Origin of the sequence: Bacillus sp. MUM 116, assembly GCF_001866655.1 — a bacterium.
In the GTDB taxonomy this organism is placed as follows: domain Bacteria; phylum Bacillota; class Bacilli; order Bacillales; family Cytobacillaceae; genus Neobacillus.
In genome coordinates, this window is record NZ_MLYR01000055.1 from 1 (window position 1) to 57671 (window position 57671).

Sequence of the window (57671 nt, forward strand, 5' to 3'; positions counted from 1 at the left end):
TTCGCAAATGTTCTTACGAAAAGATGCCACGAAGCATTTTGTTATACGGGTTGTTGAACTTATACGAAAAACAACAATCTATGCGAAAATAGCCTTTGATAAAAAAAATAACCAACAATGCGCCGGTTATTTTCTGGTAATGGATTTATTCAATTTTAGATCTAAAGCTACCCATGCATTTTGATCAGCAAAGAATCTTGACCAGCTCGCAACACCGGCAAGTTCATATTTGGCAGCAAGTTCTGCACGTTTTTTCAAAGAAAGTTCATCTTCAATCCAAATTTTATACCTCGTTTTGTCTTTCGCATTATAATATTCTGCATAATTTTGGCCGCTTACTTCATCATATTTTGGCTTCAGTTTCTTATCTTTCAGCCACACCTTCACATGGTCCATTGTGAGGTTCTTTGCAGTAATATTCTCTGTTCCATCATTTTTCGTGTCAATCTTCCATAGTCTTGCGTATAAAGGAATTCCGAGGATTAACCGTTCATTGGGAACTTCGGTAAGCAGTGTCTGTAAATTCTTCTCGACCCAAGGCAGGCTGGCAACACTGCCTGCACCGGAAGCTGGCCCCCAATGTTCATCATAGGCCATGACAATTAAATAATCCGCTAATTCGGAAAGTTCCTTGCGTTCATAAAAAGAAGACCAATTGTTATTATCACCCGCCGAAAAGGTAATATCTATGGAAATAGTAAGACCAGCTTTGTGCAAATAGGGTGATGCTTCACGCATGAATTGCGTGACCAATGTTCCATCTTTACTGTTGACATTTTCAATATCAAAATTTATTCCTTGGAGACGGTACATTTTACCGAAAAGCAACAGTTGACGGATAATTTTTTGCCGGGTTTCATATTCTTTAAGTGCATCATGGGTCAATTGTGGATCAAATCCATTTGAAAACAGTCCCCATACCTGATATCCTTTCGATTTTGCCCATTTACTATATCCAAGCGAGGCAAGATTTTTGATGGAGCCATCCTTTCCTTCTAGCGAAAACCAGGTCGGTGAAACGACATTTACCCCTGCCATTTCGGGAATTTTGGACGGGTCCGGATTTTTTGTGTAAACGGCTTCCCATGTTAATTGCACCGGCCCGCTTACTTTCTTGTGATGGATGGGTTTACTCTCTCGAACAACATTGATTGTGATCGTTTCCTGTTTATGGACATATTCTTTTTTGATGTAGCCACTAATTCCCGCTTGATTGCGTACTAGATAATATCCATCCTTCTCCCCTTCTATCCAAACCGTATCCTTCTTCGTCATTTGCGCAGTATAGGGAGCTAGTAATGAAGGTTTTGTCCGGAGTCTTAGTTTTTCCATGTGAATATCATCGGATGTCAGCTGTCCTTTTACGAATTGATCTCCATTCTTTTGAATCCAAATTACACCGCTTCCAGCCAGTTTTTGATATTGGATGGGATAGAGGGACAGAATGGGTTCAAGAGCAACGAAAATGTTGCCATCCTCAGTCTTAATGGGTGGAATATGGAGTTTCACTGGTTTTTGGTTGATGAAATAGGTTAAGGAATCCGTTGGCATTTGAATGACCTTATCTGATGTTGTTATGATGATAGAATGAGACTTTTCATCGAAGACAATGCTTTTATCGATATTTTCCTGTAAAAAGGAAAGAGGAATATAGATAGTGGTTCCCTCTACTAATGCATTTCCCTGTTGATGTTTGTTAATTAGAATCGGATATTTCCCATGAAAATAGCTCGATTTTTCGTTCGATGCGAAAGGATAAAGGATAAAGAGTATCGAAGAAACAATCATCAATAGGGCGATGATTATTCCCCCTATCAACCATTTCGACGATATTTTTTGATTCTTATAGTATTCTATACGTGCCATGTTTTTAGTTTCCTCCTTATGTCTATCGTAAGGCATCGAAATAAAATTGAGAAGGTATTTTTTCATTTCTTTTTAAGCATTAACAAAAGGTAGGATGGCGTTTTCGTAAATCCATGATAAAATAATTACACTGGATCTATATGTAGAAGGAGATTAAATTGAAATGGTTCAAATTATTTTGTGTGTGATCCTTGCTTATTTGCTGGGCTCAATCCCGTCTGGGTTAATCATCGGAAAAGTATTTTATAAAACAGATATTCGTGAACACGGCAGCGGCAATTTAGGTGGAACGAATACGTTTCGAACATTGGGTGTAAAAGCTGGACTGGCTGTTACAATATCTGATATATTAAAGGGCACATTAGCTGCCTACCTGCCGCATCTTTTTCAGCTTGATTTAAGTCCATTAATCTTTGGTATTTTTGCGATTCTCGGTCATACCTATCCGATTTTTGCTGGATTTCGCGGCGGGAAAGCGGTGGCCACATCAGCCGGTGTTCTGTTATGCTATGCACCGTTTTTATTTTTAACCGTTTTGGTCGTATTTTTTATTAGTTTGTTTATTACAAAATATGTTTCTCTTTCATCGATGATTGCTGGTGTTTGTGCGGTGATTTATTCGATTTTCCTTAGAGATATCCCTTTAATCATTGTTGTTTTTTTAATGACTGCCTTTGTGGTTTATCGACATCGGGCCAATATTAAACGGATTATGAATAAAACAGAGCCAAAAGTGAAATGGCTTTCTCGTCATCATTAAACAAGAGCAAACTGCTCTTGTTTTTTTCATGAAAAATTCAAAATACTTACCATTAAAATAGTAGTTGCTACGATAAAATAGATATAGAGGGTACCAATATATGGAGGGGATTTTTATGCAAAGTGTGAAAGAAATGATTACTTTTTCAACAACGGTTTCTGATCGTACCGATACAGATGAGTTTTTAATTCAATTTTCCTCCTGTGAATTTTGCAATGATACCGAAAAACCGATTAAAATGACAAAAAATTTTGATGAATTAATTGATTTCCTTGAACATCTGGAACAATAAAAAAAGTGGAGCTAGCAAGCTCCACTTTAAATTTTTAATAATTGAAAACGCCCTTTTCCAAGAACATCTTTGGCATAATCTAGCTTTGTATTTTCAAAGTAAACATAATCTTTTTCATGAATAAGGATTTTTAAATCATCAAATGTAAACAGTTGGTCACCTTGTATTTTCCGCTCTTCCAGAGACAGATTAAGCTTGGGACTCCCTCAGCCAATTCCCATCGTTAATCGGACGAATAATTCTTCATAAGGTGACTCTTTTTCGGAATCAATAATGGTATGTAGAACTTGCGAGGCACTGCCAGTGATTTTAAACATCTTCACACCTCCCAATTTTTTATTTAAAAATTCGACAAAAACCCGTACAATAATACATATATAGTATAGCATTCCGATTATTTTTAAAACGAATATGCTTAAATCCGATTAGTTAGGAGCAAGTATGAAAAAGAAAACACCCATTTTATCTGTTTTTATTATTTTCTTCTGTCTGATTATTGCTGCTGTTCTCTTTATTCAGCAACGCCAAACTCAAAAAGCTGATACTCCGGTCCATGTGACAAAACCGAACTCCCTCCGGCCTCAGCCTGTGTTGGAACGTAGTGTTAGCAAGAAAATAACCATTGGCGCCATCGGTGATATTCTGATGCATGACAGAGTTTATAAGTATGCGTACAACGGTCATCGCTACAATTTCGACCCGCTTTTTGCGGATGTGAAAAGTTTGCTTGAAAAGCCTGATATTTTAACAGCCAATCAGGAAAGTACACTGGGCGGTTTAGAGCTCGGTCTCTCAAGTTACCCTTCCTTCAATAGTCCTCATGAAGTTGCAGACGCGCTTGTACATACTGGTGTGGATATCGTTTCGACTGCGAATAATCATTCATTGGATAAGGGTGAAAAAGGAATTGATTCTGAAGCGAAATATTTGAACAGTATTGGCTTACCTCATGTAGGAAGCTTTATCGACGAAGAGGACCGCAAAAAATTAAGAATTCTTGATAAAGATGGGATTAAAATCGCGTTTCTTGCCTATACATTTGGAACAAATGGGATCCCGATACCAGATGATAAGGATTTTCTTGTGAATCTTATTAATCGGGATATCATGAAGGATGAAATCCATCGGGCGAAAAAAGTGGCCGATGTCGTTGTCATGAGTATACATTGGGGAAATGAATATCAACGGTTTCCAACCGATGAACAAAAGAATTTAGCCCAATTTCTTGCGGATGAAGGTGCAGATATCATTTTTGGTTCCCATCCGCATGTTTTGCAGCCAATGGATTGGATTAAAACGAAGGATGGCAGAAAAGCATTTGTTGTCTATTCATTAGGGAATTTTATTTCCGGCCAATCTGGGGACTACAAAGATATCGGTGGATTGGCCACTATTGATATTTCCAAGCAGGCTTCGGAAAAAGGATCTTCCATCACTTTATCCAATCCACGCTTTTATCCAACCTTTGTATCAAAAAAGAAACATTACAAGGTGTATCCTTTTGAAAAAGCCGCTCCTTTTGGCTTGGCAAATCCTGAAGGAAAATATAAAGAAATTCAAAATCATATGTTTCAATGGCTCCGCTAATTCGGGGCTTTTCTTTTTTGAAAATGTATTTCCCTCGCTTTCTGCAAACAATAGCAATATAATGTGAGGTATGGATTTAGAAAGGAGTTTTATATGAACATTCTGATTAGTAAGGATGCGGCAGCTTGGTATAAAGAGGAACTTAGTTTGGAAAATGGTGATTATGTTCGCTTTTTTGCCCGTTACGGCGGATGCAGCAACGTACAAAGCGGATTTTCTTTAGGAATATCCAATGAAGAACCAATTAATTTGGCTGTGAAAAAAGAGGTAGATGGTATTATCTTTTATATTGAAGAAAAAGATGAATGGTATTTTGATGAGCACGATTTGGTTATCGAACTACCAGCAGGGTCTGATGAGCCGGTAATCGATTATAAAAAACAAAGCACACCTGAGAGTTAATTTTTCAGGTGTGCTTTTGTTTTTTTTCCCAAATATGTTCGAGGAGGCCTTCTGCTTGTAAGATTTCTTTTTGCCGCTTACCGAGCAGGTCAAAGTGAGAGTAGCCATCCTTTCGATGGTCAATCCATTCCTTTTTTAGACCATATTTCCTGCCCCACTCAACCAATTTTTTTAAATCATTGCAGCCAACTTTTGTGACGGTTTTATACTCTGGGAAGCGGTCATCCAGCCAATAATGGGTTAAGAAAGCAATTTCACCGCGATCAATTTTCTGTTTCCACTCCATTAATTCGTCTCTTGTAATCCCAAACGCCATAACCGCATACCCCATTTACAGTTTACTTTTTCTTTATTTCCTCATATTTCAAATACCATTCCGGAAAAGTCTTTTTAAAGGAGGTTGGCCGGAAATTATCTTTTTTGACAATAATATGGGTAGTGGTGCCTGTTACGCAAATTTCGTCCTCCCCATTAACAATCTCATAGCCATATATGGTTTTAACGCCGTCACTATAATCCACCCAAGTTTTCACAAAGGCTTTATCTCCATAGCGGAGCGGCTTTTTATAAGTAGCCTGAACATCATAGACAGGGGCAAAGTAACCTGCCTCCTCCATCCCGACATAACTATAACCAATGTCTTCGATTAAGGCTGTCCGGCCGAGTTCAAAAAATTTCAAATAATTTGCGTGATAAATAACCCCCATCATATCGGTATCAGCATAGTAAAGCTGAATTTCTCTTGTTGAAATAAAATATTGATCCACAACCATCATTCCTTCTTATTTATTTTCAATCTTATTTATGGCTCTCTTTACATCTTCAGGGATAATATAGTAGATTTGTTCTGCTAAATGTACCTCTTTTGACTCATCCATCAGCCGTAATGCTTGCGCTTGAATCATTTCATCCACCAGGTTTGTTGCAAAGCGTCCATTCCCTTTGAAATTCTTCGATTTCAAAGTGGTTTTCAATAATTCCCGGGATTCGCCCGTGATTTGGTATTGATAACCTTCTGCATAGGCTTCCATGATGGCTAAAAGTTCCTCAGATGAATAATCGCGAAAAATAAAAAATTTCTTAAATCTTGATCGTAATCCCGGGTTGCTTTCGAGGAGATGATCCATTTCGTTCGGATAGCCAGCTAGAACAACCACTAGATTTTCGTTTTGCTTTGTCATCTCATCCACCAGAGTATCAATAACTTCTTTGCCAAAATCATTGCCGGAATGCCCCAACAAGGAGTAGGCTTCATCAATAAAAAGTACACCGCCTAATGCTTCCCTGATTTTCTTTTTTGTTTTACCAGCTGTTTGTCCCACATAACCAGCTACAAAATCAGCTCGGCTTGTAACAATTAAATGTCCCCTTTTTAAAATGCCGCAATCCTTTAAGAGCTCGGCATAGATTTGTGCAACGGTCGTTTTTCCAGTTCCTGGATTACCGGTAAAAACAGCATGAAGCTGGATAGGCACAGTCGGAAGTTGCTGCTTTCTTCGATATTGTTGCAATTTCACAAAAGAAATGATTGATTGGATTTCCTCTTTTAATGACTCCAGGCCAATCAATTGTTCTAATTTTTCATAGGGAGAAATCAGATTTTCTGTTCTTTCAATTAAGAAATCTTCCTTCCCTAGAATGAAATAATGGAAAAATTCAGGATTCTTGTCTTTTGATCCTTTTTTAAAAATGGCATCCAGAACAATGTTGCGAACGGTCCTTGCGTTTCCAAACGTATCGTCCACTCGCTCTTTTTCCAATCGATGTTGAATCTCGACTTTAGCTTCATCAGTAAGAATATAGTCATTTTCATCCGCAATTTTTTCTGCAATCATAACTAATTCTTCATTTGAATAGTTTGGCAGGTGGAGAAGGTTGGATTGTGGAAAGCGGCTTCGTAAACCTGGATTGGCATCTAAAAACGTGCGCATTTCTTCCGGATATCCTGCTAAGATTACAGCAAATCTACCGCCATATTCCTGACCGGCCATTAGCGAAACGAGTGTGTCTATCGCCGTTTGCCCATAATCATTTCCAGTTTGGCCTTCCCGCTTTAAACTGTAGGCTTCATCAATGAAAAGAACACCGCCAATAGCCCGTTCGACAACAGCTCGGACATTTTCTTCTGTTTGTCCAACATAAGAACCGACTAATTGCGAACGGTCCACTTCAATGACTTCCTCACTTGGTAAAACACCAAGTTCATAGTATATTCTTGCCAGTAGACGGGCAATAGTGGTTTTACCCGTACCGGGGTTCCCGGTTAGGACCATGTTTAGAATTAAATCATCTTTTATATGAAAACCGAGTTCTTTACGTTGTTTCTGGTATTTCAAAAAGCGGTAAAAATCATTTACCCGTTTTTTGATCTCTACCATACCAATCATTTCATTTAATTGTTCGAGTGCATTTTTTTCATGCATGTCTCCATCTTTGTTTTCATGATTGAAAAAAGTCTTCCATTGCTTTTTGAGCTCTTCTAAAGCGAATAAATGTGCTTTTAATTCCTCGTAATAGGTAGAAGTATGAAAAACCCCTGTTATAGACTGATCATATTCTATTGCTGCTTTGTGGAGATTTCCTACGATTGTAACGGCCTCGAATAAAGTGTCGGTAAGGGATTGATACTTTTCAAATAACTCTGTGTTCTCTATAGTGGCTGCAATCTCTCTATTGTTTTCGAGATCTTTTAGGTGCTCTTCTGCTTCTTCCAAAAAATTTCCGCAAATTTGTATGTATTCTTCAGCAATTTTCTTTTTGGCCGTTCGATTATCGGTTTCTCTTATCGAAGGAAAGGCAAGGGAATCAAGCAGTTGCTCTTTCTTTTTCCATTCAAACTGAATAAAAAACTCCTTTGCCTTCCTGTTATAGGGATCTAATTTCAGAGCTTTCTCCATCATAAGAACCGAAAGCGTTTGTGGTTTATTTCGGCCAATTCTGGATAAGGCAGCATACGTAAGCAGATTTGAAATCGTCTGCGGATTGCTTTCCTTTTGTAATGTTTTGATTAGCTTACTTTCGTCTGCTATATACCCATTTTTGTGCAATTCGAATTCCCAATTTGACATTTCTTGTTGAATCACCTTCATCACTCTCTATGCTAATTTCCTTTTCTATCTTACCATAACCACTATTTATACTGGAAATAAATAAGACCTGTCACTAAGGACAGGTCATAAATTATTGATTATTTTCATCCTGAATTTCGGATTTAAATGATTGGATACTTTCACGGCGGCGTTCATTTTTGGCTTCAATTTGCTGGCGTTGTGTTTCACTGTCAGTAAATTGAAGGGACTCTTCTGCCTCATGAATATTTTGTTCTGTATCGGCAATCATCTTTTGTAATTTTTCAACGTTATCGCTGCGATCATCCGGGTTCGGTTGGTTGTTATAAGTGTTGTTATTTGTCATGATTTAACTCCTCCTTAAGATTGTACATGTTACAGATATAGTTTGTATCGAAGCGAAAAAAATATCACAAATTTTTTTAAAAAAAGACCCGCTGCTAAAATTATAGCGACGGGTCAATTCCATGACTATTCACCTTTTGTTTGAATTACTTGAGCATGCTTTCCTGATGTATCCTGCATTTTTTTTCCTTTGTTTCCGCCAAAGCCACGAGATTGTGTGCCTATATGGTTAGGAACAAAATGTTCGCCTTTTCCATTTGCATTTGTCATTCATATCCCTCCTCCTTTACAGTTTAACCTCATTGTAGGAGTTCATGATTGGTAAGTTTACTCTGCTTTTCCGAGACGTTTTGCTTCAATTCGTTGTTCGATTTTTTCCAATGCAGCATGATCTTTCATTAATTGGCTTTTATTTTCAGAAACAAGCTCTGCAAAGGAGCGTTTTCTTGGTTTTCTCATGTCTATCACCTTCTTTATTTCTTATTGTATCAGGTATTATGCCCGTGAACGGTTGCAATTATTACAACTTTTTGAAAATTTTATTATTTAGATTAACTAAAAAAGACATTGGCCCGAGGGCCAATGTCTTTTTAATTCAATTTCTCGGCAAATTGCTTCATTTGTGCCAGTTCCATTCCGCCCGTAAATTTATTTTCAATAATCCCTTTACTGTTGATAAAATACGTCGTTGGAATGGATAAAATTTGGTATGTTTCATTTACATGATCGTCTACATCAAGAAGAATCGGAAAAGTAATTTTATTTTTATTTACAAAGCCTTTAACATCTAATTGTGGATCAATATTAACAGCAAGAATGACAAGATCTTTGTCTTTTTCCTTAAAGAACTTTTCCATGGCAGGCATTTCCGCTTTACAAGGGGGACACCAAGTTGCCCAGAAGTTAAGCATTACCTTCTTCCCTTTTAAATCGGAAAGCTTAATTTTATCTCCTGAAAGTGTTTTTAGTTCAAAATCTGGTGCTTTAGCTCCGATTTTCAGTCCTTCTTCAACGCTTGTTTGTGTTGTAGTGCTTTCGGGTTCCGTCTTTTTTTCCATCGCTTGAACAATCGCTACGGTAAGCAAAGTGATTAAGACGACTGCGGCGATTACTTTTTTGATCATCCCCGAAACCTCCTTCATCAAAAGTTATGCTATTTCGATTTTACACTATAAACTCAGTCGAAACAAAGCTTGGTTATGTTAAATCTGTGAAGATTTGCTGAAATAAGAAAAGTGCAAGCGCTGGAGGGCCTGACGGTGAGACCGTTTTTTGACCTCATCAGCAGGACCGAAGTGATCTAGAGGTTCTAGGCGATGGAGCTGGACAATTCTCGAAGAAATATATAAATTCTTAAAGTAAAAGAAAAAGCAAGCGCGAGGGCTTGCTCTAATCTTGTGCATTTAGCGCATCTAATATGTTTTTCGTTACTTTTTCAACAATCTGGTTGAGATTATGTTCCGATAAGGAGCATTCTAAGGGACTTGATTTTTTAGTGGCATTGGCTCCATTTGGCGCATCCGAACCGATTGGAGTTTCACCCATTATTCCCATCGCTCTTTTCATCTCTACCAGCCTCTGTACATGCTTTATGGAAAGCTCTCGGTCTCCATTAATTTGCCTGGAAATCCAATTGATTTTCGCATTGAATTCAAGTGATTCCATTAAATAATAGGCATATTCTAGACTTGTTCCCCATGTGAGTGCACCGTGGTTTTCCAACAGCACCCCTTGATGGGTATGTACATGCTTTTTAACAGCTTGTGGAATTTCTTCTGTCGATGGTGTGCCATATTCTGCAATCGGAATGGTTCCCAAATATACGACAGATTCAGGCATAATCGCTTGGTCAAGTGGAATTCCAGCAATCGCAAACGCTGTAGCATATGGTGGATGAACATGGACAACCGCCCGAATATCCGGACGTTCGCGATATACAAGCAGATGCATTTTCATTTCAGATGTGGGTTTATAATCCCCTTCAAGAACATTCCCTTGGCCATCAACTTTAACGATCATTTCCGGTGTCATAAATCCTTTGCTTACCCCAGTTGGAGTAATAAGGAATTCGTTCTGGCCTACTCGAATGGAAATGTTGCCATCATTAGCGGCAACAAATCCTTTTTCATAAACCCTTTTTCCGAATTCGCATATTTGCTTTTTAAATTTAATTTCCGTAATCATAGGCAACCTTCCTTCCATGCTTTCTATCCCGCATTAACGGGCAGTAAAACCCAACTTTAAGAATTTGAACGAAATAAAAAGGATAGGTCGGTCGAGGGGCTAACTGCCCGTAAAAAAGCCCGTTTGGTTCAACTAACAATCAGTGGGGGAAGAAAAAACCCTCACTGATTGTTAGTTTCACTTTATTGAAAAAGTTTTGGAAGCTCTCCTTCGTAGTTACCCGTTATTATACCCTTTTCTGTAATAATAGCTGTAACAAATTCATTCGGAGTAACATCAAATGCAGGATTAAAAACTTTTACTCCTTCAGGAGCAGTTCTTTTTCCAAATCCCTCAGTAATTTCTGATGCATCCCGTTCTTCAATTGGGATATCAGCACCTGTGTTGGTTTCCAAATCAATCGTTGAAATTGGTGCAGCCACATAGAATGGAATATTATGAGCCTTTGCCAGCAAAGCAACTCCATAGGTACCAATTTTATTGGCGACATCACCATTTGCAGCCACGCGGTCACATCCGACGATTACTGCCTGTACCCAGCCTTTTTGCATTACCATTGCAGCCATATTATCTGTAATTAATGTTACATCGATTCCAGCTTGCATAAGTTCCCACGCCGTTAAACGTGCTCCTTGAAGGAGTGGTCTAGTTTCATCTGCAAATACTTTTATATCCCAGCCTTGTTCCTTTGCCAAGTAGAGTGGCGCGAGTGCTGTTCCATAACGTGCAGTAGCAATACCACCGGCATTACAATGAGTAAGAATTCCCATGCCATCCTTTAAAAGGGTTAGCGCATGCTCGCCAATCGTCCGGCAAACTTCTTCGTCTTCGTTTCTTATTAAGTGTGCTTCTTGTACAAGTGCTTGCTTGATTTGTGCGATAGGAAGGGCTTTTTCCTTTTGGACACGCTCATCCATTCTCTTTAACGCCCAAAATAAATTTACGGCTGTTGGTCTTGAGGTTGCAAGGTAATGGGAATGCATTTTAAATTCAGCATAAAATTCTTCAAATGAATTCTCAGAGGCATTCTTTATACCTAGTAGTAATCCGTAGGCCGCAGCAATACCAATGGCAGGTGCTCCGCGAACCTTTAATTGTTTAATGGCGTCCCAGGCATCTTCAATATTTGTGATTTCAAGAAATTCTGAAACATTGGGAATTTTCGTTTGGTCTAGTATTTTCAATACACCATTTTCGAAGAAAACTGATTGTAAAAATGACTCTGTCAAATAACCCATCTCCTCTTTAATCTAACAAAAAACTTCTACCATTGTAATTTTATCAATATCTTCGATAGATGCAAGACTTTTCATTATCGTTAAAATTAACGGAAAATTTTCATAGATAGATGGTTATTATCGGAAAAATTTGTCTTGAGGTGAAAAATGTTTCTATAAAAAAGGATTTTTAGACAAACCTACATCTGTAACGAAGAAAATTGGAAAATTGTCTATAAATTATTGATTATTATCTTTTTTTGCGCTAAAAGCTCTTTGAATTCTCTATCCAATTCCATATAATCTGGATGATTTTGATCAAGCAGCGATAACTCTCCCAGAACGGTTGCCAATCGGTTTTCAATGACCATTAAGGCTTCTTGTTTACTGTTATTTTTATTGTCTTTACCCTGATTAAAATATTCCTCCGCTTTCAATTCGACGCGCTTAATTTTCTGATTTTCAAACACAAGTAGCTTTTCACAAATCTTATTGAGGAAATAATAATCATGCGATACCGTGATAATCGTCCCAGTAAACTCGCTTAAGGTCTTTTCAAATTGTTCCCTGCTAGGCAAATCAAGATGATTGGTTGGTTCGTCGAGAATCAAAACATCATATTCCTTCATTAACATGTCAACGAGTTTGACTCTTGTTCTTTCTCCTAAACTCAGTGTGCCAATGGGTTTGATAATCAGATCCTCATTTAATCCAAGATTGGCTAACAAAGTCCTTGCTCGGAACAGGTCTTGGCGTGCTGTAAAACCTAATGCATCAAGGGCTGTTTTTTCTTCTGGAAGGTCATGAACGTCCTGGCTTAAGTAGGCGATCTTTATGGAATCACTTTTCCATAATATTCCTTGTGAACCCTGTTCTTTTCCTACGATCATTTGAATTAAGGTTGTTTTGCCGCAGCCATTATCCCCTAGCAAACCCACCCGTTCACCATGGTTTATATAAAACTGCGTGTCGGAAAAAAGCTTACGATTTCCAAAGCTTTTTTCTAATTTCTGAGCTTCAATAATCCGCTTTCCTCTTATTCCGTCGGATTCAAACTGAAATCTGATTTCTGCTTCCTCCAAAGGTTTTTCGATTTTATTCTCACTCAGTTCATTTTGCAGCCGTTTCATTTTTGATTTTATTTGCTTATCCCGTTTTTTTGCCTTAACCCGGTGATACTCTTTAAAACCTTCCTGTTTGGTGGAATCCCGGTGTGCACGGTCCGACCATTTCGTTAATTGCTCCATTTGCAATTCGATTTTTTCATTTTTCCGTTGCTGTACCGTATATTGATGATATAGATCCTCTTTTCTTTTTTGTTTTTCTTTTCGGTACTCACTATAATTTCCGTAATAAAAATGGATTTTCTTATTTTCTAATTCGAAAATGCAATTGACAGTTTGATCTAAAAAGTACCGGTCATGCGAGATAATCAAGACTGGTCCCTTAAATTTTTTCAATTCAGCGAGTAACCATTTAATCCCTTTAAAATCTAAATGATTGGTTGGCTCATCGAGAATTAAAAAATCGGGTTTGCTTGACCATACAAGTGATAGAGCAAGCTTTAACTTCTCACCGCCGCTCAAATGCTGCAGTCTCTGTTCCTCCCAATCATATACCTTTTCGAGGCCAAGCTGGCTTGTGTGTTCGTATAAATCCTTTTTATCCAATAAACCTTCAACAAAATTGGTAAATTCATAATCAATTGATTGTGTTAAATAACCGATCTTAAACTCCTTCTCCATATCTATTTTTCCATTGTCGGGCTTTAGCCGGCCCATAATAATATTTGCCAAAGTGGTCTTACCTGTCCCGTTATAGCCAACTAAGCCAATTCTTTCTCCCATTTTTATTTCAAAATGAACATTGTCTAATATTTTTCTTAATTCAAAGCTTTTTTCTATCCCTGAAGCTTTTAAAACAATCTTGGATTTATTAAACATAAAAAAACTCCCTTCCATAAACCTGAAGAGAGTTTTAGACCCAATTATTTGAAAATAGCCCAATAAAAACCAAGAAAAAATAAACCTAAAAAGGCTTTATTGAGTAAATAACAAATTTGGATGTAAAAAGGACAGACTCATCCTATTCTTCAGGTTCATCATTTTTCGGTTATTCGAAATATGAGCTGAATCATAAGATTAAAACTTCATGCCTTTTTATCATTCCTTTTCGTTTAGTCCTTTTTATGTTATGGTATCCGCTTTAAATTTGTCAACCATTTTCTAATAAAAAACCACCATGCATTGAAATCAGCATGGTGGTTTCGTAATTCGTAATTACGCTTCTTGTAATTTTTCACGTAATACCATTTGTAGGATACCGCCGTGACGGTAGTAGTCGATTTCAACTTCAGAGTCGAAACGTACAACTACTTCGAATTCTTTCTTGTTACCATCTTCGTCAGTGGCAGTAACTTTTAGAAGATCGCGTGGTTTTACGTTTTCGTCTACTTGAACTTCGAAAGTTTCTTTACCAGTTAAACCAAATGTTTCAGCGTTTTCGCCTTCTTTAAATTGAAGTGGGAGAACACCCATTAACACAAGGTTAGAACGGTGAATACGCTCGAAGCTTTCAGCAAGAACGGTTTTGATGCCTAAAAGATTAGTACCTTTTGCAGCCCAGTCACGTGAAGAGCCCATTCCGTAATCTTTACCGGCCAGAACCATCAATCCAGTTCCATCTTCTTTGTACTTCATGCAAGCATCATAGATAGATGTAACTTCGCCACTTGGCCAGTAAGTTGTGAAGCCGCCTTCTGTACCTGGTGCGATTTGGTTACGGATACGGATGTTTGCAAATGTTCCGCGCATCATGACTTCGTGGTTACCACGACGAGAACCGTAAGAGTTGAAGTCACGTGGCTGAACGCCTTTTTCTAATAGATATTTACCGGCTGGAGTATTTTTGCCAATTGCTCCTGCAGGTGAAATATGGTCAGTTGTTACAGAGTCTCCGAACTTACCAACCACACGAAGACCAGCTAATGGTTCAACCTTTCCTGGTTCAGGTGATAAGCCTTCAAAGAATGGCGGATTAGCAATGTAAGTGGAATTTTCATCCCAAGTATATAATGGCTCATTGCTAGTTTTGATTGCGTTCCAACGCTCGTTGTCACCAAATACGTTTTCATATTCTTTGCGGAATAATTCTGGTGTAACAGTACGTTTAACTACATCATTTACTTCAGCAGTAGATGGCCAGATATCCTTGAAGAATACATCGTTTCCATCTTTATCTTTACCGATTGAATCTTTAGCGAAATCAATGTTCACTGTACCAGCTAGTGCGTAAGTAACAACAAGCGGCGGTGAAGCAAGATAGTTTGCTTTTACAAGCGGATGAATACGTCCTTCAAAGTTACGGTTACCGGAAAGAACAGATGTAACTAAAAGATCATTTTCAGCAATTGTTTTTTCGATTTCTTCTTTTAATGGACCGGAGTTACCGATACATGTAGTACAGCCGTAACCAACAAGGTTGAAGCCGATTTGCTCTAAGTAAGGAAGTAAGCCGGAATCACGTAGATAACCAGTTACAACTTTAGATCCTGGTGCCAAAGAAGTTTTCACGAACTTAGGAACTTCCATTCCAAGTTCAACTGCTTTCTTTGCAACAAGTCCTGCACCAACTAGAACGTATGGGTTAGAAGTGTTTGTACAGCTTGTGATGGAAGCAATCGCAACTGCACCTGTTTTAATTTCTGCTTCGTCCCCATTGTTAAAATTAATGGTTGCAGATTTTTCAAGTTCGTCAGCTTGTAAACCAAAGCCTTGGTTTCCTTGTGGAGCGGAAACAGCTTTTACGAACTCTTCCTTCATTTTTGAAAGAGGAATTAAATCTTGTGGACGTTTAGGACCAGAAAGATTCGCCTCAATTGCAGTAAGATCGATTTCGATAACATCTGTATAAACAGGTTCAACAGATGGGTCAAAGAACAAACCGTTTGCTTTGCAATATTGTTCTACTACATTAATTTGTTCTGCATCACGGCCAGTTAGGCGTAAATATTCAATTGATTCGCCGTCAATCGGGAAGAAACCACATGTTGCACCATATTCAGGAGCCATGTTTGCAATTGTTGCACGGTCAGCAAGTGGTAAAGAAGATACTCCAGGTCCGAAATATTCTACAAATTTACCAACCACACCATGTTTACGAAGGACTTGTGTTACTTTAAGCGCAAGGTCAGTCGCAGTTGCACCGTTTGGAAGCTCGCCAACTAATTTAACCCCAACTACTTCTGGAACTGGGAAATAAGAAGGCTGTCCAAGCATTCCTGCTTCTGCCTCGATACCGCCAACGCCCCAGCCTAATACGCCAAGACCATTGATCATGGTTGTATGGGAGTCAGTACCGACTAATGTATCTGGGTATGTTTCAAGTTCCCCGTCTACTTCTGCAACATGTACAACATCTGCTAAGTATTCAAGGTTTACTTGGTGAACGATACCAGTTGCTGGTGGTACGGCACGATAGTTGTTAAATGATTTTTGTGCCCAGCTTAAGAATTGGTAACGCTCAGCATTACGTTCGAATTCAAAATCCATGTTAATTTTTAATGAATCAGCAGCACCATAAGCATCAACTTGTACAGAGTGGTCGATAACAAGGTCAACTGTTTTCTCAGGATTAATTTTGTCTGGGTTACCGCCAAGATCAGCCATTGCTTTTCTTAAGGAAGCAAGGTCAACGACAGCAGGAACGCCTGTGAAGTCTTGAAGAATAACACGTGCTGGTTTAAATGGAACATCCACTTCTTTAAGCTCATCTGTTCCCCATTTTGCTAAGTTTTCAACATGCTCTTTAGTAATCACACGGCCATCATATTGGCGAAGTACTGATTCAAGAAGTACCTTTACAGAATAAGGTAATTTAGAAACCTTTCCAATACCAGCTTCTTCTAAAGCATTTAACCGATAATAGTGATAACGTTTACCGTTTGCTTCAAATGAAGATTTTGCGTTAAAAACATCATTTTTAACCATGAGTAAAAACCCCCTCATTTCAATTAAATACAAAAATCAACGAAAAGTGTGAATATTCCCTTATACCCCAACTTTTCTCACAATTCCTATCTTAATACATCCTTTAACATAAGTAAATAACAAGAAAGTTATTGCACTCGATAAGTTTTTCTTATGTTTTTTCATAAAAAGAGTTCGAAATATTTCGAAAACGTTATTAGGGCTAAGAGGTTTCTTTTTCATAGGGAATAGTTTGTATTCTTTATTATTATGTCTAAAAAACTTTTTGATGTCATTAATTTAGGCTTACAGGAAATATTAACAGTTAAGGAGGTGGTTGGAATGGGTAAACGCAAGGCGAATCATGTCATCCCTGGTGCGAATGCTGCCAGTTCCCAAGGACAAGGGGCAGGTTTCAATGAAGAAATAGGAAAAGAGCCGTTAACAGTTAATGAAAGAATGAACAATAAAAAGCGAAAGAAGAATCAATGAAAGCAGGAGGATATCCTCCTGCTTTCATTTTGCCTATTCCGTTTGGTTTACCTCTGAAACGATTGACTGAAGATCTTGCTGGAATCGTTCAAGTTGTATTCTTTGGTGTTCGGAGGCTACCTCCATTGCATTTTCGATTTGCTGATAAGCTTCGTTCACCTCATCCTTTAAATGCTTTAACTGATGACCGTAATTTGCGCTGTCAGTAACAATATCATAAAAAAGACCTTGGGCATTCTCAAATCCCTGTTGAGCTGCCTGGAAAGCCTGTTGTTTGTCCTTATGGTAAGGATTCTTTTGCGTCATATCGTTTATTTCACTCCTTCCTAAATGTATACCGTTAAAATGCACAGAACCAAAAAAAATATTCAGGCATGAAAACGTAGTCTTCACAGCATTCTAATTAATGAGGAGGGATGATAAATGGTGAACAAAAATGATGGTAAAGATATGCGTAAAAATGCACCAAAACAATCAGGTCAGCCGGAACCAATGAGCGGTTCTCATAAAGTAAAGAATCGCAATCATACACGGGCAAAACATAATTCACATCATGATATGTAAAGAGGAAAAGCGGAAGCGCCTTGGTCAGGCCCTAAGCATAGGACGCTTGCGCTAGACACAAAAGACCCCTTTTTAAAAGGGGTCTATCGCTGTTAGTGCATCTAAAATATACGTTTCTTCTTCCGGTGTGACCGTTCGTAAATCAATCAAAAATTCGTCATTTTGAATTCGTCCAATAATCGCAGGCTTTGATTCCGTTCGCAATTTCCTGCTAATCTGTTCGGCGGGAAAAGTTTTATGTCTAAGGGCAATAACCATCGTTGGAAGCTCTACATCTGGCATGGTGCCTCCACCCACTTGACTGGTTCCCGGAAAAATTTTTATATGAAATTGGCTTGTCATTGTCATAAGCTGCGAAACAAAATTCTGTGATCGATCGTCTAATTGAGTGACAGGAACAAGTATATCACGGATTGTCGGGATATTTAACAGTCCCTTCTCTCCACGGATGTAATCCATTAAAGTGCCTTCTAGAGCTGCCAAGGTCATTTTATCCACCCGAACCACTCTAGCCAGCTGGTTTTTTTTTAATTGATGGATGAGTTCTTTTTTGCCTGCAATAATTCCCGCTTGTGGCCCGCCAAGCAGTTTATCTCCACTAAAGGTAACAAGATCTGCACCCATCTCAATGATTTCTTTTACGACTGGTTCTTCCCCTATCCCGTGTTTTCTAAAATCAAAGAGAGCTCCGCTGCCCAGGTCTTCATATAAAATAATCTGTTCATGATTTCTGGTTAACTTAACCAGTTCCTCTGTCCCTATCGATTTGGTAAACCCAATGATCTTGAAATTGCTGGTGTGAACTTTCATGACAATGGAAGTGTCGGGAGAAATTGCCTTCTCATAGTCCTCAAGATGTGTTTTATTGGTGGTGCCCACCTCTATCAGCTTGGCACCGCTTTCCTCCATGATGGAAGAAATACGAAAAGAACCGCCAATTTCAACAAGCTCTCCGCGTGAGACGATGACCTCCCTGTTTTTTGCAAGCGCGGATAATACAAGATAAACGGCAGCAGCATTATTATTTACCACCATTACAGCTTCTGCACCAGTGATTTCTTTTAACAATGATTCTACATGACTGTGACGTGAACCACGTATTCCCTCCGTAATCTTGTATTCGAGATTTGAATAACTGAGTGCTGTTTCGACCACGTGTTTTATGGCGTGTTCACTTAGCCTTGCACGGCCAAGATTTGTATGTAAAATTGTTCCGGTTGCATTGATCACTTTTTTTAATGTGTAGGTAAATTGTGTTTCCACTTTTCCTTTCAGACAATAAAATACATCATCTAGAAACATGCTAGAACCTGGCATTGCACCCGGCCAAGTATCGTTTATGATTCCATTCCTTATTTGGTCCAGGACGTCTTTTAACAACTTCGTTAATTGAGTAAAATCTAAATCCTGATTTTCAAGAAGGGCTAAAAATTTTGGATGAGTTTGCAGTTCGTGAACCGCAGGAATGAAGCGTAACCAATTTTTCACCATTATAACTCCTTTAAATTGATACTTATGTCCTATTATAGCAGTTTTCACATTTCATGGCAGATTGAATAAGATAAACCATTCAAGGGGGAATCGATTTTGAATAGAAAGAAAAATGATCATTGTTACGATTTGGATCAAATGGAAAAATGGTTGGAAAACTATTTTCTTGACCCATTAACCTCTTATTGTGACATGACTCAATTCCGGATAGACCTTTATGAGACAGAAAAAGACTGGATTGTTGAAGCCGTTTTAGATGATTATAAAGCAGCTGATCTCTCTGTTAAAGTGGAAGATATGAAGCTCATTATTACAGCACTAAAACACCCTTCAGCCTCAAATGTAAGAAAGGAAAGGACTATTGACTTCCCCTTTCCAATAAAAAATCAAAAAGTTTGTGCCTCCTTTGAAAATGGAATTTTAGAGATATTTATCTCTAAAATAGAAAAAGGAAAAGGAAATAACCGTTTTATCACATTGCCTTAATAGTTTTTCTTTTTTTTTGCTGTTTACATAATACTATTACTAGTAACTATAAAGCCCTCTTATCCCATTTGGATAAGAGGGCTTTTCTTACATATTTTCCATTGTTTCAATAATTTCATCTGTATCAGGAAAAATACCTGTTTCATCTTTGGAGTAGATTTTTACTCCATCAACCGTTACCTCAAAAACACCGCCTGAGGCAGGAATTAATTCCATCTTTTTAATATTTCGATTAAAATGTGTAAATAATTCTTCTGCGAAACTCGCAGCTTTTGGTGCATAATTTCATTGCATGCAAAATTCAACAATGACATGATAATTCTTCATACCGGGCCCTCCTAATTTGCTACATCAAGATAGTAAAAACATTTTATCCTACCCCTTATCCTTCCGCAATTATTTTGCACCATTCGTGCGCAACGAATAGGAAAGAGTTATACTAAGTAAATGGAGGTGGACAAGTTTGAGTGAACAAGAAAAAATTCGCCTAACTTCATTATCAACAAAAGCCGGTTGAGGCTGCAAAATTGGTCCTGAGGACCTGGCGCAAGTTTTGCGTCAATTACCAAAACAAGATCCAGTACCGGAGCTACTGGTTGGAAATGAAACTTCAGATGATGCCGGTGTATTTCAATTAACCGACTCTATTGCATTGATACAAACCTTGGATTATTTTACTCCAATTGTGGATGACCCATATATGTTTGGGCAAATTGCAGCGGCTAATGCCTTAAGTGACGTTTATGCCATGGGCGGACAGCCAAAAACGGTTATGAATATTGTCGGATACCCGATCAAAAAACTTGGTCCGGAAATGCTTTCCGAAATCTTACGTGGTGCGGCGGATAAGGTAAAAGATTCGGGTGCTCTTACAGTAGGAGGCCATTCCATTGATGACCAGGAGCCTAAATTTGGTTTATCCGTAACTGGAATAGTACATCCGGACAAAATATGGAAAAATATTGGGGCAAAACCTGGTGATGTTCTCGTTCTTACCAAACCAATCGGCGTTGGAATCCTTACAACGGGAATCAAAAGAAATGCTGTTACCAAGGAGCAAGAACAAACTGTAACCGAAACGATGGCATTGCTCAATAAAATAGCTGCAGAGGTTTTAGCCAAATTCCATCCCAATGCTGTAACGGATGTCACTGGTTTTGGACTGCTCGGTCACGGAAGCGAAATGGCTCGCGGCAGCGGTGTAAGTTTCGAAATTTCGTTATCCCAGGTTCCAATTCTTGAAGGAGCAATGGAGTTAGCCAAAAACGGGGTTGTCCCAGGAGGTTCTAAATCCAACCATAAATGGCTTCAGAATGATGTAGTTTATGAAGAAATCAATCCAGATGAACAACTGGTCCTTTGTGATGCCATCACATCCGGCGGACTTCTTATTTCATTAAATGAAACAGAGGCAGAAATGTATATCGATAAACTTCATTCAAATGGCTTTTCCACTGCTTCCATCATCGGACGGGTAACAGAGGAAAAAGAAAAACTCATTTATGTAAAAAAATAAGCGAAGCATTTTTTGCTTCGCTTTTTTTGTAGGGTTTATGCCATCTTTCTTATTTGCAGTTTCTGTGATAATTTATCAAGCATATCTTTTGTCATTTTGTCTAAATCGTATTCCACTTTAAAGCCCCATTCTTGTTTTGCAGCAGTAGCATCAATTGAGTTTGGCCAGCTGTCAGCAATTTTTTGGCGAACCGGATCCACATTATAGGTCATCTTAAAGGAAGGAATGTACTTCGTGATACTTGCTGCGATATCCTCCGGTGCAAAACTCATTGCCGTCACATTAAAAGCATTACGGTGTATTAAGCTTGAAGAATCAGCTTCCATTAAATCAATAATGGCATTCAGAGCATCCGGCATATACATCATATCCATGTAGGTTCCTTTATTAATATAAGATGTGTATCGACCATTTTTTATCGCTTCGTAGTAAATTTCAACTGCATAATCAGTAGTTCCCCCGCCTGGCAGAGCTACATAGGAAATTAACCCCGGAAAACGGACCCCGCGTGTATCCACACCGAATCTTTGGTTATAGTAATCCGCCAATAACTCTCCTGCGACTTTGTTTACTCCGTACATCGTTGTTGGTCGCATAATGGTATCCTGAGGTGTTTGATCTTTAGGAGTTGTTGGACCAAATGCACCGATTGAACTTGGAGTGAAGAACTGGGCATTTACCTCTTTTGCGGTTTCAAGTGCATTCATGAGCCCGCCCATGTTTAAGTTCCAAGCAAACAATGGCTTTGCCTCAGCGGTAGCGGATAACAATGCAGCTAAATGCATAATGGTATCCACATTATATTTTTTTGCAATTTCAACCATTTGCTTCCCGTCCGTCACATCTAAAATTTCGAATGGGCCGCTTTCGACAGTTAAGTTGTCGCTTTTTTTAATATCTGTCGCAATGACATTGTCCTCACCATAAATTTCTCTAAGTCTCATGGTTAATTCAGAACCAATTTGGCCTAATGCACCCGTTATTAAAATCTTTTTCATAAAATCTCCATCCTCTTCGCCATGATGTTTAGTGAAAGAATTAAATGACACCCATTTCCTTACCAACCTTTTGGTAAATCGCAATGGCCTTATCCAGCATTTCTTTTGTATGCGCAGCTGTTGGCATGTTCCGAACACGGCCTGTTCCTTGTGGCACTGTTGGGAACACGATTGCCTTAGCGTACACGCCTTCTTCATTCAACCGCTTACTAAATTCTTGTGTTAACGATTCGTCACCGATAATACAAGGAGTGATTGGTGTTTCACTATTACCGATATTAAAACCTAATTCCTTTAAGCCTTTTTTCAGATAATTTCCGTTTTCCCAAAGCTTTTGATTCAATTCTGTGCTTTCCATTAAAATTTCAATTGATTTTTTACTTGCTGCCACGTCCGCAGGGGTTAATGAGGTTGAAAAAAGGAATGGACGGCTGCGTACTTTCAACCAGTCAATTAAATTTTTCTTTCCGGCCACATAGCCGCCTACAACCCCGATGGCTTTTGAAAGCGTTCCGATTTGGAAATCAATTTTATCGGATAATCCAAAATGCTTAACCGTACCTGCACCCTCGCCAAGGACACCTGATCCATGAGCATCATCGACATAGGTAATCAAATCAAATTCTTCGGCAATTTTTACGATTTCAGGTAATAAGGCTACATCCCCATCCATTGAGAAGACCCCATCGGTAATAACCATAATTTTATTGTAAAGACCTGATTCCTTTGCTGCTTTCGCCCTCGCACGTAAATCTTCCATATCAGAGTGGTTAAAACGAATAATTTTCGCTTTTGATAACCGGCAGCCATCAATAATGGAGGCATGGTTTAATTCATCTGAAAGAATCGCATCATTTTTATCCATAACAGCTGAAATCGCTGCCATATTACAATTAAAACCTGATTGATAGGCAATGGCTGCTTCTGTATGCTTAAACTCAGCTAATTTTTCTTCCAATTCCAAATGGAGCTTAAGTGTTCCGTTAATGGTACGGACTGCACCGGCGCCGACGCCATACTGCTCAAGTGCTTCTTTTGCAGCTTGTTTTAGGCGCTCATCTGTTGCCAACCCTAAATAATTATTAGAGGAAAGATTCACAAGTTCTTTACCGTTTATAGTAATGACAGGACCATTCGGACTTTCTAAAGGGTCAATAACATTGTATAGACCTTTTCCTTTTAATTCTTCTAGATTTTCATTTAAAAATTGTTCTAAAATTCGACTAGACATTTCAATACCTCCCAATCATTTAAGCTGGACTGTGTCGTTATCCTGTGTACATTTGTCTACTGGAAGCGGACAGTTAAAACCAGCTAAATCACCTATATAAAAGCATTCTTGTTAATTACTTTATCATACTTTTTGAAAAATGTTCATATCCAGAGGACATTTTTTAAAAATTTTTTATTTGCTTCTTTAGTGTAACCAATTCAAATACAGGATATTTGTTCAAAGCAATTTTGTATAAATCTTTTGAATTTTCATTATATAAAAATAATTTTAGTGAAAAATAAAAGAACCTATCTGCTTGGATAGGTTCTTTTAACATATTTAATTGATTTTTTGGCCTGTTATGTTTTCAGCAGCTTTGTTAACCTTTTGAAGGGCATCAAGGTATTCCGTCTCTAAACGTTCAATAATTTCACCAGCCGATTCGATTTTATCAATGGCTCCTACGCCGTGCCCTGCGGACCAAATATCCCGCCACGCTTTGGCATTTGATTCTTTTTGCATATGATTGAATTCAACTTTTTCTTTTTTCACAAGTTGTTTCGGATCGAGACCTGCCTTAACGATGCTCGGGATTAGCATATTTGCGTTCACGCCTGAAAAGGCATCGGTTAACATGATATCTTCTTGAGTAGCTTCTACGAGCATATCTCGGTATTCATCACGCGCCATACTCTCTGTTGCCACAATAAATCTAGTTCCCATATACGCAAGGTCCGCTCCGGCTGCTTGTGCGGCAAGAATCCCTTTACCTGTTGAAATGGCCCCGGCAAGTACGATAATACCATCCCAGAAGGAGCGAACCATGTCAACAAAAGCAAAGTTGTTGATTTGACCAGCATGTCCTCCTGCCCCGCTAGCAACTAGAATTAGTCCATCCACACCTGTTTCTACTGCCTTTTTAGCAAACTTCACATCACTTACATCTGAAAAGACCAGTCCTCCGTATTCATGTACGATGTCAACAACGACTTTAGGGCTGCCTAATGATGTGATTACAAGTTGTGGCTGATGTTTTTTGATTAGTTCCAGTTCCTCCTGAAGCCTGCCATAGGAGCTATGTACAACCATGTTCATTGCCCAAGGTGCAATTTTCCGGTTCGGATTTTGATTCCTGGCGGCCGCTAATTCCTTATTTAATTGCCCCATCCATTGATCGAGTACTTCAATTGGCCGGGCATTTGGGGATGGAAAGGAACCAATGACTCCATTTAAACAGCAATTTTTTACTAACTCCGGTCCTGATACTAAAAACATTGGTGCAGAGATAACCGGTAAACGCAATTGTGTCCACCAGTTTTCCGGAATGGATTTGTTCATTCTTTTTCCCCTTTTCAATTTAGAATTTTCTGAATAAAATACTCTCTTTTCATCATAACGGAAAATGAATGAATATTCAATCACCTACTATGCTCTGATTATAACTTTATAAACACGAACGATAATTTTCAAAAATAAAATATTATTCGTTTTTTCATCAAAAAAGGATTGATTTTCTCTTATCATCGTGGTTATAATGTGAATAAATTTAATCCGTTTCACTCATATAATCGCAGGGATATGGCCTGCAAGTTTCTACCGGATTGCCGAAAACAATCTGACTATGAGTAGGTAATGAATCGCGCTATTCTTTCGAATGGTGCACTTCTTGATTCCTCTTGGAATAGAAGGCCCAAAGGTCATTGCCTCACTCAACTTTTGATGTGAGCGGACCTTTGGGCTTTTAACATTTTAGGAGGTTTAACCGATGAAATTACTGGAAGAAAAAATTAAAGTGGATGGAAATGTCATCAATGAAAATGTTTTAAAAGTGGATTCTTTTTTGAATCATCAAATTGATCCAAATTTAATGAATGAAATCGGGAAAGAATTTGCATCGCTTTTTGCCAGTGAAGGAATCACGAAAATTGTAACCATTGAAACGTCAGGGATTGCTCCGGCTATTATGGCAGGATTGCATATGAATGTTCCGGTGGTGTTTGCGAAAAAAAGTAAATCCCTGACCTTGTTTGAAGCACTTTTGACAACTAGAGTGTATTCCTTTACCAAACAGGAATCCAATGATATTTCCATTTCAAAAAAATATATTTCCGAGGATGACCGAATCCTCATAATCGATGACTTCCTTGCAAACGGTGAGGCAGCACTTGGCTTAGTCAATTTAGTTGAGATGGCAAATGCAAAAGTAGCCGGAATTGGCATTGTCATTGAAAAATCCTTCCAGCCGGGAGCCCAAAAATTAAAGGATCTTGGTTTAAGGGTTGAATCATTAGCAAGAATTGCCAAGTTTTCAAACGGAGAAGTAATCTTCGTAAATGAAAAAGTTGAGGAGTTAGTCTAATGAAACAAAATTCATTTAAAATTGCTTCTTTAGGTATTCAACATGTATTGGCAATGTATGCAGGAGCAGTCATCGTTCCGTTAATCATCGGCAGTGCACTTCATTTTTCAGGTAAACAATTAGCTTATCTTGTTTCGCTCGATATTTTAACAAGTGGAATTGCTACATTGTTGCAGGTATGGCAGAATCGCTTTTTTGGAATTGGACTTCCGATTGTGCTTGGATGTACATTTACTGCGGTTGGACCAATTATCGCTATTGGCAGTCAGTATGGTCTATCTGCCGTTTATGGTTCCATTCTTATTTCTGGTCTTATTGTGATTTTGATTGCAAACTTTTTCGGAAAATTAATTCGCTTCTTCCCTCCAGTTGTAACTGGGTCGGTTGTCACGATTATTGGTCTCACCTTAATACCCGTTGCGATGAATAACGTTGCCGGTGGACAAGGGAGCCCTGATTTTGGCTCTGTTTCGAATCTTTCGCTTGCTTTCGGGACATTATTGTTCATTATTTTGCTTTACCGTTTCTCTAAAGGATTTATTCGTTCGATTTCGATTCTTTTAGGTTTGATTGCTGGTACGATTGCAGCTTCATTAATGGGAAAAGTAAACTTCACTGCTGTAGGAGAGGCTTCCTGGTTCCATATGGTAACTCCCTTACATTTTGCTGCCCCATCTTTTGAATTGGCGCCAATCATTACTATGACACTGGTAGCAATTGTTAGTCTGATTGAGTCATCCGGTGTATATTTTGCTTTAAGTGATATTACTGGAAGAAAATTAACGGAAAAGGATTTAGTCAAAGGGTATCGTGCTGAAGGTCTTGCAAGTATCCTAGGCGCTTTCTTTAATTCATTTCCATATACGACATATTCACAAAACGTTGGGCTTGTTCAATTTTCAGGTGTGAAAAGCAAAAAGGTCATCTATACAATGGCCGGAATCCTTGTTTTTCTTGGTTTTGTACCCAAAATCGCTGCGTTAACAACAGTGATTCCTACATCGGTTCTTGGCGGTGCGATGATTGCCATGTTCGGAATGGTGGTTTCTTCCGGAATCAAAATGCTTAGCAAAATCGACTTTAGTTCCCAGGAAAACCTATTGATTATTGCCTGTTCGGTCGGTATGGGCTTGGGTGTAACAGCAGTACCAGATTTATTTAAACATCTTCCAGATGGCATTAAAATTCTTACGAACAGTGGAATTGTTGCTGGAAGCTTAACGTCTATTTTCTTAAACCTTATCTTTAATGTTTTGAAGCCGGCAAAACAAAATCAAGTAGTTTCTCAAAGTGTTAAAGTAAAAGCTTCATAACGGTTTATATCCAACATATTTTCATTAAAAATACGTCGGAATGTCGCCTACATTTTCTTAACGAAAATTACAAATGAAAGTGACGAAATGAAAAGAAAACGTTTGACAAGTAGAGCTGCAAATGAAGAAAGCAACTCAGTAACATTTACTTTTGAACAGGCTTACGAATTCTTCTTGTCTTCTAAAAAGGCAGAAGGATTACGTAAGCCTACTTTAATTGGTTATAAAGAGCATTTTAACTTTTTTAAAAATTGGTTAAATGAATTTTATCCAGAAATTAAATCCGTTGATCAATTGACAGTACAGTTAGTTAGAATTTATGTCCATTACTTATGGGAAAAACATTTTAATTACAAAACAAAAGAATATGGATTATCTATTCAAACTACAAATGCTCGGTTAAGATTTCTAAAAACTTTTTATAACTTCTTATTTAAGGAAGAAATGACAAACATCAACTCTCCAGAACATGTGAAATTAATTAAAGATGATGAACGGATTTTCACCCCTCTTAATGAAGAGGAAATTCAAAAAATATTAAATGTCCCAGATACAAGTCAGTTTCCTCAATTTCGTGATAAATGCATCATGTATCTCCTTTATGACACGGGACTTCGAATAAAAGAAGCAATAAACTTATCAGTTGATGATATTGATTTAAGTGGAAGAAGAATTGTATTACCTGCTGAAAAAACTAAAGGCAGAAAATCAAGAATTATTCCGTTATCAGGCATAGTAATCAAGATGCTTATTGAACTAATAACAGAAAACCAAACACACTTTGACAGCAAGATGTTGTTTTTAAACTGGTATGGAGAGCAAATGGCTGAAGATACTTTTAGAAGGAATTTAAAGAGATACGTTAAAAAAGCTGGTATTAACAAAACCTTTCACTTGCCATGATTTTAGAAGGCAGTCAATAACTGAAATGTTAGCTTCAGGTGCATCTATGTTTGCTGTACAGGCTATTGTTGGACATAGCCAAATTTCCACGACTAAGAAGTACGTTCATTTTGATGAACAGATAATTAAAAATCAACATGAATTGTACAGCCCATTGGTAAAAGTAAAACGGCGTGGGAAATTAAGATAATTATTAAGAAAAGACGATACTTTATGTACCGTCTTTTCTCTTTCTTCATTTTTGACAATTGAAACCCACAAATACCTCCGTGAAAAAGATAGTAAATCCATCCTTGGCTAGTTTATTTTTTTAGGGTCTTTACTAAAACTAAAATTAGCGTTAGTCTTTTAATCCATGTCTTTACCTCTTTTTCTTCTATTTTATTATCCTCCCCAATACCCCCTTCTTGCTTACCGTTTGGTGGCGTTGCTTGGATTATATAGCATATTTTGTCCGGGCGTATATATAATACATAATGTGAATTTAGCACATAATGAAATTAGAAAATTTTGTAGGATAGATAATGTTAACGGCTAAAGAGTTAGAACAGCAATTGAATATATGCAGACAAACTCTATGGCGCTTGCGAAAGGAAGGTTTACCACATCATAAAGTTAGTTATAGGGTAATTCGTTATGATCAAGTTGAAGTGCTGGAATGGTTAGACGAGAATAGCTCGCTACTAAGTATGAAAGTCAATACTCAAATCCAGAAGTTACAAAAAAAGAGAGACATTTAGACACTCTTTAACTAACCCATTCCATGATACTTGGGATTCTAATCCTTTTTTACTAAATTCGAAGTATTCCTAATCTGACCAATTTACAAATAGCATGTACTCTTTCCTTTACACCAAGCTTTTGTATTACATTGCTAATGTGATTACGTACAGTTTTATCACTGATAAAAAGTAATTCAGCAATTTCCTTTGTGGTCTTATCCTGTACCAATAACTCGAATATTTCTTTTTCCCGTATAGTGAGAATTACATCTTCCATATTAAACATCTCCCTAATACTTATCTATTATAGAAGATGAAAATAAATTAAAATTGATTGGACAAACTCATACAAAAAGAGCGACCTATAGCCACTCTCTAACTATTCCATTCCACGAAACTTGGGATTCTTAGGAGTCCCTTTTCCGTTAAATTTCTATATTTAACTTTTAGTTTCAATTTTGGATCAAGATAAATAAATTTATCATTTTCTTCTATAATATAGTCCCTATACTGTTTATAAAATTCTTTACGATTTGGAGTAGGTATAAACTCCATTAATCCAGCATATTTACCATTCTCAAAGATTAGTAACAATCCAAACTCATCTTTCCTTAACCCTGAAATATAGACATCTTGATACTGATAATTTATCACTTTTATCCAATCGTTTGAACGCTTATTAATTTGATACTTGGAGTCTGATTTCTTTTGCACAATTCCCTCAAGCTGATGCTGCTTAATTAAATCAAAATATTGAACCCCATTACCTTCAACCCACTGGACTTTATTCAGTAATCTACTATCTTCAGGAATAATTTTTTTAAGTATTTCTTTTCGTTCAAGTAAATGTAAGTTGTTTACCTTAGCCCCGTTAAAATATATAATATCGAATACACTGTAAGAAATTTCATGCCCTGATTTCCTACTCATAAATCTTTCCATTACAGCTTCAAAATCAGGTTTCCCTTGATTGTCAGTAACTATAATCTCTCCATCCAAAACAGTGCCATCTGGTACAGGAAGGTTTATTAATTCGGGAAACTTAGATGTAATTTCGTTATTATGACGAGTATAGATTTTTACTTTATTATTAAATTTCGTCCATATGGTACGGAACCCATCAAGTTTTAATTCTGTTATATAGTTATCATCGTCAAATGGATGATCAATTTTGTGTAGTAGCATTGGTGAGACAAACATTTAAAACACCTCATGATAAATTGTACCATGAGAACTTTTCAAGATTTGGTGGTAATAAAATGTAAATCATTTACCATTTGGGTGGGAATAATATAAGTTGGAAACCATCCTTAACCGTATTGGTTGCAGGTGGTTTTGGTTAAGGATGGATTTTTAAAGTAGGAACCAAGGTTTAGGTAACCCAGCTAAGAATAATATTGATTATATTTTCCAAAAAATATACATTCAAAAAAGAGTGGCATTTTCAGCAATTATGACAATAACTTTTGCTTTTTCTTGTAAAACAATTTTTCAATTATATATAACCCTTTCATTAAAATAAAAAACTACCCATCGAATATGACGGGTAGAATAATTAAAAATTAATCATTTCGGATAGTAAGCGACTGTTGCGTTTGTTGTTGATTTTTGATCATCAACTATTAAGAGTATAATTCTAGAATTTAAATTCCACATGTAACGTAAGGTATCAATGTCATTTGTTGAGAAATCACCTTCCGGTAGGCTTTCTGCTTTTTTTACTTCGTATGCAATGTCATCAATAAGATAGCCCATTTCATTCCAAGTTTGATAATCCTCATTTAAATCTAGCTTATAATATACCATTCTCAATTCATTACCAGAAAAATAATAAACCAACTTTGCATCATAACCATATCTTTTTGTTTTATAAATAAGAAATTCTTTATCTTGAGTAATTAACTTTGCCATTTCAATCTTTTTAACGTCACTTTTGGAATCTCCCCAATAAAACCCCCTAGCAGCATAAGAATAATCTGCTTTTACTTCTTTAATTATACTATCTGGAACTTTTGTATATTTAATTGTTTTTGAATTAGTTTTAATAAAATGCCCCGAACCGATATGGTAACTTTTGTAGGAGTTATTAGTTCCATAAACACGATAAACGCTTTTAGCCTTCGCTTTTTTATAATAAACAAGTTTGTTATTTTTAACCATATAAATATCTGTTGGTTTTATTACATCAATTTTACCTACTTGCCATCTCTCAACTTTCATGTTTCCCCAGTTTACTTTTTTCGCAAATGCACTTTGTGGTGAAGAAAGTATTGAAACAAACAATACAAGCATTAAAATATACGATACTACTTTTTTCATTTAATCCCCTCTTAATTATGTATAGCTAAATATTACCATATAGATAGGAAGTTTGTATTATTTTTTCTAAATGTTTAAAATAATCCAATATAGGGAATTACCCCTTACTTTACAATACTTCAAAAAAAGAATGACAATTTCAGCCGCTAAAAAATAAAAAACCCGATGCCAAGGCACCGAGTTAAAAGTATTTTTATTTTTCTTTTGTATATGCTCTAATTTCAACATCAGCATAATTATCAGTCATTCTAATTACTTTAATGATAAAAGTTTCCACATGGTCTTCATTAAACAATGAACTATACCATTCTTGTGTTGCTACAATATTGTCTCCAGGTGATATGGCTAAATCTTTACTAATGGAGTAATTATCAATTTCATAACTTGCTTTTATATTTTCAAGTTTCAACCCATTAGATTTATCATAGTGAAAATCAAAATATTCATTCGAATTAGAATTAAGCTTAACTGTTATTTTACTTACATCATTTCCTTCAGGTGAATAGTTAATTCTAAATGGCTTTGGACCATAAAAAAGCTTTCCACCCACTGGTGCGTATTCGTTAACATTTGGCGAATTGGAATACGTGATCCATTGATTTCCCTTTTTTGTTTTTGTGTTTACTAAATACCATACCCTTCCAACTTGTGACCACTTATTAGAGATTGTGCCTGCTTTCTGTGTTGTATCTAAAACCTTATGTCTTAATGAAGTTTTGTTCTTTATATATAACTCATCATTTTGTAGTGAGAAGTTGCTTTTTTGGCTACTTTTAAATTGAACCCATTTCCAACCGATTTCTGTATTAATATAAAACCAAACTTCTTTAACTTCAAAATAATTCTTACTTATGTTTCCTTCAGAAAGTCTACTTGTAGGTGACTTATAAAAATTTTTCTTTGAAACCCATATATTGTATGTAGGTTGTGTAGATGCAGCATGATCAATTCTAGAAAAACTCGGTACTAAGATTACAAGCAAACAGGTAATAGCCAAAAATGAAACAATTTTTTTAAACATTCCCTCACTCCCCTTTATTTAGTTCAATAGTATTATACATTGGTAGGATAATAGCCTCAAGATATATTTACCAATATTTGAATGTAAAAATAGGGACGATGCATTTATTAAAGCATCGTCCTTATTGCATTTAAAATCTCAGAAATGGTCTGTTGATTGGCAGAACTTAAACCTGAGTTGGTGGTAACAGATGATCCCGTGTTGCCGTCGCCTGAACCAGTGATTGTCTTTGTTATGGAGATCGGTGCAATAGTGACCGCTCCGCCAAAATTGACAATTCCTCCCGATACCGTTCCGATAGTAGGACCGTCTTTATGAATGGTCAATCGACCGCTCCTCCTTCCTATCGATATACCATAGTATATGGACAGGAAGGAGGGATTGTGGATTGTTTAAACTCTATCCAATTGTTTTTAAAAAAGAGAATAATGGTTAATATTTCTTCAAAGCAATGGCCAATTTTTGAATACCGGCTTGAATGTCTGCTTCTGATAATCCTCCAAACCCGATGATTATAGGCTGATTGGAACCTGAGGTTTTCTGATACCAGTACGGTTCTGTCAAATAAATCTTTACTCCCAATTTTTCCGCCTGCTTTACTAGATTTATAGGATCATTTTTATTAAAATTTAGTAATAAATGTAGTCCCGCCTTTTGCCCAATTACTTGGACATCCTCTCCCAAAAATTTTCGGATTGCCTCCAGCAGCACTTTTTGTTTCGATTGATAAATTTTTCTCATCTTTCGAATATGCCGGTTAAAATGACCATTCTTCATTAACTGGAAAAGTGCTTCCTGAATGAAGGGTGAAACGGCCTGATTGTAAAAATTAAATTCAGATTGAAATCGTTCCAGTAATTTTTCGGGTAATACAAGATAACTTACACGGGCTGCAGGAAGGAATGCCTTTGAAAAGGTTCCAAGATAAATGACGTTACCATTTGTATCTAGTGATTTTAAAGATGGGATCGGCTGCCCCTGATAACGGAACTCTCCATCATAATCATCTTCAATAATATAGCTGGAATTTTCCTCTGCCCATTGTAATAGCTTGATTCTCTTCTGAATTGGCAAGACCATTCCCATTGGAAACTGATGTGAAGGGGTTACATACGCACATCGGGCAGAACTATTCTCAAGCTCTTCTATGCAAATTCCATCCTCCTTAAGCGAAACAGGTTTTATTTTACATTGTTGACTTTCAAAGACATGGCGAACCCCATCATATCCGGGATTCTCCAATGCAACCCTGTTATTTCTTAAGGATAGCAACTGGCATAACAGTTGGGTGGCTATTTGCGTTCCTGCGGTGAGAACTATTTGGTCCGGGGAACATTGTACTCCCCTGGCTTGAAAAAGATATTGTACAATTTCATTTCTTAGTCCGAGATGTCCTTTCTTGTTGCCATATGAGAATACTTCTTGGCTTGGAATTTCCAATGCATCGACTAAACATTTCTTCCAAGTCTTATGAGGAAAATGTTCTAAATCAATATCGCCATAGTGGAAATCAATAAACTTCTTTTCTATTTTTTCATCTTTTTGGTATTTTAATGTAGTTCGAGAAATATTTTCTCCAATGGGGAATTGATAATCGTCCAATTTAAGAACAAATAATCCTTTCTTTTCCCTACCTTCAATATAACCTTCTGCCACAAGCTGCTGATAAGCAAGTTCAACTGTATTTTTACTTACATTTGTTGATTGAGAAAGCTGCCTGATGGATGGAAGTTTTGTCCCGGCAGAGAGCTCTCCATTTTCTATTTTTTCTCGAAAATACTGATAAATTTGTAAATAAATAGGATTCAGATCTTCCTTTTTAATAAATGGTGTTAAGCACACGTTTCTCGCCTCTTCTGTCCCTATAAAATTATGGAAATCTGTCACTTTTAACAAGGACAATTCATTTTTAAAATGAGTATAACACGAAAATATAAGGAGAGATAGAGATGATACCAATCAGACAAAAAGGGTTAGAATGTAAGGATCAGGAAAAAATTCATTTATTTTTAGAACAAGAAAAAACCGGATTTTTAGGATTGGCTGATGGTAAAATGCCATATGTGATTCCACTTAATTATGTTTGGATGGATGGGACCATTTATTTTCATGGAGCAGCTGAAGGAAGAAAGGTTCATATCATTGCGGAAAATGCAACTGCCTGCTTTACGGTAAGTGCGAATCAGGGAACACTAACCCACCCTGTTCCCGCAAAAACTGACACAGCTTATATGAGTGTAATTGTTTTTGGTGAGGCAGAATTAGTTGTGGATCTAGATGAAGCAGTCAGGGCCATGCAAAAAATGCTTGATAAATATGTGCCGGGATATTATGAGAAGGCCCTTTCAAGTTCACATGTGGACAAATACCGTTCTTCGCTTGGGAGCCGTACAGCTGTCTATAAAATAATACCAAATGAAATAAGTGCAAAAGAAAATCCGATTCAGCTAGAAAAACTTTTCTATAATGGCAAAACACAGCAACATGACGCGGCTCAATAAATTTAAGTATATTTATAGAGGTGCAGGCTGCCTATATTATTGGCAGTCTGTTTTTTATAGATTGATTCACCCATTAGACAAACCGATTTGTTCCCCCTGCTCCCAATTGAATTATGAAAATATCGATGATTTAATGTCTACAGGCGTCTGCATTAATGTTGATGTTTCCGGCTTTAATGCCATCCAATGCCTTCCTTCCGTTTGCTTATAAAAGCATAAAAAAAGTATAAATTCCAATGAATTTTATCCGCTAAAATCTAGTCGAATTCTCGAAAATTGAGTATGATCGTATAATGTATTGAATCTTAACAAAGCGAGGATTCCGATTAAAATGAGCTTATTGAATGTTGAAAATTTATCCCATACATTTGGAGACCGAACTTTATTTAAAGATGTTTCCTTTCGATTATTAGCAGAAGACCATGTTGGACTTGTCGGCGCGAATGGTGTCGGTAAATCCACGTTAATGAATATTATTACAGGACAATTGATTCACGATAGCGGCCGTGTAGAGTGGACTCCTGGTGTTCATTATGGCTATTTAGATCAGCATACAGTGCTGACACCTGGCAAAACAATGCGTGATGTATTGCGTGATGCATTCTTGCCTCTTTTTGAAAAAGAAAAAGAAAATGAATTAAATGAAGTAACAGCGCAAATGGCAGATGCCACACCTGAAGAACTTGAAGTTCTATTGGAAAAAATGGGTGAAATCCAAGATGCCCTGGATGCGAGCGAATTTTATTCCTCGGATATTAAAATTGAAGAGGCAGCAAGAGGACTGGGACTGGATGCAATTGGTTTAGATCGTGATGTCGCTGCATTAAGTGGTGGACAGCGTACAAAGGTTTTACTTGCAAAACTTCTTTTGGAGCAGCCTAAAGTTCTTTTACTTGACGAGCCTACCAACTATTTGGATGTTGAGCATATTCGTTGGTTAACCTCCTATTTAAAGGGGATTATCCATACGCATTTATTCTTATATCCCATGATACGGAGTTTATGAATCCAGTATCAAATGTTATTTTTCAATTGGAATTTTCCAAGATTACACGCTACACTGCAAGCTATGAAAAATTTCTTGAATTGGCGGAAATTAATAAAAATCAACATATTAATGCCTATGAAAAGCAGCAAGATTTTATTAAAAAGCAAGAAGATTTTATTGCGAGAAATAAGGCGCGCTACTCCACTACTGGCCGGGCAAAAAGCCGTCAAAAGCAATTGGACCGCATGGAGCGAATTGACCGACCGGAAACCGCAATGAAACCTACTTTTGAATTTAAGGAATCACGGAGCTGCAGCCGCTATGTGTTTGAAGCAAATGATTTAGAAATTGGCTATTCCCACCCGCTTCTGCCGAAAATGAATATGACTCTTGAACGCGGTGAAAAAGTGGCGATTATTGGTTGTAACGGTGTTGGAAAATCCACCTTGCTTAAAACAATGCTTGGAAAGATAAATCCTCTTGCCGGCAATGTGGAACTCGGGGATTTCCTCTTCCCTTCTTACTTTGAACAGGAAGTAAAGGCAGGAAATATTACACCAATTGACGATGTTTAGAACGCGTTCCCTTCGATAGATCAGCATCAAGTTCGTGCAGCTCTTGCCCGCTGCGGTTTAAAAAATGAGCATATTTCCCGCCCGATGAACCAATTAAGTGGTGGTGAGCAGGCAAAAGTCCGCTTTTGTAAGCTGATGATGAATGAAAGTAACTGGATTTTATTTGACGAGCCGACGAATCACTGGATGTAGTCGCTAAGGAAGAATTAAAGCGTGCATTAAAAGCCTATAAAGGAACAGTTGTTCTTGTTTGCCACGAACCAGATTTTTACGAGGAATGGGTCACGAAGGTTTGGAATGTCGAAGAGTGGTCACAAAAACAAACAGTATAAGAAAAGCGTAGGCGCCGGAGCTGGACCATTCTCAAAGCAATTTATAAATTCTTAGACTATATGAAAAAGCAGCGGAAGTCCGCTGCTTTTTAGTTTGCTTTTTCGAAAGCTAATTTTAATCCGAATACTATTAAAACGAGTCCAGTTATACCTTCCATGGCCCTGTTGATGGAAGGTCTTTTAATAAATGCACTAATTTGATTAATTAACGAAATATAAAATAAGAACCAGATAATAGTTAAAATGGTATAGGTAATTCCCATTAAAAGAAATGGAATAAATGTAGTGCTGTTCACCTCGACAAACTGAGGTAAAAAAGTTAAGAAAAATACCGCAACTTTTGGATTTAATAAGTTCGTTAAAAATCCCTGTTTAAAACAAGACTTTCCTTGATAGTTATTTTTCGGAAGGATTTCGTTCTCTACTAAGTTTTTATTATTTTTTAATGACCAGAGAGTTTTTACACCTAAGTAAAACAAATAAATCGCGCCAACAAACTTAAAAATTGAAAAGACCATGGCAGATTTTACAATGATTGCTGACAGCCCGACCACAGCAGCTGTTGTATGAATCATCAGAGCACAGCAGGTGCCAAATACAGTTTTTAATCCCCCGTTTTTACCAATAGTAAGCGTGTTTTTTGTTGCAATGGCCGTATCAGGACCCGGCAAGATAATTAGTACAATACACATAATAATAAATAGATAAAAATTATGAATCAACTTTCTCCCCTCTTTCAGTTAGCATAGTGATGAACTACGCTTTCAATATGCTAGCAATCGCTAACAAGCTGATACCTACTTTATTTACATTTCCATCATCCCCATATCCATTTTTGTATGGTAATCATAACAAACTTTTGCATAATTATGAATTGTTATTTTCGGAAATAGACTATTGCAGCTTCGAAAGACATTGAAAAACATGTATTAAATTGCTAATAGAGCTGCGTTCCTTTATCCTTAGAGTAGATATTTTCAAACAGAAATGAGTTGATTTTTTGCAAACAAAAAGTGCTTTGCCGATTTTATTTTTTGTTATGTTTTTAGTGATGATTGGTTTCGGAATCATCATCCCTGTCCTCCCGTTTTACGTTGAACAAATCGGGGCTACGCCTACAGAACTGGGACTTTTAATGGCGGTTTATTCCTTCATGCAACTGATTTTTGCCCCCATCTGGGGACGGATCTCAGATCGGTTCGGCCGTAAACCGGTAATGATGATTGGAATTGCGGGTCTTGGGATTTCTTTTTTAATCCAGGGGCTGTCGACGCAATTATGGATGCTGTTTGCAGCAAGAATTCTTGGCGGTATGCTCTCTTCTGCCAATATGCCCACCGCAATGGCCTATGTCGCTGATATCACAACAGCAGAAAATCGCGGTAAAGGAATGGGGATTATTGGAGCTGCAACAGGTCTTGGCTTTGTTTTTGGACCGGCGGTTGGTGGGATTTTTTCAAAAATAAGCTTAGGACTTCCATTTTTGCTTGCCAGTGGTTCTTCCTTTATTACCTTAATCCTTGTATTTTTATTACTAAAAGAATCATCAAAGAAGAAATCGGTTGAAAAAAGACCATCCTTGTTTCAGGCTTTTAGTGGTCCAACATCCATTTTATTTGTTATGCAATTATTGATTTCTTTATCACTTTCAGGTTTAGAAGCAACTTTTGCTTATTTCGCTGCCAAAAAGGCAGGTATGGATACAAGAGAACTTGGGTATGTATTTATGATTATGGGGTTCGCTAGCGCTATGATTCAGGGCGGATTGGTTGGCAGGTTAACGAAAAAATATGGAGAAAGGGTAGTTATTCAAGGAGGCATCCTCCTCTCGGGGATTGGCTTTGGACTCATTTTACTGGTACATAGTTTTCTAACGGCAGCTATTTATTTAACGATTTTTGGAATTGGAAATGGTGTGATACGTCCAAGTGTTTCCTCACTACTAACAAAATCTTCCTCAGCCGGGCATGGTAGTTTGACGGGTTTGCTGTCCTCCTTTGATTCATTAGGCAGGATAGTCGGTCCACCACTTGGTGGTTGGTTATTTTCAATTACCGTTGGCATGCCCTATATTTCAGGAGCTGTCATCTCAGTGTTGGCCTTGATTCTCTTCCAAGTCTACCGCCCAGCAATTAAATTAAGAAATACAACTAATAAAGCAGGAATCTAAAGAGGTTCCTGCTTTTCTAGTTCTTTGATTATGATTTAAGTTAAAAAAAATCAAGGGAAAGAAATTTTATAGAAATCAGAATGGCTATTTTTTAAATTGGGTAAAAAATAATAATTCATTTCGGAACTTGTCTAAAAATTCTTCGAAAGAGGATTGGATTAATTGAGGAAATAGCGTTTCGAGTGATTCTTTATATTCCTGGCCTAATGCTTCCCGCAAATAGATAAAGTTATGAAATAATAGTGCTTTTTCAAAATCAATCCCTAATTCATATAAGCCGATCGATAATTCATCTTTTGGTATTTGTTTAATTTTTTTGTAAACTTTTTCGTTTTTTTCTATTAGCTTTTTATTTAGATAATAGATGACATAATCTGTATAAATCATTTGACCAATATCATTTGTTTCTTTATTTGAATGATTAAAACCAATAACATGGTTTTCCTTACTTTCACGGATGATATAGGTTTTATTTCCTTTTAAATGAGTAATAAAATTTTTTACGCGCTTATCAAAAATTTTATCAAATTCAATAATTTGTTGAAGTTTTACAGCAAAATCCCGATGTTCTTCCCCAACTACAAATAGGCGGTCGACAATGGGTAACAGGTTCAACACCCCTTCTGATAGCTGACTAGATGCATCGTAAATGATAATGTCGAATTCCTTTTTCATTTCTTTAATTTTTCGCTTTTTTTCTGTTAGAGATAATTTTGAGAATTCATGAATTAACTCATTTGAATTTTCTTCTTTTTCTAAAGTTCCATATGAAATAAATGCAGCAGATAGCGTAGTGTTCGTTTTTAGCCATTGATAAACGGATAATGACAATTCCGTTACACCTGATTTTGCTTTTGGAGAATAGAAACCGACCAAGTACAATTCCTTTCACCTGCCTTATATTACAAGTATTTGCATGAGCTGGATTTCCTTTCAACACTTATTAATATAGTGTACAGTTTTGTCCAGCCTGCTGAAACGGCGCTTTCACTAGGTTCTTATCTACAAAAAAAGCTAACCGAATAAATCGATTAGCTTTTTTCATGGTTATTAGCTGTTAGTAGTTGGGCCTAAAAATTTTTCGATTGCGGCCTTATTTTCATCGAGATTAATACTTAGCACATCTCCTACATTATCAAATCGTTCATTAGTGAAGGAACCATCGACTGGGACGCGAAGTGTTTGTATGTTAGAGGATTGATTCGTAATCAAATCCTTCCCCAAAGAAAATAAAGTGGATGAATCGATATTGGTTTCAATGTAAGGATTGATAACTCCTAATAGCTTAGGAATCTTGACAATACTTCCCATACTTAATGCCTGATCCTCCAATTTAGCGATAACCTCTTGCTGCCTCTCTACCCGGCCGAAGTCACTTTGGTTATCATGTCTAAACCGGACATATCCTAATAACTTATCCCCATGCAGCGTTTGCTTCCCAGGGTTTAACGTTATTCCAATTCCATACTTCATTTGATGCGGAACATCCACTTCAATTCCATCAGGTGCGATAACATCTACCACCTTGGAAAATCCTTTAAAATCGACCATGGCAAAATAATTTACATCAATATTAAAATTTTCCTCAATGGTTTGTCGTAAAAGCTCCGGCCCACCAAAGGCATAGGCTGCATTTATTTTTTGCTTTCCGTGACCTGGTATATCCACATATGTATCTCGCATAATCGAAATTAATTTTGCTTGATGAGAATTTTGATCATAGTGGGCAATCATAATCGAATCTGTTCTTGAATGCTTCTCACCTCGTGAATCGCTTCCTAAAAGAAGAACATTGATTTTTCCAAACTTTACTTCCGTTCCTTTAAACGTGTCAGCCTGTTTGTTATTCGTTATGTTACTTCCAGCCTCTGCAATCGAAATCCCTTGCTTATATTGATAAAATGAATAAGTGCCGATAAAAATAATCATCAATATAAAAAACAGTCCAAATACTCTTTTCCAACGTACTTTCCTTCTTCTACTTACCTTTTCCATCTCGTACCTCCGGTTTGTAAATGCCAAGTTAACAAAAAAATTATTCTTTTTTATTTTAAGTTATTATTAGTAATAATTTAATTACAAAATGGTAAATAAAAGATTAAGTTTTTACTACTCGGAAAAAGTCAGAGTCCGAAAACCGTGAATTAAAATTAATCATATGTCGTTCGGACATGCATACAATGGGTTATGAAGATGTAATTGGTAAAGGAGCCGGGAATCATGAAATCTTTCACTCAATTCACGTCAATACTAGCCCTTTTTTTCTTATTAGCTTTTGCAGCCTATCTTGATTCGCCTTTTTCGTTTATTAATAAAAATCACTCCTACACGGCAACGGCGATCAAACAAAAAGTCGCTAGGCCTGTAACGGCCGCGCCTTCTGATGAAGGGCCGGATTTAGAAGAGAAACTGGAAAAAGTTGAAAAAGTTGATGGATACTTCGTGGAAACCTATCAGGAATATGAAGTATACAAGGATGATAAAGGTAAAGTGATCAAAGAAATTCCGACCGACCACACCGAAACATTAAAATATTGGGATTATAGTCAAAATAATGGTGAATAAGAGGTTAATTCTCTGGTAAAAAGGCTGCTGCTAGGATCCGACAGCCTTAATTATTAGGGATAATATAGTTAATGATAAGTTTCCACTCCTCTTTATTTTCCAATGGAATCTGTAAGTGAATGAATGGATTTTATAAAATTGTCAAAAATGAAAGTTGAGGAGGTAGAAAATCCAATGACAATAATCGTAAAATTTGTAACTTGTCTTGTTGCTTATGCAGTGGCATTAGATCTTTTTTTCGATGCGACATGGGTGGATATTGTTTGGTTTAGTGTAATGATGACAATTGTTTCATACCTTGGGGACAGGATTTTGCTCTCAAAAATTGGAAATAAGAATACTCTTATTGCAGATTTTATCCTGGCGTATATGGTTGTTTGGATTTTTGGCAGTGTCCTTCTTGATAATTATATGCAAATCGCTTGGGGAAGTTTGATTTCAGCTATAATTATTACGGCTGGTGAGTATTTCGTTCACCGGTTGCTGCATCGTTCCATACCAGAGGACAGCAACAAGAGGAATGCCATTCCGGACCGGCTTGCATATGGAATGGAAATGTCCGAGGAGCATGAGCCGTTAAAGAAAAAGTAAAATCAGTTCATAAGATAAAAACAAATTAATGTAGAAAGGTCTTCCTATTTTAAGGAAGGCCTTTTTTAGTTCATTAAATGGAAATAAACTGGCGATTCAAATAACGATTTACATGAAAGGAAAAATCTTGATTCCAAAAGTGAACTTTTTGTGACAAAAATGTGAAAGATTTAAAAACATATACTCAAACGGCTATATATTTGGTATATTTGTATAGCTTTTTTACATTGCAACGTTATATAAGTAAAAAACAAATTAGAACGAAAGGGGTACTTACATTGAGTAAATGGAACCAATTTGCTAAATATGGTATTTTAGCAGTTTTGGGTATGGTTCTTTTAGCAGGGTGTGATAAAAGTAATTTTATCGTCCTTGACCCGAAAGGTCCGGTCGCCCATCAAGAGTTAAATTTAATTATTATTTCTGCTGTTTTATGTGCTGTTGTCATTATTCCGGTAATAGGTATTTTCATTTATATTGCTGTTAAATATCGAGACAAGCCAGACAACAAAGCTCCCTATCAACCTGAATGGGCTGATAGCAAAATTTTGGAGATCGTATGGTGGGGAATTCCGGTAGTCATCGTTGCGATTCTAGGTGTATTTACTGCAAAAACAACATTGAATTTAACAAAACCACCAGTTAAAGATGTGAAACCAATGGTGGTCCAAGTAACTTCATTGGATTGGAAATGGATGTTTACCTATCCTGATAAAAAAATTGCAACTGTAAATTATGCTGAAATTCCAGCAGGCGTTCCGGTTCAATTTGTTTTAACTTCGGATGCGCCGATGAATTCCTTCTGGATTCCTCAATTAGGCGGTCAGGAATATACCATGCCGGGAATGTCCATGGGCTTATGGCTGCAGGCTGATAAAGTTGGAGAATACTTCGGTTCCGGAGCCAACTTTACTGGTAAAGGATTCGCTCATATGCAATTTAGAGTGAAATCAGTTACTCAAGCTAATTTTGATAAATGGGCAGAAGGTATTAAGAAAAGCTCCCCTGTCTTAACAAAAGCTGGTTATGACAAATTATCCAAACCAAGTACAGAGAAAGAGTTAAGCTTTTCATCATATCCTAAGGGATTATTCCAAGACATTGTGAACAAAAACGGCGGTATTTACTACGATCACATGAAGCATATGAACATGAGTGATAGTGCTGAAATGAAGTCAATGCCTGGCATGGATATGGGAAAATAAACTAACAGGAGGAAATTATCAATGGATAACTCGCATTTTTTTGTCACCGGCGATCCTATGATTTATGGTGCCGATGTTTCGATTGTTTTAGCCATGATTGCGGTTGTATTTTCTCTCACCTATTTCAAAAAATGGGGTTGGTTATGGAGAGAATGGATTACAACTGTTGACCATAAAAAAATTGGTATTATGTATCTCCTAGCCGCTTTGCTTATGCTTTTCCGCGGTGGGGTCGATGCAATCTTAATGCGTATTCAACTTGCATTTCCAGATATGCATTTCTTAGAATCTGAACACTATAATGAAATTTTCACAACGCATGGAACGATTATGATTTTATTTATGGCGATGCCATTTATGTTTGGTTTATTTAACATGGTTGTTCCATTGCAAATTGGTGCGCGAGACGTTGCATACCCAATGTTAAACGCAGTCAGCTTTTGGTTATTCTTTATTGGAGCAATGCTCTTTAATATTTCCTTTGTAATCGGTGGTTCAGCGAATGCCGGCTGGCTATCTTATCCACCTTTATCTGAAAGTCAATTTAGCCCGGGTCCTGGTCAAAACTTCTGGATTTGGGGAATTCAAATTTCGGGTATCGGAAGTTTAGCAACAGGTATTAACTTTGTTGTTACCATCTTAAAAATGCGTACACCATCAATGCGCTTAAAAGATATGCCGTTATTTTCATGGTCTGTTTTAGCATCATCAATTGCTATTTTAGGTGCTTTCCCTATTTTGACTGTTACTTTAATCATGTTAACGATTGACCGCATGCTTGGTGGACACTTCTTTACAATGACTGCCGGCGGTAACCCAATGTTATGGGTTAACTTGATTTGGATGTGGGGTCACCCAGAAGTTTATATTGTTGTATTACCTGCTTTCGGTGTGTTCTCTGAAATTGTTGCTACATTTTCGAAGAAACGTATTTTTGGTTATGGTTCAATGGTATTCTCTATGATTGCCATCTCTGTTGTTTCTTATTACACTTGGGTGCACCATTTCTTTACAATGGGTGCCGGTGCGGACGTAAATATTGTTTTTGCGATTTGTACGATGATCATTGCGATCCCAACAGGTGTTAAGATCTTTAACTGGCTGTTTACGATGTACCGCGGACGTGTTCGCTTATCACAGCCAATGCTTTGGTTTTATGCATTCGTACCTTGTTTCCTTGTTGGTGGTGCAACAGGCGTTATGCTTGCAGCTGCCCCAGCAGACTATCAATACCATAACAGTTACTTCCTGATTGCCCACTTCCACCAAGTATTAATCGGTGGTGTAGTGTTCGGCTACCTTGCTGGTCTATATTATTGGTGGCCAAAACTATTCGGCTTTAAGTTAAACGAACGTTTAGGAAAATGGGGATTCTGGTTGTGGCAAATTGGTTTCTATGTATGCTTTATGCCACAGTACGCACTTGGATTTATGGGTATGACTCGTCGTATTTATACGTATAACCAATCAGCAGGTTGGGATATGGGTTGGGCACCGCTTAACTTAATCTCTACAGTTGGTGCATTCTTTATGGGTATCGGTTTCGTCTTCCAAGTTTGGCAAATTCTTTATAGTATTAAACACGGTGAACGTGATGTAACCGGTGATGCTTGGGATGGCCGTACATTAGAATGGTCAATTCCATCCCCTCCTCCAGTTTATAACTTTGCGATTTTACCAAAAGCAAATGGCAAGGATGCTTGGTGGTATCAAAAAGAAGAAATGAAAAAAGAAGGCTATAAACCTGAACCAGTGAAATATGAACCGATTCATATGCCAAAAAATACTGGTATTCCTTTCATCATGTCTTGCTTCTTCTTTATTGCTGGTTTTGGATTTACGTTTGATTGGATTTGGATGGGAGTCATCGGATTAATTGGTGTTGCCTTAACATTAATTACTCGTTCATTCCAATATGACACTGATTATTATATTACTGTAGAAGAAATCGAGCGAACTGAAAAAGCAATAAAGAACAATATGTCGGTTCAACGAACTGCAAACTAGGAGGTTAAAAACATGCAACATAGCGCTTCAGCTCATGTTTCTGACCATGATCATGGTCATGTTGACCAAGAAGGATTAAAGGTTTTAGGATTCTGGATATTCCTTGTAACTGACTGTCTATTATTTGCAACCTTCTTTGCAGCGTATGCGGTCTTGCACACTCATACAAACGGAGGGTTCACAGCAAAGGAATTCGATGTTCCAGGATTTATCCTTGAGACTTTTATTCTTTTAATTAGTTCATTCACAAGTGGTTTAGCCGTTTTGGCCATGCATAAAGGCAATAAAAAAGGTCTTATCAATTGGTTAATTGTAACGATAGCTCTTGGTGCTGTATTCGTAGGTCTTGAAGTCAACGAATTTGTAAATATGGTTCATGAAGGTGCAACTCTTCAAAGCAGCGCCTTCCTTACTTCCTTCTTTTGTTTAGTTGGAACACACGGCGTTCACGTTTCTTTCGGTATCCTTTGGATTCTTGGAATTATTGTTCAAATCAAGAAAAAAGGAATAACTGAAGTTACAAAACGAAAAGTTTCCATTGTCAGTCTGTATTGGCACTTCCTAGATGCTGTCTGGATCTTTATCTTTACTGTCGTTTATTTAATGGGGGTGATGTAACATGTCAGCACATGGACACGAACACACAGGTTCCGTCAAAGCATATGTGACAGGTTTCATTCTTTCGATTATTTTGACCATCATCCCTCTTGTTCTTGTTTTAAATCATATGATGGCAAAATCAGCGCTTATGTTCAGTATATTGATCGCAGCTGTTTTACAGTTTATCCTTCAATTATTCTTCTTCATGCATATTCGTGATGGTGAAGGACCAAGATACAATGTAATGGCATTAGTCTTAGGGATTATTTTCGTCGCAACGATTGTTGCCGGATCGGTTTGGATTATGTCGTTTAACTCTCAAGTTCATTAATAAATGCTTTTCAGTGCCCAGCGATTCATAAGATTGCTGGGCACTGAAGATTTATTTTACAGAAATGTAAAAGGTTTCTACATTGGAGGTGCCATCGGTGAAATATTTCTGGCTTTCTATCATTGCAGCAGCATCGCTGTTTTTAGTAAATATTATTGGCTTTATAGACACGATGACCAACTCGGCAATGGGATGCGGTAGTGGTTACCCTTTGTGTAACGGAAAGTTATATCCTGATTTTTCCGATTATCATTCCGTAATTGAATACACTCATCGTATTGTGGTTGGTCTTGCGAGTCTTTTATTATTTGTTGTTTCGGCAATCGCTTGGATTCGATATAAAAAGCGAAAGGTAAAAATTCTTGTCCTTTTTGCAATTATAGGTATCTTTGGAGAATCGACACTCGGTGCATTGACGGTGATGGTCTCTCTCTCCCCTCTTCTGCTCGCAGCACATTTGGGGATTGCACTTATTTCATTTGCAGCCTTAATAAATATCGCGTATGTCACTTACTTAGAGGAAAAGAACATTCCACAATTGAAAAAGTTGCCTGCTTCTTTTTCTGCTTTTTCTTGGTTTGTATTTATCTTTTTGTATGCGGCGATTTATTTTGGCGGCTATGTGGCCAAAACAGGATCTGGAGAAGCCTTTCGCGGTTTTCCGATTCCAACAGAAAGCTATGCAGCAGTCGGTGATGCTTTTTGGGTAGATGTGATTCATCGATCGTTTGCTCTTGGTTTAATCATTCTATTTTTCTCGCTTATTCAGTTAACAAAAAAATACCGGCAAGATCGTCCGGAGATTTACCGCTTTAGTCAAATAAATTTTTTATTTATACTCCTGCAAGGATTAAGCGGTGCCCTTTTAATTTATACGCATTTAAGTTTGGGTGCAGTTCTCCTGCATGTTTCGATTTTATCTCTATTAGTTGGAATCCAAAGTATCGTCTGCTTTCAAAGCCGTTAGACAAAAATCCTAAATGAATTGTTTAGGATTTTTTTATTGCTCTTTTTTACTCTTTTTTACTCTTTTTTACTCTTTTTAAAATGCAAGTAGTTTGTTTGAAAAATATAAATTTTAAAAAATGTTTGACAAATTTGTGACAATTGATAGAATATTCAGTAAGGGAGTGATGATCATGGAGTATAAATATTTAAAAATTTTTAAAGCGTCCATGTTTGGAATCGGTACAGGAATTCTCATTTTTATTTTCAGTTTCTTTGTAAGCGCTGCCAACGGAGGTTATTTTTATACTGCAACAGGTGTAGGTATCGTCATTGCTTCTTTAATTACCCTGATGTTTGGGATGAGTATTAGCTTAATGGAGGAAGTAACGGATGCGGAGATTCGAAATAAAGAAACCAATCTCTATTTCGTTCCAAGAAAACCCATTCGTTAATCAATCATAAAGATAATCAGGCGTGATTTCATAAATCACGCCTGATATTATTAATGAATTTAAGAAAATTACTTTACTATCCTTGCATTTTCTCTACGTGCCCCATTGGTTTCTTCGTTGGCCAAAATGCCCATTCCCCAAATATGGCTGTAATCGCCGGCACCAAAAATGGTCTGACTATAAAGGTATCGAGTAGAACACCAATTGCAGTAATTGTTCCAAAATGGACAAGGATCTGAATTGGAAGGGTTGTTAAGATAGCAAAAGTTCCTGCAAGGATTAAACCTGCTGATGTGATTATCCCGCCAGTTTCAGAAACCCCCTCCTTAACTGCACTCAAAATGGACATTTCATTGCGTTTTCTCCATATACTTGAAATCATAAAAATATTATAGTCTTCCCCAAGTGCAACAATAAATACAAAAGCATACAAAGGGATAAAACCTTGTATTTCATTCACATTAAAACCATAGTGTAAGATAATCCAACCTAACCCTAATGCACTAAAATAGGATAATAGCACGGTTCCGATTAGATAAACAGTAGCGATAATGGAACGGAGATAGAACAATAGTAAAACGGCAATCATCACAAGGACGATTGGAATAATCAAGGACGAATCGGCTTTTGTTGTCTCCTTCGTATCATATTGCTCTGCCGTTTGTCCACTTATAAAAATCTGGTTGGTCTCTTCACCAATATTTAAAATTTCCTTCAGGTCCCGTTTTAGTTTCGGGATTAATTCCATGGCCTTGTTAGAATAAGGATTATCTTTTAATTCCACATCAAACTTGACCAAGCTTGGGTCCTTATCACTTCGCACTACATTGGATACATTTGCAATGTATGGGAATTCTTCCAATTTTGTTTTTATGCTGTTTTCATCTTCCATTCCCTTTACTACAACGGTAGAAGGTGCTAATTCACCAGCACTAAAATGTTCAGAAATAATTTCAAATCCCTCGCGAGATGGCATATCTTTCGGGAAAGATGATAGTGTATCATAGGTATATTCAATTTTTAAAGAATAAATGGCCAAAATACCCAAAATCGTTAAGGTTGTGATAAACACTTTCCAAGGGTTTTGACTAACGAAGCTGCCAACGAAATTTCCTAACGGTTTCTCATTATGGCGATTTCGATATACCTTCCCTTTTTTCTCCGCCAATTTTTTAGCCATTTCTTCTGTACGTGGGACAAATGGAAAAAAGGAGGTTCTGCCCAAAATGCTTAAAAAGGCAGGAATCAGCGTTAAACTTGCAGCCATCATAATCAGAATGGCCAAACTAAACGGAATTGCAAAACGATGGATGGAACCGTAGTTTGCCACTAATAAAACGAGTAGAGAGATGACAACGGTCAGTCCGCTCATAATAATGGCTCCGGATGATCTTGTGAAAGCATGTTTGATAGAGCGAAATTTACTCTCCTCTTTTTTAAGGCTATTTCGGAATTGGGCAATTAAGAATAAACAATAATCGGTTCCAGCTCCAAATAATAAAACGGTCATAATTGAGATTGCTTGAGAATCAAAGTCGATCATCCCTTCTTTACCCAAATACCCCAATATCGGACTGATTACCATATAGGCCATACCAACGCCAACTAATGGAATAAGTGCCAAAATCGGTGAGCGATAGATGATCAGAAGGAAAATCAGGACAAGCAAAACGGTACCAAAAAGTAAAGAAAGATCTCCCTGGCTAAATAGCGCCGTAGCATCTACTGATATTCCTGCTGGTCCAGTAATTCTAACGAGTAAAGAGTTTTCATCCTTCATTTTTTTTGTAAAAGGATTATCTGGGAAATTTGATATAGAAATTTCTTTTACTTTATCCAAGCGCTTTTGGATTTCCGCTGTCTCGAGGTTTTGATCAAAAACTAATGGTAAAACAAAGGTTGTTCCATCTTTAGATACTTGTTGTTTTAATCCCGGAAGTGGAATTTTATAAAATGGCGGTACCTGCATCCCTTCAATCGGATTTTCTTCCACCAGTTTCTTCGTTAGAGTTTGTATCGAAGTAAGATCTCCATTCGATAATTGACTCTTTTTATACCATGTCAATAATGCTGGATTACCGTTACTGCTTCCAAAGTTCTTATCAATGATCTCTTTTGCTTTTTGAGAGTCAACCTTCTTTAAGAATACATCTGCCCGTTCATTCTTTTGTAAATTTGCCTGTGGCAAAGTGATATTTAAAAGCAGAATGACAAACATCCAAATTAGGATGGTAATCCAACGCCCTTTTTTTCCACTAACTAGCTCACCCCATCGTGATAGCCAATTTTGCTTCATTTTCCTCGTCTCCCTTCAATACCTTATCAGTTGATAAGCAGGTAGTAAAAAAAGAGAGGCCCTTTAGCCTAGCTCCCTAAACCATTTAAAATAATACTGACGATTAATTTGGCTTTTCGTTGTGCTTCGGCTTCTTTTTCTTCTTCTTTTAGATTATTAAGCCCGGAAAACTGCAATAAGGATTTTAATAAATCTAATACAAAGAAGGACATTTCCTTTGGATTCGTATCGAGTTTTGCCAATTCTCGAATTTGTCCTCCCTTTTCAGCCTCTGCGATCATTTCGACTACTGGAAGAAAATAACTATCAAACCACCACTGACGAAGCAGCTGTTGTGTCTCTTCGTTCATTTCATGCTTTAGATCATGAAACATTTGGGACAAATCCTCTTGGTGATTCATAAGCATGTAAATGGCAATATGGTAAATTCGATCCTTAAAAGCCATATACTGCTCTTTGATTTGAATCATCTGAAATTTGGTTCGGTTCATGATTTCTTTGACGACTTCAATATAAATTTCTTGCTTGTTACCAAAATGATGGTATAAAGCAGGCTGAGTAATACCGCAAGCTTGTGCGATTTGCCGGGTAGAAACGGACCGATAGCCATAGGTCATAAATAAGCTTCGAGAAATTTCGAAAATATTTTGTTTTGTTTCAAGTGAAGAATCCTCTGAGTGATTATTTCGTGTTTTTGCCATTTTCTTTCAGCCTTTCTAACTTATCAACTGATAAGTTAAATGATAATATAAAATGATAAAAATGAAAACTGTATAAACAGCAATTTTTATTTTAAATAAAAGGTTGATTTATCCATTATGAAGAATAAAAATACAAAAGCTCAGGTTTAATTGTGAACCTGAGCTTTTTCTAATCTCTCTAAAATTTTCCTTTTTCGATAGAGTATCATTCCTGCCTCGGATAGGTCAGTAATCATTGAACGGTTAATGAAAGCGCCAAATATCATTCCAGCCACAGGGACCATTTGGAATAACTTTTTCCAGCCAAAATTATCTCTATACGTATAGATAACCTCTCTCCAGCCCTGCAATTGGGACATCATTTCATTCGATTTTTTACCTCTTTGATAAAAGTTGGCAAGTTCATTGAGTATCGCTCGTTTACCAACAATATCGGAAGATGAAAATTGTAAGCATTTAATAATAAAAATTCGTTCGTTTTTATCGTTTGGATCATAGCCATGGAGAATCGCAATTTCTTGAAGCATTTTTAAAGAAATTGCTAATATGGCTGGAATATCTAAGGCGAGGGTGAAAATTCCCCCGATTCCTGTGCTGGCTCCTTGGAGTGCCGCAAAGTTTTTTCTGCGGACGCTTAGTTCCTGGCTAATTTTATCCATTGTTTTTAAGGGCAAATCTTGTATGTCCGCAATCGTTTCGATGGGATTGTTGGTTTCCTTTTGAATCATCTTGAATAAACTTTTTTCATTTATTAAATATTTTCCGCCTGTTTGGATGTAGGAACCTATCTCCTCTAGCAATAAGCCAATTTTGTTATGAATAAAGTGGGGTGTAATTTTATCTAGCAGCTTAAATGGAAGGCGGCCAATTCGTTCCCAAAACCAGAGACCACTCTGGTCTTTTTCCCATTTTTCTATGATAGAAAGTTGTTTTAATAACTCGTCTCTAGTTTCCAATTTAACAAACTCCAATGTAATATAATATTATTAGCTCTATTGTTACCATTAATTTATTTTGTATTTACTACGAAAGATTGAAAAAATAGTTTAAAATATACAGTATTTTTGGATTAAAATTCTCCGGTAGGAAAATGAATGATAGAGATGATGGTGGATAGTCCCTGAGGACAAGATTTTTCGCATTAAATGGGACCTATGAGTTCTTGTTAGTGCCCGTGGACATGATTTTTTGCGTTGAATGGGAACTGAGATCTTTTGTTAGTGCCCGTATGATAGGTTTTTCCATAACTACGGGCACTATAACACATTGGTTACTTTAATTTATTTAAAGTGTGACAATAATAGGACCATCTTTGGTAATAATCAATGTGTGCTCATACTGGGCAACACGGCTTTCTTCAGTAACATAGGTCCAGCCGTCTCCTTTTTCAAAAACTTCCTCTTCTAGGGTAGAAATAAATGGTTCAAATGCAATCACCATTCCTTCCTTTAACAAACCGCGCTCTGACGGTTCATAGTAATTAAAAATATACTCGGGCTGCTCATGTATGGTTCGTCCAATTCCATGACCAGTAAGGTTCTTAATAACCGTGAATCCGTGTTTTCGGGCAGTTTGATACACGACCTTCCCCATGCCATTTATTTTTGAGCCTGGATTCGCTTTTTTCAGACCGGCTTCAAACGTTTCTTTTGCCAATTCGCAAATTCGCTTTAATACTGGATCTCCCTCTCCTACGACAATCGAAATCCCAGTATCGGCAAAATATCCATGTTTAGAACCCGAGACATCAATATTGACGAGATCTCCCTCTTGAATTACGCGTTTTCCAGGGATACCGTGTGCTACCTCTTCATTTACACTAATACACGTATATCCTGGAAAATCATACTCGCCTTTTGGTGCGGAAATAGCCCCTTCCTTTTCAAAAAGCTCACCGGCAATTTCATCCAACTCTTTTGTTGTGATTCCTGGTTTTGTCCTTCGGACTAATTCATCGCGAATAGCTCCGCAAATACGACCAATTTCTTTTATTCCATTAATATCTTCTTCAGTCTTTACAATCATGATGATACCCCAATCTAAAAATATTGTTATGTAAACTTTTATGTGTTTGATTTTACCCGTTGTATACTAAAAATCAAAGGTTATTAACAAGATGAAAGCCCTTTTGATTCAAAAACCAAAAGGGCAACAATAAAATTATTCACCTAAATCCACATTATGATACACTTGTCTAACATCTTCTAAATCTTCAAGTGCATCAATCATTTTTTCAAATTTTGCTTGTGCGTCTTCTTGTAAGGTAATTTCATTTTGTGCAAGCATCGTTAATTCAGCTACAGTAAACTCTGTAATACCTGCAGCTTTGAATGCTTCCTGGACAGTATGGAACTGATCAGGCTCAGCATAAATAATTACTTGATCCTCATCTTCGATAATGTCACGAACATCTACGTCCGCTTCCATTAACATTTCTAGGACCTCTTCCTCGGATTTCCCTTCAATCCCAAAAACCGCTGTAGCATCAAACATATAAGCAACTGAACCACTAACACCCATGTTACCGCCATTTTTTCCAAAAGCCGCACGTACATCCGAAGCAGTACGGTTCACGTTATTGGTCAACGCATCGACAATGACCATTGAACCGTTTGGTCCGAAACCTTCATAACGAAGCTCGTCGTAATTTTCATCGGAACCACCTTTTGCTTTATCGATTGCACGGTCAATAATATGTCTTGGTACACTGTATGTTTTTGCCCGCTCAAGAACAATCTTTAGAGCTGTATTGGATTCTGGGTTTGGTTCCCCTTGTCTTGCAGCAACATAGATCTCGCGGCCAAACTTAGCATAAATACGACTTGTATTTGCGTCTTTAGACGCTTTCTTTTCTTTAATATTATTCCACTTACGTCCCATTGTCTTCCCAACTCTCTTTCAACATTGAATCAACTGAAATAATTCACTAAATAATATTATCCTAAAATGGGCAATTTGTTAAGTGTCTACAAACATACATCCGGGTAAAATTCAGTAAAAATGTAAAAAGTTTTGACAGCCTTTTCATTTTTTATGCAAGGAAAGAAATTATGATGAGCATCTTTACCTATTGTTAAAAGAACTCAAGATCGAGAGGGAATCCGCTTAGAGCCTTCCGCATTAGCAGGAATGTCTGGTCCGGTTGAATTATTTAAAAATAGCTCTGCTTATATCGAAAAACACAACTTAAAAAATAAGATGAAAAAGGCTTCTCATATTGTATGGGCCACCGGCGGAAGTATGGATCCAACAGAAATGTTAGAGAAGTACTACCAAAATGGGATAAAATCATAAATGTCAAAAGGGAAACGTAGCTTAACGTTTCCCTTTTGACATTAGATTACTTCTATTTGATTGGTGAAGGTTGGAATACTTCTTCGGTATTTTCCTCTTCTGCTAATTCCAGCTCATCATTGGCATCTATATACGATTGGAATGTGTGCTGCCAATTTTCCTTTACTTTTTTATGATGAAGGATGGTTTTCGTATGTGTTGTCTTCACCCATGTGTGTTGATGCCGCCATTTAAGTAATCCGACAAATTGGGCAAATATATAGGTGTAACCGTAATAAAGAATGGAAAAAATCATCGAAAAATAATTGAATTTATGTCTGCTGTCTTTTCGAACAGCATAAGGCATGCAAATAAGGAACTGATAGGTAAACAATAATAGAGTGATAATACTTGAACCAAGAACCACCGTTGAAAATCTCATTCCTAATTTTGTGGCTGCTGCAAAATCTTTTGTGGCTGCCTGGTAAATAAGGGCAACGAGAATTCCAACAAAAGCAACAACCATTTGAACTGCCCGGGCCATTCCAAAAAGATAGATCAATTGGTCAAGAATTTTGAGTTTTCCTTTTTCCTTAATCATTTTTTTAAATAATGCTTGATAATTGGTAAAAGCGACAAACCAATGTCCCTGCGACCAGCGGATTCGTTGTTTTAAACTCATCTTTAAATTATCCGGTTTTTCATCATAAATTCTCACAAAGTGATTCCATAATACACGGCCATTCGTTTTGACGATTTCCATTTCAAGCTCTACATCCTCTGTCAGGGAATTAAAGCGAAATCCTCCATGCTTCATTAAGAAATCAAGCCGGACAATAAATCCAGTGCCACCGATTGAATTCGTTAATCCCATCCGGTATTTTGCCAGTTGAAAAAAACGGTTAGATAAATAATAGCTGATGGCATACCCCAATGACAGTGATGAAGTGGAATTTTTTGAATCTAAATAGGCTTGGATAGCTTCCGGTTTTTCCTTTGCAATATATTGGGAATTTAATTCCTTTAAAATGTCCGGATCGACATGATTATCAGCATCCAATATGAGTAAGCAATCGTACTTTTCAGGGAGTTTTTCAAATCCTAAATATCGAAGTGCATATTGCAAGCCCGCCGGTTTTCCGACTCCTTCCCGGGGGAAAAGTTTCAAGCTCGTGTCCACCTGCTCCATTCCCAGTTCCTCACAAATTTCTCCTGTGCGGTCAGTGCTATTATCATTTACGACATAAACATCATAAAGTTCTTTCCGGTACCGTATTCTATTTAAGTTTTGAATGGTAGAGCCAATGACTTGTTCTTCATTGTGTGCGGCAACTAACACTAAAAATCTTGTCTCATCCTCAACTAAGGGATAATCACGTTTCGCCTTACCGAAACCGAATAAACTGAGTATTAAGTAATAAACGGTATTAAAGTTAATGTATAAGGCTAGCACTGCATACAAAGCTAAAGCAATCGAAACCATAATTTTGGTAATATCCATCGTTTCTCCTCCTAAATAGTTTTTGTGTCAACGATATATGTTTGGAAAAGGAAAGAAACCTTTAACTAAATGCATTATGGAGTCATCGTGAACATGATGGGTTTTTGGGAGCCCTTTTTCTTAAGGTTAACCATTATAACTTCTTTTAAAACGAAATCCTCTTTAAAATAATTGTTTGATCCAATGCAAAATTGATGGTTTACTCTGGCCATGCTATTGGGAAAGCTAGAAAAGGAAAACTTTTTTTGGCAGGTGCAGGATGAAGGAACGATATTTTCAATTCGGTATATTTGTCTTTTTTTCGTTATTGTTAAAATCACTTTATGTAAAGTATACAATTATGGAAGAGTTAAATTTGGTTGGATTTTTAACCGAAATTTCCTTCTTGGCCCTTTTCATTGCTGTGGTATCGGTTATTCAGAATAAGATTTCCGTTTTTTTTCTTCTTATTCTCAATTTTGGATACTCCCTTATTTGCCTCACAACTTTACTCTATTTTGATTATTACAACGCAATCTTTACGTATAAATCCCTGGGAGAAATCGATCAGGTGGGTGAAATTTCTGATAGTATCTTTGCGTTATTCAGACCCCAGTACATTTGGCTCTTTTCCGATTTTATTTTGCTTTGTTTTTGGCCAAAAATTCAGCGTATTTTACCATTTAAACGATTTCAACTGGGTCCAAAATTATTTGCCTTAGTCATTACATGCTTATTGTTTTTTACTGGAAACAGCCTTTTTTCTTCTTCAAAAATTATGAATGAATTGAGTAAATATGAAAAATTGGGAATTATGGGCTACCAGTTTTCCGAAGCGGCTGCGGATCTTCATGCAATTTTTTCAAACCAGGATATAAGTGCGGAATCATTAGAAAAAAATCGGCTTGCATCCAATAATGGCCAGAAAAGACTGCATGGTATAGCAAAAGATAAAAATCTTATCATAGTTCAATTGGAGTCCGTTCAAAACTTTTTTATTAACTTAAAAATAAATGGAAAAGAAGTTACCCCAAATTTAAATAAACTGGTCAGGGACTCTTATTATTTTCCACATTTTTACTCCCAAGTTGGAAAAGGAAATACGTCTGATGCCGAATTTATTACTAATACCTCCATCTATCCATTAGGAGATGTGCCGATGTCTACCGCTGTAAAAGGAAAGGCGGTACCAAGTTTACCTAAAATGCTACGGAAAAATGGCTACCATACGGCTACTTTTCATGCCAATAGTGTTTCCTTTTGGAACAGAAATCAGCTTTATGAATCATTAGGTTTTACCGAGTACTATGACAAAAAGTATTTTGGTACGAACGATATCATTTCACATGGTGTTTCTGATGAGATAATGTATAAAAAAACAACCCAAAAATTACTGGAATTCAAACAAAATGGGAAGAAGTTTTATGCAGATATTATCGCTCTTTCGAGTCATTTTCCCTTTATGCTGCCGAAATCAAAACAGGCCTATACGATTGATTTACCGAAGCAATATGAAAATTCCTTTGTAGGCAACTATATCAAATCGGTTAGTTATGCAGATTATGCTTTTGGAAAATTTATAGAGGATTTGAAACAAGAAGGTCTATATAAGGACTCTGTAATTGTTGTATACAGTGATCATCAAGGACTGCAAATGAAAAGTGAACAGGACAAACAATTAGTTCAGAAAATTTTTGGGAGAAAATATGATTTGGTTTTAGACCACTTAAATATTCCATTAATAATGAAGATTTCAACAGTGGAAAAAGCGAAAAGAATTCCTACTATTGGCGGTTTGGTGGATGTTTACCCTACCGTAGCCAATCTTTTAGGCTTAGATCTAAGGAAACAATTTGTATTTGGAAATGATTTGCTTAATGTTAATAAAAATCAAATTGGAATCCGTTTTTATGCTCCTACAGGAACCTTTGTTAATCAGTCTTACAAGTTTTCTCCGGGAAAAACTAATAACCAAGGGGAAATATTAAGTTTATACAGACGTAAAGAGCAATCAGCACCTCCTGAAGCAATAAAGGAAGAAAAAAAGGTAATCGAATTCATGAAACTTTCAGATCAATATGTGAAATCATTGCCAAAATTAGAATAGCCATTACCACTATGGTAACGGCTAAATGTTTTTATACACAAAATCTTCGAAAAAATAATAGTTAGAGAATGTGGTTAACTCACAAATACAAGCAAGAGCCAGAGATACAGTAAGATTAGGGTGAACATCATTGTAAGCGGAATAACGATAACAGTGACTTTCATGTATTCCTTCCATGAAATCGGAATATGATTTTTCTTTAAAATATGCATCCAAATTAAGGTGGCTAGAGTACCAATCGGTAGAATCAGAGAACCTATATCACTGCCAATAATGTTCGATAAGTAAACGGTTTTTACAAGAAGTGGATCAAGTCCCATTTTGGTTAAGGTTAAAGTCGCAACCATTAACGCTGGATGGTTATTAAATATGTTTGATAACACTGCGGTAATAATCCCCATTGTGATGCTAGCATGAAACAAACTGTCATTTACAATAGGTTTTAAATGTACCAACAAATATTC

59 protein-coding genes, 1 pseudogene and 1 riboswitch (1 of these 61 running past the window's edge) are annotated in these 57671 nt (G+C 37.0%); of the genes and pseudogenes, 26 read left to right on the forward strand and 34 right to left on the reverse strand.

The features are described from left to right. Window positions 1-126 precede the first annotated feature (126 nt). Window positions 127-1866, reverse strand: coding sequence for a glycosyl hydrolase family 18 protein (locus BIV60_RS14180; RefSeq protein WP_071356393.1), 1740 nt, complete (start codon window positions 1864-1866; stop codon window positions 127-129). Between the two features lie 163 nt (window positions 1867-2029). On the opposite strand from BIV60_RS14180, the gene plsY reads away from it, so the two are divergent. From plsY to BIV60_RS14195, 4 genes are all read left to right on the forward strand, one after another. Then, on the forward strand, window positions 2030-2626 hold the full coding sequence (plsY, locus tag BIV60_RS14185; protein ID WP_071356394.1) for a glycerol-3-phosphate 1-O-acyltransferase PlsY: 597 nt from the start codon (window positions 2030-2032) through the stop codon (window positions 2624-2626). 115 nt (window positions 2627-2741) lie between these two features. Beyond that, window positions 2742-2918 (forward strand): hypothetical protein, encoded by a 177-nt coding sequence (locus tag BIV60_RS29725; protein WP_177177308.1) that lies wholly within the window; start codon window positions 2742-2744, stop codon window positions 2916-2918. A gap of 441 nt (window positions 2919-3359) precedes the next feature. Then, window positions 3360-4505, forward strand: coding sequence for a CapA family protein (locus BIV60_RS14190; RefSeq protein WP_071356395.1), 1146 nt, complete (start codon window positions 3360-3362; stop codon window positions 4503-4505). Between the two features lie 93 nt (window positions 4506-4598). Continuing rightward, entirely contained in the window at window positions 4599-4907 is a 309-nt protein-coding gene (locus BIV60_RS14195) for a HesB/YadR/YfhF family protein (protein WP_071356396.1), read from the forward strand. A gap of 4 nt (window positions 4908-4911) precedes the next feature. On the opposite strand, the gene BIV60_RS14200 is transcribed toward BIV60_RS14195, so the two are convergent. The 11 genes from BIV60_RS14200 to acnA all read right to left on the reverse strand — a co-directional run bounded on the left by BIV60_RS14200 (window position 4912) and on the right by acnA (window position 16709). Continuing rightward, window positions 4912-5223, reverse strand: a complete 312-nt coding sequence (locus BIV60_RS14200; protein WP_071356397.1) for a hypothetical protein — start codon at window positions 5221-5223, stop codon at window positions 4912-4914. A gap of 22 nt (window positions 5224-5245) precedes the next feature. Continuing rightward, on the reverse strand, window positions 5246-5680 hold the full coding sequence (locus tag BIV60_RS14205) for an acyl-CoA thioesterase (RefSeq protein WP_218145941.1): 435 nt from the start codon (window positions 5678-5680) through the stop codon (window positions 5246-5248). 9 nt (window positions 5681-5689) lie between these two features. Next, on the reverse strand, window positions 5690-7996 hold the full coding sequence (locus BIV60_RS14210; protein WP_071356399.1) for an AAA family ATPase: 2307 nt from the start codon (window positions 7994-7996) through the stop codon (window positions 5690-5692). 91 nt (window positions 7997-8087) lie between these two features. Beyond that, window positions 8088-8321, reverse strand: a complete 234-nt coding sequence (tlp, locus tag BIV60_RS14215) for a small acid-soluble spore protein Tlp (protein WP_071356400.1) — start codon at window positions 8319-8321, stop codon at window positions 8088-8090. Window positions 8322-8446: 125 nt separating this feature from the next. After that, window positions 8447-8590, reverse strand: coding sequence for an acid-soluble spore protein N (locus tag BIV60_RS14220; protein WP_026576411.1), 144 nt, complete (start codon window positions 8588-8590; stop codon window positions 8447-8449). A 57-nt stretch (window positions 8591-8647) separates the two neighbouring features. Beyond that, window positions 8648-8779: an FbpB family small basic protein gene (locus tag BIV60_RS14225; RefSeq protein WP_071356401.1), complete on the reverse strand. Its 132-nt coding sequence runs from the start codon at window positions 8777-8779 to the stop codon at window positions 8648-8650. Window positions 8780-8910: 131 nt separating this feature from the next. Further along, on the reverse strand, window positions 8911-9444 hold the full coding sequence (locus BIV60_RS14230) for a redoxin domain-containing protein (RefSeq protein ID WP_071356402.1): 534 nt from the start codon (window positions 9442-9444) through the stop codon (window positions 8911-8913). A 265-nt stretch (window positions 9445-9709) separates the two neighbouring features. Then, complete coding sequence (locus tag BIV60_RS14235) at window positions 9710-10504, reverse strand: class II aldolase/adducin family protein (protein WP_071356403.1); 795 nt, start codon at window positions 10502-10504, stop codon at window positions 9710-9712. A gap of 182 nt (window positions 10505-10686) precedes the next feature. After that, entirely contained in the window at window positions 10687-11742 is a 1056-nt protein-coding gene (gene mtnA / locus BIV60_RS14240) for an S-methyl-5-thioribose-1-phosphate isomerase (protein ID WP_071356404.1), read from the reverse strand. Between the two features lie 212 nt (window positions 11743-11954). After that, entirely contained in the window at window positions 11955-13664 is a 1710-nt protein-coding gene (abc-f, locus tag BIV60_RS14245) for a ribosomal protection-like ABC-F family protein (protein ID WP_071356405.1), read from the reverse strand. 336 nt (window positions 13665-14000) lie between these two features. Continuing rightward, window positions 14001-16709 carry an aconitate hydratase AcnA gene (gene acnA, locus BIV60_RS14250; RefSeq protein WP_071356406.1) on the reverse strand — a complete coding sequence of 903 codons (2709 nt, stop codon included), beginning with the start codon at window positions 16707-16709 and terminating at the stop codon, window positions 14001-14003. A gap of 321 nt (window positions 16710-17030) precedes the next feature. Between acnA and sspO the strand changes: the two genes are divergently transcribed. Next, window positions 17031-17180, forward strand: a complete 150-nt coding sequence (gene sspO, locus BIV60_RS14255; protein WP_071356407.1) for a small acid-soluble spore protein O — start codon at window positions 17031-17033, stop codon at window positions 17178-17180. Window positions 17181-17213: 33 nt separating this feature from the next. Here the strand turns inward: sspO and BIV60_RS14260 are convergent, their stop codons facing one another. Continuing rightward, entirely contained in the window at window positions 17214-17486 is a 273-nt protein-coding gene (locus BIV60_RS14260) for a hypothetical protein (protein ID WP_071356408.1), read from the reverse strand. A 117-nt stretch (window positions 17487-17603) separates the two neighbouring features. Between BIV60_RS14260 and BIV60_RS14265 the strand changes: the two genes are divergently transcribed. Next, window positions 17604-17744 (forward strand): small acid-soluble spore protein P, encoded by a 141-nt coding sequence (locus tag BIV60_RS14265; RefSeq protein WP_026576420.1) that lies wholly within the window; start codon window positions 17604-17606, stop codon window positions 17742-17744. Between the two features lie 72 nt (window positions 17745-17816). On the opposite strand, the gene selA is transcribed toward BIV60_RS14265, so the two are convergent. Continuing rightward, a complete protein-coding gene (gene selA / locus BIV60_RS14270; RefSeq protein ID WP_071356409.1) occupies window positions 17817-19232 on the reverse strand; it encodes an L-seryl-tRNA(Sec) selenium transferase in 1416 nt (471 codons plus the stop codon). A gap of 99 nt (window positions 19233-19331) precedes the next feature. Between selA and BIV60_RS14275 the strand changes: the two genes are divergently transcribed. Further along, the gene (locus BIV60_RS14275; protein WP_071356410.1) at window positions 19332-19721 is read left to right on the forward strand and encodes an Hsp20/alpha crystallin family protein; all 390 of its coding nucleotides are present in this window, start codon (window positions 19332-19334) and stop codon (window positions 19719-19721) included. 87 nt (window positions 19722-19808) lie between these two features. On the opposite strand, the gene BIV60_RS28465 is transcribed toward BIV60_RS14275, so the two are convergent. After that, window positions 19809-20048 (reverse strand): Rdx family protein, encoded by a 240-nt coding sequence (locus BIV60_RS28465; RefSeq protein ID WP_483295115.1) that lies wholly within the window; start codon window positions 20046-20048, stop codon window positions 19809-19811. 136 nt (window positions 20049-20184) lie between these two features. Here BIV60_RS28465 and selD point away from each other — a divergent pair, with 136 nt between their 5' ends. Next, window positions 20185-21237 (forward strand): selenide, water dikinase SelD, encoded by a 1053-nt coding sequence (gene selD / locus BIV60_RS14280; protein ID WP_083402254.1) that lies wholly within the window; start codon window positions 20185-20187, stop codon window positions 21235-21237. 35 nt (window positions 21238-21272) lie between these two features. Here the strand turns inward: selD and BIV60_RS14285 are convergent, their stop codons facing one another. The 3 genes from BIV60_RS14285 to BIV60_RS14295 all read right to left on the reverse strand — a co-directional run bounded on the left by BIV60_RS14285 (window position 21273) and on the right by BIV60_RS14295 (window position 24786). After that, window positions 21273-22235, reverse strand: a complete 963-nt coding sequence (locus BIV60_RS14285) for an L-threonine 3-dehydrogenase (RefSeq protein WP_071356412.1) — start codon at window positions 22233-22235, stop codon at window positions 21273-21275. Window positions 22236-22275: 40 nt separating this feature from the next. Next, a complete protein-coding gene (locus tag BIV60_RS14290; protein ID WP_177177309.1) occupies window positions 22276-23481 on the reverse strand; it encodes a glycine C-acetyltransferase in 1206 nt (401 codons plus the stop codon). Between the two features lie 306 nt (window positions 23482-23787). After that, window positions 23788-24786 (reverse strand): NAD(P)H-dependent flavin oxidoreductase, encoded by a 999-nt coding sequence (locus BIV60_RS14295; RefSeq protein ID WP_071356414.1) that lies wholly within the window; start codon window positions 24784-24786, stop codon window positions 23788-23790. Window positions 24787-24988: 202 nt separating this feature from the next. Beyond that, window positions 24989-25090: riboswitch (purine riboswitch) on the forward strand. A gap of 123 nt (window positions 25091-25213) precedes the next feature. On the opposite strand from BIV60_RS14295, the gene BIV60_RS14300 reads away from it, so the two are divergent. From BIV60_RS14300 to BIV60_RS30970, 5 genes are all read left to right on the forward strand, one after another. Further along, window positions 25214-25807, forward strand: coding sequence for a xanthine phosphoribosyltransferase (locus tag BIV60_RS14300; protein ID WP_071356415.1), 594 nt, complete (start codon window positions 25214-25216; stop codon window positions 25805-25807). After that, a complete protein-coding gene (locus BIV60_RS14305) occupies window positions 25807-27120 on the forward strand; it encodes a nucleobase:cation symporter-2 family protein (protein WP_071356416.1) in 1314 nt (437 codons plus the stop codon). The genes BIV60_RS14300 and BIV60_RS14305 overlap by 1 nt, the downstream gene beginning before the upstream one ends. A gap of 87 nt (window positions 27121-27207) precedes the next feature. Next, on the forward strand, window positions 27208-28023 hold the full coding sequence (locus tag BIV60_RS14310) for a tyrosine-type recombinase/integrase (protein ID WP_071356417.1): 816 nt from the start codon (window positions 27208-27210) through the stop codon (window positions 28021-28023). A gap of 16 nt (window positions 28024-28039) precedes the next feature. After that, entirely contained in the window at window positions 28040-28213 is a 174-nt protein-coding gene (locus BIV60_RS30965) for a hypothetical protein (RefSeq protein WP_371261537.1), read from the forward strand. Between the two features lie 334 nt (window positions 28214-28547). Further along, a complete protein-coding gene (locus BIV60_RS30970) occupies window positions 28548-28763 on the forward strand; it encodes a helix-turn-helix transcriptional regulator (protein WP_071356418.1) in 216 nt (71 codons plus the stop codon). A 52-nt stretch (window positions 28764-28815) separates the two neighbouring features. Here the strand turns inward: BIV60_RS30970 and BIV60_RS14320 are convergent, their stop codons facing one another. The 6 genes from BIV60_RS14320 to pdxR all read right to left on the reverse strand — a co-directional run bounded on the left by BIV60_RS14320 (window position 28816) and on the right by pdxR (window position 33927). Then, window positions 28816-29022 carry a helix-turn-helix domain-containing protein gene (locus BIV60_RS14320; RefSeq protein ID WP_371261536.1) on the reverse strand — a complete coding sequence of 69 codons (207 nt, stop codon included), beginning with the start codon at window positions 29020-29022 and terminating at the stop codon, window positions 28816-28818. Between the two features lie 98 nt (window positions 29023-29120). Next, window positions 29121-29945 carry an ATP-dependent DNA ligase gene (locus tag BIV60_RS14325; RefSeq protein ID WP_071356420.1) on the reverse strand — a complete coding sequence of 275 codons (825 nt, stop codon included), beginning with the start codon at window positions 29943-29945 and terminating at the stop codon, window positions 29121-29123. Window positions 29946-30311: 366 nt separating this feature from the next. Further along, window positions 30312-31064 (reverse strand): hypothetical protein, encoded by a 753-nt coding sequence (locus BIV60_RS14330; protein WP_071356421.1) that lies wholly within the window; start codon window positions 31062-31064, stop codon window positions 30312-30314. Between the two features lie 193 nt (window positions 31065-31257). Further along, window positions 31258-32085 carry a hypothetical protein gene (locus BIV60_RS14335; RefSeq protein WP_071356422.1) on the reverse strand — a complete coding sequence of 276 codons (828 nt, stop codon included), beginning with the start codon at window positions 32083-32085 and terminating at the stop codon, window positions 31258-31260. A 107-nt stretch (window positions 32086-32192) separates the two neighbouring features. Then, window positions 32193-32411, reverse strand: coding sequence for a spore germination protein (locus BIV60_RS14340; protein ID WP_083402256.1), 219 nt, complete (start codon window positions 32409-32411; stop codon window positions 32193-32195). 106 nt (window positions 32412-32517) lie between these two features. Next, a complete protein-coding gene (pdxR, locus tag BIV60_RS14345) occupies window positions 32518-33927 on the reverse strand; it encodes a MocR-like pyridoxine biosynthesis transcription factor PdxR (protein ID WP_071356423.1) in 1410 nt (469 codons plus the stop codon). 107 nt (window positions 33928-34034) lie between these two features. On the opposite strand from pdxR, the gene BIV60_RS14350 reads away from it, so the two are divergent. The 3 genes and pseudogenes from BIV60_RS14350 (at window position 34035) to BIV60_RS14355 (ending at window position 36481) form a co-directional block, all read left to right on the forward strand. Continuing rightward, window positions 34035-34586, forward strand: coding sequence for a pyridoxamine 5'-phosphate oxidase family protein (locus tag BIV60_RS14350; RefSeq protein WP_177177310.1), 552 nt, complete (start codon window positions 34035-34037; stop codon window positions 34584-34586). Next, window positions 34570-34797 carry a CotY/CotZ family spore coat protein gene (locus BIV60_RS28475; protein ID WP_256218416.1) on the forward strand — a complete coding sequence of 76 codons (228 nt, stop codon included), beginning with the start codon at window positions 34570-34572 and terminating at the stop codon, window positions 34795-34797. Before BIV60_RS14350 ends, BIV60_RS28475 begins: the two co-directional genes overlap by 17 nt. 120 nt (window positions 34798-34917) lie before the next feature. Further along, a pseudogene (locus BIV60_RS14355) lies at window positions 34918-36481 on the forward strand (ABC-F family ATP-binding cassette domain-containing protein). A gap of 89 nt (window positions 36482-36570) precedes the next feature. On the opposite strand, the gene BIV60_RS14360 reads toward BIV60_RS14355, so the two are convergent. Further along, a complete protein-coding gene (locus BIV60_RS14360; RefSeq protein WP_071356424.1) occupies window positions 36571-37203 on the reverse strand; it encodes a LysE family translocator in 633 nt (210 codons plus the stop codon). Between the two features lie 278 nt (window positions 37204-37481). Here BIV60_RS14360 and BIV60_RS14365 point away from each other — a divergent pair, with 278 nt between their 5' ends. Beyond that, the gene (locus tag BIV60_RS14365; protein WP_071356425.1) at window positions 37482-38651 is read left to right on the forward strand and encodes an MFS transporter; all 1170 of its coding nucleotides are present in this window, start codon (window positions 37482-37484) and stop codon (window positions 38649-38651) included. A gap of 84 nt (window positions 38652-38735) precedes the next feature. Here the strand turns inward: BIV60_RS14365 and BIV60_RS14370 are convergent, their stop codons facing one another. Both BIV60_RS14370 and BIV60_RS14375 read right to left on the reverse strand, forming a co-directional pair. Continuing rightward, window positions 38736-39533, reverse strand: coding sequence for a hypothetical protein (locus BIV60_RS14370; protein WP_071356426.1), 798 nt, complete (start codon window positions 39531-39533; stop codon window positions 38736-38738). A gap of 168 nt (window positions 39534-39701) precedes the next feature. Beyond that, window positions 39702-40646 (reverse strand): LCP family protein, encoded by a 945-nt coding sequence (locus BIV60_RS14375; protein WP_071356427.1) that lies wholly within the window; start codon window positions 40644-40646, stop codon window positions 39702-39704. Window positions 40647-40871: 225 nt separating this feature from the next. Between BIV60_RS14375 and BIV60_RS14380 the strand changes: the two genes are divergently transcribed. The 8 genes from BIV60_RS14380 to BIV60_RS14415 all read left to right on the forward strand — a co-directional run bounded on the left by BIV60_RS14380 (window position 40872) and on the right by BIV60_RS14415 (window position 47350). Further along, window positions 40872-41216, forward strand: a complete 345-nt coding sequence (locus BIV60_RS14380; protein ID WP_071356428.1) for a hypothetical protein — start codon at window positions 40872-40874, stop codon at window positions 41214-41216. A gap of 174 nt (window positions 41217-41390) precedes the next feature. Beyond that, window positions 41391-41807 (forward strand): YndM family protein, encoded by a 417-nt coding sequence (locus BIV60_RS14385; RefSeq protein ID WP_071356429.1) that lies wholly within the window; start codon window positions 41391-41393, stop codon window positions 41805-41807. A gap of 278 nt (window positions 41808-42085) precedes the next feature. Next, window positions 42086-43012, forward strand: a complete 927-nt coding sequence (locus BIV60_RS14390; protein ID WP_256218417.1) for a ubiquinol oxidase subunit II — start codon at window positions 42086-42088, stop codon at window positions 43010-43012. 21 nt (window positions 43013-43033) lie between these two features. Then, a complete protein-coding gene (locus BIV60_RS14395) occupies window positions 43034-45019 on the forward strand; it encodes a cbb3-type cytochrome c oxidase subunit I (RefSeq protein WP_071356430.1) in 1986 nt (661 codons plus the stop codon). Between the two features lie 12 nt (window positions 45020-45031). Beyond that, window positions 45032-45637 (forward strand): cytochrome o ubiquinol oxidase subunit III, encoded by a 606-nt coding sequence (cyoC, locus tag BIV60_RS14400; RefSeq protein WP_071356431.1) that lies wholly within the window; start codon window positions 45032-45034, stop codon window positions 45635-45637. 1 nt (window position 45638) lies between these two features. Next, on the forward strand, window positions 45639-45950 hold the full coding sequence (gene cyoD, locus BIV60_RS14405) for a cytochrome o ubiquinol oxidase subunit IV (protein ID WP_071356432.1): 312 nt from the start codon (window positions 45639-45641) through the stop codon (window positions 45948-45950). Between the two features lie 97 nt (window positions 45951-46047). Beyond that, window positions 46048-46917: a COX15/CtaA family protein gene (locus tag BIV60_RS14410; RefSeq protein ID WP_071356433.1), complete on the forward strand. Its 870-nt coding sequence runs from the start codon at window positions 46048-46050 to the stop codon at window positions 46915-46917. 172 nt (window positions 46918-47089) lie between these two features. After that, window positions 47090-47350 (forward strand): hypothetical protein, encoded by a 261-nt coding sequence (locus BIV60_RS14415; RefSeq protein WP_071356434.1) that lies wholly within the window; start codon window positions 47090-47092, stop codon window positions 47348-47350. Window positions 47351-47426: 76 nt separating this feature from the next. On the opposite strand, the gene BIV60_RS14420 is transcribed toward BIV60_RS14415, so the two are convergent. From BIV60_RS14420 to BIV60_RS14445, 6 genes are all read right to left on the reverse strand, one after another. Beyond that, the gene (locus tag BIV60_RS14420) at window positions 47427-49646 is read right to left on the reverse strand and encodes an MMPL family transporter (RefSeq protein ID WP_071356435.1); all 2220 of its coding nucleotides are present in this window, start codon (window positions 49644-49646) and stop codon (window positions 47427-47429) included. 68 nt (window positions 49647-49714) lie between these two features. Further along, complete coding sequence (locus tag BIV60_RS14425; RefSeq protein WP_071356436.1) at window positions 49715-50347, reverse strand: TetR/AcrR family transcriptional regulator; 633 nt, start codon at window positions 50345-50347, stop codon at window positions 49715-49717. A 146-nt stretch (window positions 50348-50493) separates the two neighbouring features. Then, window positions 50494-51303 carry an EcsC family protein gene (locus BIV60_RS14430; protein WP_141770466.1) on the reverse strand — a complete coding sequence of 270 codons (810 nt, stop codon included), beginning with the start codon at window positions 51301-51303 and terminating at the stop codon, window positions 50494-50496. Between the two features lie 328 nt (window positions 51304-51631). Further along, window positions 51632-52372 carry a type I methionyl aminopeptidase gene (map, locus tag BIV60_RS14435; RefSeq protein WP_071356438.1) on the reverse strand — a complete coding sequence of 247 codons (741 nt, stop codon included), beginning with the start codon at window positions 52370-52372 and terminating at the stop codon, window positions 51632-51634. 135 nt (window positions 52373-52507) lie between these two features. Beyond that, the gene (locus BIV60_RS14440) at window positions 52508-53227 is read right to left on the reverse strand and encodes a YebC/PmpR family DNA-binding transcriptional regulator (RefSeq protein ID WP_071356439.1); all 720 of its coding nucleotides are present in this window, start codon (window positions 53225-53227) and stop codon (window positions 52508-52510) included. Between the two features lie 466 nt (window positions 53228-53693). Further along, window positions 53694-55121: a glycosyltransferase family 2 protein gene (locus BIV60_RS14445; RefSeq protein ID WP_071356440.1), complete on the reverse strand. Its 1428-nt coding sequence runs from the start codon at window positions 55119-55121 to the stop codon at window positions 53694-53696. Window positions 55122-55380: 259 nt separating this feature from the next. Here BIV60_RS14445 and BIV60_RS14450 point away from each other — a divergent pair, with 259 nt between their 5' ends. Continuing rightward, entirely contained in the window at window positions 55381-57207 is a 1827-nt protein-coding gene (locus BIV60_RS14450; protein WP_071356441.1) for an LTA synthase family protein, read from the forward strand. A gap of 74 nt (window positions 57208-57281) precedes the next feature. On the opposite strand, the gene BIV60_RS14455 is transcribed toward BIV60_RS14450, so the two are convergent. After that, a protein-coding gene (locus tag BIV60_RS14455; protein ID WP_071356442.1) for an arsenic transporter crosses the window boundary here: on the reverse strand, window positions 57282-57671 show its 3' portion. The gene runs 969 nt beyond the window's last position; only the last 390 of its 1359 coding nucleotides appear in the window; its start codon lies beyond the right edge, outside the window; its stop codon occupies window positions 57282-57284.

What these genes read in the sequence shown, in the direction of transcription:
- BIV60_RS14180 (WP_071356393.1), bottom strand. Translation starts at nt 1,866, where the DNA reads ATGGCACGTATAGAATACTATAAGAATCAAAAAATATCGTCGAAATGG.
- plsY (WP_071356394.1), top strand. Translation starts at nt 2,030, where the DNA reads ATGGTTCAAATTATTTTGTGTGTGATCCTTGCTTATTTGCTGGGCTCA.
- BIV60_RS29725 (WP_177177308.1), top strand. Translation starts at nt 2,742, where the DNA reads ATGCAAAGTGTGAAAGAAATGATTACTTTTTCAACAACGGTTTCTGAT.
- BIV60_RS14190 (WP_071356395.1), top strand. Translation starts at nt 3,360, where the DNA reads ATGAAAAAGAAAACACCCATTTTATCTGTTTTTATTATTTTCTTCTGT.
- BIV60_RS14195 (WP_071356396.1), top strand. Translation starts at nt 4,599, where the DNA reads ATGAACATTCTGATTAGTAAGGATGCGGCAGCTTGGTATAAAGAGGAA.
- BIV60_RS14200 (WP_071356397.1), bottom strand. Translation starts at nt 5,223, where the DNA reads ATGGCGTTTGGGATTACAAGAGACGAATTAATGGAGTGGAAACAGAAA.
- BIV60_RS14205 (WP_218145941.1), bottom strand. Translation starts at nt 5,680, where the DNA reads ATGGTTGTGGATCAATATTTTATTTCAACAAGAGAAATTCAGCTTTAC.
- BIV60_RS14210 (WP_071356399.1), bottom strand. Translation starts at nt 7,996, where the DNA reads ATGAAGGTGATTCAACAAGAAATGTCAAATTGGGAATTCGAATTGCAC.
- tlp (WP_071356400.1), bottom strand. Translation starts at nt 8,321, where the DNA reads ATGACAAATAACAACACTTATAACAACCAACCGAACCCGGATGATCGC.
- BIV60_RS14220 (WP_026576411.1), bottom strand. Translation starts at nt 8,590, where the DNA reads ATGACAAATGCAAATGGAAAAGGCGAACATTTTGTTCCTAACCATATA.
- BIV60_RS14225 (WP_071356401.1), bottom strand. Translation starts at nt 8,779, where the DNA reads ATGAGAAAACCAAGAAAACGCTCCTTTGCAGAGCTTGTTTCTGAAAAT.
- BIV60_RS14230 (WP_071356402.1), bottom strand. Translation starts at nt 9,444, where the DNA reads ATGATCAAAAAAGTAATCGCCGCAGTCGTCTTAATCACTTTGCTTACC.
- BIV60_RS14235 (WP_071356403.1), bottom strand. Translation starts at nt 10,504, where the DNA reads ATGATTACGGAAATTAAATTTAAAAAGCAAATATGCGAATTCGGAAAA.
- mtnA (WP_071356404.1), bottom strand. Translation starts at nt 11,742, where the DNA reads ATGGGTTATTTGACAGAGTCATTTTTACAATCAGTTTTCTTCGAAAAT.
- abc-f (WP_071356405.1), bottom strand. Translation starts at nt 13,664, where the DNA reads ATGTTTAATAAATCCAAGATTGTTTTAAAAGCTTCAGGGATAGAAAAA.
- acnA (WP_071356406.1), bottom strand. Translation starts at nt 16,709, where the DNA reads ATGGTTAAAAATGATGTTTTTAACGCAAAATCTTCATTTGAAGCAAAC.
- sspO (WP_071356407.1), top strand. Translation starts at nt 17,031, where the DNA reads ATGGGTAAACGCAAGGCGAATCATGTCATCCCTGGTGCGAATGCTGCC.
- BIV60_RS14260 (WP_071356408.1), bottom strand. Translation starts at nt 17,486, where the DNA reads ATGACGCAAAAGAATCCTTACCATAAGGACAAACAACAGGCTTTCCAG.
- BIV60_RS14265 (WP_026576420.1), top strand. Translation starts at nt 17,604, where the DNA reads ATGGTGAACAAAAATGATGGTAAAGATATGCGTAAAAATGCACCAAAA.
- BIV60_RS14285 (WP_071356412.1), bottom strand. Translation starts at nt 22,235, where the DNA reads ATGAAAAAGATTTTAATAACGGGTGCATTAGGCCAAATTGGTTCTGAA.
- BIV60_RS14295 (WP_071356414.1), bottom strand. Translation starts at nt 24,786, where the DNA reads ATGAACAAATCCATTCCGGAAAACTGGTGGACACAATTGCGTTTACCG.
- BIV60_RS14300 (WP_071356415.1), top strand. Translation starts at nt 25,214, where the DNA reads ATGAAATTACTGGAAGAAAAAATTAAAGTGGATGGAAATGTCATCAAT.
- BIV60_RS14305 (WP_071356416.1), top strand. Translation starts at nt 25,807, where the DNA reads ATGAAACAAAATTCATTTAAAATTGCTTCTTTAGGTATTCAACATGTA.
- BIV60_RS14310 (WP_071356417.1), top strand. Translation starts at nt 27,208, where the DNA reads ATGAAAAGAAAACGTTTGACAAGTAGAGCTGCAAATGAAGAAAGCAAC.
- BIV60_RS30970 (WP_071356418.1), top strand. Translation starts at nt 28,548, where the DNA reads ATGTTAACGGCTAAAGAGTTAGAACAGCAATTGAATATATGCAGACAA.
- BIV60_RS14320 (WP_371261536.1), bottom strand. Translation starts at nt 29,022, where the DNA reads ATGGAAGATGTAATTCTCACTATACGGGAAAAAGAAATATTCGAGTTA.
- BIV60_RS14325 (WP_071356420.1), bottom strand. Translation starts at nt 29,945, where the DNA reads ATGTTTGTCTCACCAATGCTACTACACAAAATTGATCATCCATTTGAC.
- BIV60_RS14330 (WP_071356421.1), bottom strand. Translation starts at nt 31,064, where the DNA reads ATGAAAAAAGTAGTATCGTATATTTTAATGCTTGTATTGTTTGTTTCA.
- BIV60_RS14335 (WP_071356422.1), bottom strand. Translation starts at nt 32,085, where the DNA reads ATGTTTAAAAAAATTGTTTCATTTTTGGCTATTACCTGTTTGCTTGTA.
- BIV60_RS14350 (WP_177177310.1), top strand. Translation starts at nt 34,035, where the DNA reads ATGATACCAATCAGACAAAAAGGGTTAGAATGTAAGGATCAGGAAAAA.
- BIV60_RS28475 (WP_256218416.1), top strand. Translation starts at nt 34,570, where the DNA reads ATGACGCGGCTCAATAAATTTAAGTATATTTATAGAGGTGCAGGCTGC.
- BIV60_RS14375 (WP_071356427.1), bottom strand. Translation starts at nt 40,646, where the DNA reads ATGGAAAAGGTAAGTAGAAGAAGGAAAGTACGTTGGAAAAGAGTATTT.
- BIV60_RS14380 (WP_071356428.1), top strand. Translation starts at nt 40,872, where the DNA reads ATGAAATCTTTCACTCAATTCACGTCAATACTAGCCCTTTTTTTCTTA.
- BIV60_RS14385 (WP_071356429.1), top strand. Translation starts at nt 41,391, where the DNA reads ATGACAATAATCGTAAAATTTGTAACTTGTCTTGTTGCTTATGCAGTG.
- BIV60_RS14395 (WP_071356430.1), top strand. Translation starts at nt 43,034, where the DNA reads ATGGATAACTCGCATTTTTTTGTCACCGGCGATCCTATGATTTATGGT.
- cyoC (WP_071356431.1), top strand. Translation starts at nt 45,032, where the DNA reads ATGCAACATAGCGCTTCAGCTCATGTTTCTGACCATGATCATGGTCAT.
- cyoD (WP_071356432.1), top strand. Translation starts at nt 45,639, where the DNA reads ATGTCAGCACATGGACACGAACACACAGGTTCCGTCAAAGCATATGTG.
- BIV60_RS14415 (WP_071356434.1), top strand. Translation starts at nt 47,090, where the DNA reads ATGGAGTATAAATATTTAAAAATTTTTAAAGCGTCCATGTTTGGAATC.
- BIV60_RS14420 (WP_071356435.1), bottom strand. Translation starts at nt 49,646, where the DNA reads ATGAAGCAAAATTGGCTATCACGATGGGGTGAGCTAGTTAGTGGAAAA.
- BIV60_RS14425 (WP_071356436.1), bottom strand. Translation starts at nt 50,347, where the DNA reads ATGGCAAAAACACGAAATAATCACTCAGAGGATTCTTCACTTGAAACA.
- map (WP_071356438.1), bottom strand. Translation starts at nt 52,372, where the DNA reads ATGATTGTAAAGACTGAAGAAGATATTAATGGAATAAAAGAAATTGGT.
- BIV60_RS14440 (WP_071356439.1), bottom strand. Translation starts at nt 53,227, where the DNA reads ATGGGACGTAAGTGGAATAATATTAAAGAAAAGAAAGCGTCTAAAGAC.
- BIV60_RS14445 (WP_071356440.1), bottom strand. Translation starts at nt 55,121, where the DNA reads ATGGATATTACCAAAATTATGGTTTCGATTGCTTTAGCTTTGTATGCA.
- BIV60_RS14450 (WP_071356441.1), top strand. Translation starts at nt 55,381, where the DNA reads ATGAAGGAACGATATTTTCAATTCGGTATATTTGTCTTTTTTTCGTTA.